Consider the following 57,671-nt stretch of genomic DNA (forward strand, 5'->3'; position numbering starts at 1 on the left):
TAGTGCAAGGGTTTTGAAGGGTATACCGGAAAAAGTGTGCATTTTTGGGGATTTCAAGAGATGGCAAAGAAATTTTCAAATCTCCTCCTGACTCCTGACTCCTGACTCCTGACTCCTATGCCCTCACGGAAAGACTTTCTCAGCAACCCCTAATTATATTTTTATTGGCGCATTTACCTAAATTAAAATTTGTAAAAACTCAATGAATTAATAACGAGTAATAAATTTTGCTAATTTATGAATAACACCAAGAAAAAATTGCCAGCAAAAAAATTCCTAATCCTGAAATATCGCCATATTTGCGCCACTGACAGGCAAAATGCCCGTATTACACCTCATGCTACAGAGCAAAACTGAAAACTCTTGGGTGATTGTTGTTTAAAACCATGAAGTTAAGCCTGAGAATGAGTTAAGATCAAATACATTAAGGGTTAAAAGTACAGCCGAGTCCCCAGACTTCCTAGAAATGCCAATGACTACAAGTAGGCAACTAAAACAACCGCAATTAACGCTGGTTTTGCAGTACAGTTTATTACAGGATGGTAATCAGGAAACACCACCAAGTATTCACCAGGTGAGGAAAAATCCAGAAATGTTTAACTTCTATGAAGTAGACATGATCTAGCATTGCCCTAAAAAAGATTAAGCTCAACTGAAGCAGTAACCATTGGTTTATAACCCAAAACTTCCTTATATTGACTACCACCACCGAGTCCTTGTGAGATTGGGTTGTTGCAATAGTTCACCAAGCTTGAAATTGAACTCTTTAGGGTATCTCTTACCGGGTTAAGACCCAAATTTTCACAAGTTTAACTACGTTGTTTAAAAAGGCAGAAGTAGTACATGCTACACCGCAAGATTTATCAACTGTGTTGCGACGGGCGGGAGGTATGTGTTTTTTTGCGGGATCAGCAACGCTGGATAGAGCGGGCCCGCATTATAGATATAGAGGGTGATCTAGTGACTCTACGCTATGAAACAGACGAAGAAGACGAAGTTTGTTCTTGGGAAGAGATGGTTCGCCTAGAAAGCATTGGCTCGGTAACGCAAAAATTAGCTTCCGTACCACGGGGTAATGTAGAACCTCTCATGACTGAAGACTGTCCTGAGTCGGAACGTATCCGTAACCGTTTTACTGACTTGAATCCCGACTAATAACTCTTTGTCTACCCAAAAATTACCATTTAGGGACTAGGGAAAGAAAATTTTAGATTTTAGATTTTAGATTTTGGATTGCAAGTAATTCAAACACAATCCAAAATCCAAAATCCAGCCATCCTGACTCCTATTCAGGATTCTAGATCAGATAAACGTTCAAAGGCAGGACAATAACCTTCCAGGGTAACTTTAAAGTTATACAATGGGGCTGCAGGATTCCAACACCGTTGCCCCCTCTGGTATTTGCACGTACCACAACACTCTAAATCTGACCAGGTATAGGGGTGCTTACTACGGGCTGCATCTAAGCTATTTTGATTCAGCAGTTCTCGTTGAGACAAACCTCTTAATACCAGTTCTTCCCCTTGCCAACGGGCTTCTATTAAACCAGTATCCGCAAATTGCTGCCAACGCGAATCCTCTGTAATTGCTTCTGGTAGGGTGATTGTAATCACTGTTTCTAATTCCGTTAACTCCCCTTCATAATTAGTTTCTGGGGCGGAAGGCTGTAAAAATGTTTCACCAATGGGCAATTCTACCACAATTCCCGCTGCTGGGGAATGAAGATGATAACGATTTTGTAACTCGTCTAAACTGGTTAGGTCAGCTAAATAAGCAGGAGAACCGTGGATAAAAACCACGTGCTGGGGTCGTAAATTATGAATTAATTGGGTTGTTCCTGGTCCATCACTGTGTTGAGCTAAAAGATAGCTTTCTATGGTGGTTGCTGCGGGATATTCTGAATTAACTTTGATATCTATTTTTTCTGGTAGGAGAATGAGCCAAGGTCCTGTGTTGAGTTGACAATATTTACTTAAATCCGCTGTGGAGTCAGTGAGGACAATACAGGGTGAACTGCCTAAAGTAGTCAAATCTTCCACTTTTAAACGCCGCACACGGGGACGTACTCTTTCATCCCAAAATAAAGGCTGATGACGGGCAAAATTTTGGACTGAGGCGGGAAGATGGGGTAAAAGTTCTAAATAAGCATCACAACCAGCAGCTACATTACCATCAACCCAAATATCTAAATCTCGTCCAGTAAAATGGTGATGAGAGCGTAACAACATCAACAATTCTTGACCTAAGCCTAAAGCCGGTGTGGGTAAAATAATAGAACAGTGATCAGCTATGGCGCGGTTAATTCTTTCCGCTAGTTGATTTTCTTGGTTGCGACGGTGGGGATGACGAGATGTTCCATAACTGCCTTCAATTAAGAGAACATCTAAATGTAAACCTCTTAACTCTTCTAAGCGCAACCCATCTACTAGGCGAGAATTGGAGAGGAAAAAATCTCCTGTGTAAAGTAATTTATAGTCACGGCGCGGGGTATGGTAGGTGAGGAGAATAACCACAGCACCGGGAAGATGACCTGCGGGAAATAATTCGACTACTAGATTTTCTTGTATTTCTATAGGCGATCGCAAAGGTAACGCCTGACAAAAGGAAGGAATTTCTTCCGGTGCTTGTTCCGGCCAATTTAACGGTAATAACTTGCTAGTCACCTCACTAGCATAAATAGGCATAAGAGGAAAAGCTTGATTAAGTGCCAGCAAACCTCTAGCATGATCTGGGTGAGCATGACTAACCAACACTAAATCTGCTGGCAATGATGAACTACCCTTCTGTGCAGATTTAGTTATGTCCCTAGTCAGATATGAAATATCCCCCAAACCGCAATCTAATAAAATGCGGTGGGGACCCATGCGTACTAATAGACAAACACCTTCATCTTCATGCTGAACACTATAGGGCAGACATTCTAATTCATTAGCTGCATCCCCAGGATCAGGACGAGACGATACTGATAGATCATCCCTCATACGCTCTAACTCTGGTTAATGTGCAAATTAATGTGCAGAACCGTTGCCATGATAGTTATCGGAATCATAAAAGCCATTTTTTGTACCGAAAAATAAGCACGCAAAGGTAAAGATAACAGTGAATCCTACTAAAATCAGCTTAACATCCATCGGTTTACCCTCGTTGATTCAACTCATTTTTATAGTAATAGTGTGATTATCTATTTGGGCAGAATCGCTAGAAAATCTTTACTTTAATTGGTAATTGGTAATTGGTAATTGGTAATTGGTAATTGGTAATTGCTGGTTAGGAAAACTCTTACCCAGTCACCAGTCACCAGTCACCAGTCCCCAGTCACCAGTCACCAGTCACCAGTCACCTTAAAATACAACTTCCTGACCTCGTTCTGTAAAGCGGACATCTTTGATGTTCCATTGGGGGTTACTGGTGAGGGTTTTACGGAGACTACCAAACAATGCAAACTGCTCACAACTAGAAAGAGAAACTATTTGCCGCTTTGAATCAGGAGCAATTCGTATATCAATTGTTGCAACTCCATTATCAACGTTAACACGATATCCGACTAGGCTAAAATCGGCTGTATCTCGCTCTTCTAAGATTTTACCTACAGCTTCGTTGACTGGTTCATCTGCTGACACTGAAGTTTGTTTGGAAATATAATCTTGACATTGAGCATCACTTGTGTATAGGGTGACTTGAGTAGTTTTACCAGAAACAGCTTGAGAAGTTGCATCGGGAGAGGGTTGATTGGAAAATGGTTGAGATGTTGGAGAATTTTGGGGAGTTGGGGAAACTGTGTTGTTTGGTGTTGGTGTTGAAGTTGTATTATCAGAAATATCGCTAGAAGTACAACTGCTAATACTGGCGCAAACTGCTAATAAAATTACGGGTAAAATAGGTTTTATCTTAGTGTTATAAATGTTCATATTCAGAGATTGTGCAAGTTCTCAGATAGATACATTAACTCTAAAACCAAATCTGGGGCTATTAGCAGAAATTTTTATTTTTATTAATTATGGAGAAATCAATATAAATGGTGCAACCGCGCAAACAATTTGCTCAACATTGGTTAAAAAGTGAAAAAGCCCTTAACGCTATTGTTAAAGCAGCTAATTGTCAAGAAGATGATAGGATTTTGGAAATTGGTCCGGGTACAGGAATTTTAACTAAGCGTTTATTACCTTTAGTTCATTCTTTGGTTGCTGTTGAGATTGACAGAGATTTGTGTAAATTACTGGTAAAACAACTAGGTGAAAGAGAAAATTTTTTACTGCTGCAAGGTGATTTTCTCACTCTTGATGTAGCTTCTCAATTAACAGCTTTTCCTAAGTTTCAACAGCAAAATAAAGTTGTTGCTAATATTCCCTATAATATTACAGGTCCAATTATTGAAAAGTTACTGGGTACTATTGCTAACCCCAATCCTCAACCCTATGATTCTATTGTGTTACTAATTCAGAAAGAAGTAGCAGAAAGATTATATGCTAAACCAGGATCAAGAACTTTTGGAGCGTTGTCGGTGCGGGTACAGTATTTGGCAGATTGTGAGTTAATTTGTACAGTTCCCGCTGGTGCATTTTACCCACCACCAAAAGTTGATTCTGCTGTGGTGCGCTTAGTCCCCCGACAGAGAGAAATTACCGCTAATGACCCCAAAAAGCTAGAAAATCTGGTTAAATTAGGGTTTGGGGCGAAGCGAAAAATGTTAAGAAATAACTTGCAATCGGTAATTGAGCGCGATCGCTTGACGCAATTACTGGAACAATTAAATATTAATCCCCAATCTCGCGCCGAAGACCTCAGTGTTACACAATGGGTATCACTGGTAAATATGGTGACTAGGGACTGGTGACTGGTGACTGGGGACTGGGGAAAAAAATTTTAGATTTTAGATTTTAGATTTTAGATTGGAGTTAACAAAAACAATCCAAAATCCAAAATCCAAAATCCAAAATAAATAACTCCTGACTCCTGACTCCTGACTCCTGACTCCTGACTCCTGACTCCTGACTCCTGACTCCTGACTCCTGATAACTTATATGCGTTCTTATAGCTTAATTGCACCTGCGAAAATAAACTTGTATTTAGAAATCATCGGCAACCGCCCTGATGAATATCATGAGTTAGCAATGATACTGCAAAGCATAGACCTTGCAGATCAAATAGATTTACACGCTGCCAGCACAGAAGCGATTCGCGTTTATTGTCATCATCCCCAAGTACCTACAGATAACAGTAATTTAGCATACAGAGCCGCTGCACTAATGGCCAAGCAATTTCCTGATGCTTTTAGTAATTTTGGTGGGATTGATATTACTGTGAAAAAAAACATTCCTGTTGCTGCGGGTTTAGCTGGAGGTTCGACAAATGCAGCAGCGGTATTAGTGGGTATAGATTTGATGTGGAATTTGGGATTAACTCAATCAGAATTAGAAGAATTAGGCGCACAACTCGGTTCAGATGTGCCATTTTGTATTGCGGGAGGAACAGTAATAGCTACAGGTAGAGGTGAAAAACTTTCTCCTTTACCTAGTTTAGATCACATATATATAGTATTAGCTAAATATCGCAGTTTGGAAGTTTCTACAGCTTGGGCTTATAAAACCTATCGGCAAGTATTTGGTAGTACCTATATGACAAATACTGAAGATTTAGCGGCTCGTGCTAGTGCAGTGCATTCGGCAGAAATTGTCAAAGCTATCGTCAATAAAGATGCAGTAGAAATCGCCAAGAAAATGCACAATGATTTAGAAAAAGTGGTATTACCTTCTTATTCTCAAGTATTACAATTGCGGGAATTATTTGCTAGTCAAGAAGGGGTTTTAGGCACAATGATGTCAGGTTCTGGACCTTCTGTATTTGCTATTGTGGAATCAAAAGCACAAGCAGAAATAGTTAAGCAGAAAATTAGAGAAGCAATTCCTGATGAGGATTTAGAATTGTTTGTAACTCAGACAATTAGCAATGGGATTCAGATATTAAAGTGATAGGAGTCAGGAGGCAGGAGGTAGGAGTCAGGAGTCGTAGGGGCGAAGCATTCGGGCGAAAAATTATCAATTTTATGAAAAGGCTATTTTCCGAATGCTTCGCCCGTACAGGAGTCAGAAGGTAGGGGAAGCTAATAACCCAATTACCAATTACCAATTACCAATTACCAAATGATGAACAAACCCAAAGTTAAAGAAAAAGAAAAAGAGACTCCCGAACAAGTTCCACCAACGCCATTAAGGTGTATAACTGGGGCGGTAATGTCAGGAGGATTTGCATTTGCAATGTATTCTTTAATGATTGCGATCGCTACCACTTTTGCTAATAAACCTATTCATTCTGATAACCAAATAGTCCTCAATATCGCCTCCGCTGTTCGTACCTTAGTGGTGGGTGTGGTGGCTTTGGGAACGGGAATATTTGGTATAGTAGCCTTGGGTTTGTTAGCGTTGGCAATACAATTATTAATCCAACAGTTTACAACCTCTAAAAATTGATAATTGATAATTGATAATTGACAATTGTTTTATTCAGGTTTGAAAACTGATCTTTTCCCAGGACAAGAAAGAAAAAAATTTCTATCTTCTAATCCTCTCACTTCCAGGTTTGGTAATTGTCCATTGTCAATTGTCAATTGTCCATTATTCTGATATTAACAAGAAACAAGGTTTGTTAATTGAGAACGAGATTTGATAAATTGCAATTTGGCAGATGCGGAAACCTGAAGTAATTGATTTTGTTTTCTCCAAAGAGTCGGCGACAATTTGTGATGGTGACTAAACTGGCGAGAAAAATGACAAGAATTTTGATAGCCTATTTTGGTAGCAATTTCTTCAATTGTCAGATTCGTACTTTTTAGTAAGGAACACGCTTCGGCCATACGACGTTTAACTATCCAAGTATTAACACTTTTTCCCGTTTGTTTGGATACTTGGTTAGTTAAATAAGCTGGAGAATAACCAACAGCTTCGGCGACATCAGATAAAGTAATACCTTGGTGATAATGAGCCTCAATATAGTCAAAAACTTTTTGCAGGTGGGAGATATTAGGGAAGATTAACTCTGAATTTCCTAATGTAGCTGGAAGTTCTGAAACTTTTGGCGAAACTTGATGAGAGTTCTGACTATACCAGGATCTGAGCAAAGATTGTTTTTCTAATCGAATAGAAATTGCTTTTAGCAACTCATCGACAGTAGCAGGTTTACTTAAATAATCATCTGCTCCCAACTCCATTCCTGTTCTCATAGAAGCCTTAGAATTACTTGCTGTGAGAAAAATAAAAGGAATAATTGCTGTGAGAGGATTTTGACGTAGCTTAGTTAAAACACTGTAACCATCCATAACTGGCATGAGCAGATCACAAATTACCAAATCAGGTAAATTTTCTTCTGCTTGCCGAATACCAACTTGACCATTTTCTGCTCCTATCGTAACAAAACCTTCAGCTTCAAGACTGTCTAAGAAGAGATGGCGGGTAATAGCATCATCTTCAATTACAAGAATTGTTTTCGACGATTCGCGTATCATTGTGAAACCAATAAAAGTTCTAACAGGGAATGATTAATAGCAATTGATAATTGATAATTGATACTTGATAATTGATACTTGATAATTCATCCTGCAAAAGACTCTTTCCCTTTTTTCTATGAACTGGGAAATATAGGAACTAATGGTAGAACTAAAGTAAATGTAGTACCGACACCCACTTTACTAACCATTGTGATTTGACCTCCATATAAATCAACTAGATTTTTGACAATTGATAAGCCTAGTCCTGTTCCCGAAGTATTATCAACATTGCTACCTCGATAAAACGGTTCAAAAAGTCTTTCTTGGTCTATTTCGGGAATACCAATACCTTTATCTTTAACCTGAAACTGTATTTTTTCCTGGTGACAGGAAACAATTAAGTCCACCACACTATTAGGGTGAGAATATTTAATTGCATTGTCTAGCAAGTTATTCAAAATTGGTTTCAGTATTTTTTGGTCAATCCATACGTCTAAACAGTTGCCTTGACTCTGAAAATCAATATATTTATTACTATTAATGATTACCATTTTTGTAATTAAATCTTGACAAAAATTCACAATATTAACCTTTTGCTGCTCAACTATAATTTGCGCTGATTCTGCTTTAGATAATAATAAAATATCATCTAATACCTGATTGATTTGTTCAGATGCTGTTTGAATGTGTTCAATAAATATTAATTTCTTGTCTGTTTCCCATTTATCTATATGTCGCTTGAGTAAGCTATTGGAAAATGAAATAACATTTAGTGGTGTCCGAAATTCATGGCAGAGTATACCCACAAGATTAGCTCGAATTTTACTGATTTCTTGTGCTTGTTCTAAAGCCTGATGCAATTCCAATTGTGCAGATTTATAATCTGTGATATCAGTAGCTGTAATGACTTCAACTTCTTGACCATCAAAATCTATCCCTCCATCAAAGCGAGTCATGGCAACATCTAACCATCGTTCTTTACCATCTTTGGTAATAATATTTATCTCCTGATATTCAAATTCCCAGTTAGTTGTTTCTGGAGGTTTAGATGTTCGACTTTTGATAAGTTGGTTAAACTCAAAGTCTGCTAATAGTTCCTTTTTTGTATAACCCGTGAGTAATTCCGCAGCAGAATTGACATAGTAAATTTTTGTACCTTGAATTAGGAAAATACCAGCCTTTGTTGCTTCTAGTAAGGTACAAAATCTAGACTCTCTGAGTTGCAGTAAGTTATCAATATGTTGATGTTGAATTTTATCACCTTCCTGTTTATTACTTTCCTGTTGTAATTTCTTTTTACTTTCTCTACCTTCATTAATCCATTTTTGGACACTTAATTCTACTAAGTTATTATTTTCCCGAATAAACCCGCAGCAAAACTCGTTACCTTGATACTTTATACAAGTAAGATTTAGTTCAGCTAAAAATATTCGTCCTTCCTTTGAGCGATAGCGACATTTAAAGGAGAGGTGATCTAAATTTTTCATATTTTGCCATTGTTCTGACCAGTTATGTAATAAAAAATCTATATTCAAATCACTCAGATTCATGGATAGTAATTCTTCCCGGGAGTATCCTGTGAGCGTGCAGGTGGCATTGTTGACATAAATAAACTGCGCGTTTTCTCCTAAACAAAAAGCAGCATCTATAGTTTGATTAATGAGAAAATCTACAATTTTAAACTTCAAGCTTGGCTGTAAACTCCATTTTGAGTTGACTTTTGCTAACCCGGAATCCCCAGAATACATATCAAGATTTACTCCTAAGTCTTAGTTCATAAGTAGGTGAGCGTTAAAAATTTTCGTTATGACAGGCAAGAGGCAAAAGGAAACAGGATTTTGGTTAATTTACTTTGATGATGCTATGAATTTGTCAGTCCGATTGAATTTAGGTTTAATCTTAACAATAAAGAAATCATTATTTCAATTTTGTTGCATATATAAGTGTTTGTTATTCCTAAATTAAGTATTTTTTGGTAAAAATAAAATACCATACTTTCAATTGTGAACTTTAAAAGAATCCCAGGTAAGATTTTTAGTGAACTCCCCCACAAAATTTGTTAAAAATTTGTAAAAATTTGAGAGTCTACTGGTAAGGCTACATTCTTGGAACTATAAAAAACTTTTATATCAAATGTAATAGATATGTAGTTTACCTAGATTATCGAAAAATCGGCTGGAAAACCGGACTTCGTGCAAAGTTTTTGCAGCCGCTTATAAATCCCCATGACAGAAACAGCCTCTTCTGTCTGCGTTAAGTTTCAGAAATTTGCTCAATTGGGAACATTATCTAAGAATGTAATAAATTTACCATGGAAAGGATCTAACTATATCTCAATACGCCCAGTCATCCTCCCTATGGAAGAGATTTCTGTAAAAAAACCTGTAAGCAACGAAACCTCTTACCAAAGATATATAAATTGTAAAGCAAGAATGTGTTGAGGTACACAAAATATAAAATACTGATTCCATCTTGATACTACCCACGGCTAAAAGCCGGGGGATTCTTGAATAGTCCACAAACGAACCGTCAAAAATTATCCTTAGAAATACAAGCTATCAGAGTGAAGGATCATCAAAAAAAATGCAAGAGCGAAAAAATAGACAAATCGATCAAAAAATAGTTCATTTATCCGGTGTGAAACTTTGAGTAGGCTTAATGAAAGAGGTAACTTCTGCAAGAGGTTGAATCTGTATTGGTGGTTTTAGCTATATATCTCTTAACCAAACAGCTGCTCTAGCTGGTTCAGTCTACCCCCAACCCCAATCAAAACAGAGAAAACCCTTGATATATGTTTATAAATTTTTCATCAGCAGGTGTTTGTCTCAGCATGATCTACTACTACTACTTCCACTGTGCTGAGATTTTTGAAATATGAGGAAAAGCTGCCAAGCTATTGATTGAATTTCATTCACAAATAGGAGTGCATACCATGAGTCAAAACGTTGCTGATTATAATAGACAAATTAATAGGAAAATTAATACTGAACAAGTAGAACAAATAGTTAAGGCAATTATAGCTGGCAAGTATTCCTGGGCTTGTGTTTTGCTATTGCGTTTTTCTGGACACAACCCTATTGACCATATACCCTACCGTACTTATATCAGATTGCTCAAAAATAATTGCCTACTTGGTGGCTCTAGACAAGAGCAAACTGCTACTAAAAAAGAGGTAGAAATGTTTAACCTCAAATCCAGTTGGATTCATTTATAATCAAGCCAGAAAATGAAGCTGGGTGTGGGTTTACTAGAAGTATTTTCAGGCATTATATATGTTTGGTAAACCCACAAATTTACACATTAATTGGCACATTAAATTGATAAGCATTTTGAATCTCATATCCAAGAAAATTAGATTAAAAAATGTTTTGTTATCCCAGCCATATTGTTCATAACTTACTGTAAGAAAAACGAAGGTGGGAATTTCTTAACTGTTAACTAATAATTATTAATTCATTCTCATCATGATTTACCCAATTTCCATGTCTAATAGTTCTCTGCAACCCATACTCAGAGAGATTGTATGGCAGAAAAAGCTAGAAGTTGCACAAATGCAACAAGAAATGTCTCTCGCGTCTTTGCAACGTCAATTAACTGCGGCTCCCACTGTCAGAGATTTTTTTACTGCTTTACAACAAAGTATTTATAAACCTAGTTTGATCGCAGAGGTTAAAAAAACATTCCCTAATCAAGATGTCACTACACAAGATTTTGATCCTTTGTCTATAGCTAAATCCTATGAACGCGGTGGAGCAACTTGTATATCTGTTGTGACTGATCAAAAGTTTTTTCATGGTGGTTTTGATCATCTGCGGATTATTCGACATCGCATAACATTACCTTTGTTATGCAAAGATTTTATTCTTGATCCTTGTCAAATTTATTTAGCACGTGCAGCAGGTGCGGATGCAATTTTATTAATTGCTGCTATTCTTACTGATCAGCAGATTAATAACTTTTTGCGGGTGATTCACTATTTGGGAATGAATGCTGTAGTTGAAGTTCACAATTTGAGTGAATTAGATCGGGTGATCAAGTTAGAAGATGTCCGTATTATCAGCATTAACAACCGCAGTTTAGAAGATTTTAGTGTTAATCTTGGCACTACTCAGCAATTAATGGCAGCTAGGAGAACACATTTACAAAACTTAGGTATTTTGGTTGTCAGTGAATCGGGAATTGAAACACCTGCTGATTTATCCCTAATGTCAGATGCAGGTGTGAATGCAGTTTTGATGGGAGATTCTTTACTCAAACAAGAAGATTTAGAAACTGCTGTCAGTAGTTTATTTAAATCCAAAATTCCAATCTATAAAGACTTAGTGAAAAAAGGAGTTTAATAGGTGACAGGTGACAGTGAAGAAAGCAGGGGAAGCAGGGGAAGCAGGGGAGAATATTAACTTTTACCTCCTGCCTTCTGCCTCCTGCCTTCGTTAAAACATCTATACTTTCACTACTTTTAAAGTTTGCAAAGTTGAATCAACACAACCGCTAATAAATCCCCCTAAAGACTGAATTTTTTGGAGATATTCTATAGCTGGTTTTGTGATTAGTTCCCCAGGCATTAATACAGGTATTCCTGGGGGATAGGGACATATATTTTCTGCACAAATTCTATTTACTGTTTTCTCTAAAGGTAGGATTTCACTATCAGCAAAAAAAGCTTCACGGGGCGAAATGCACATAATATGATCTATTATGGCACCGTTTCTATATTTACATATTTTGTACTGACTTGTCAATTGTGGTATCTGAGTTAATTTTTTTAACCCTGTTACTAATTCACCAATATCTGATTTATTGTTACCTAAGCTAATAATAAAAGTGAGATTTCGTAAGGATGAAAATTCAGATGTTACACCCATTTCATTAAGCATATCTTCAGCATCAAAACCCGTTAAACCTAAGTTGGCAATATTCACAGTCAACCGGGTTTTATCCAAATCAAAAAAGCCATTTTTATTAATTTGGGGGATCTCTAAAACTGATAAACTGGGAATTTGACTAATTTCAATTCTTGCAATTTCCGCTAACTGCAAAGTTTGAGACATCAAAATTTCCCCATTAACTGCCATTTGGTGACGTGCAGCATCAAGAGAAGCTAAAAGAATAAAACTCGGACTTGTAGATTGAACTAATTGTAATGCTTTATTTAATCTATTAATATTAATTCTATTTCCTTGACAATGTAACATTGATGCTTGAGTCATTGCACCTAATGTTTTATGAATAGATTGTATGGTTAAATCTGCACCTGCGGTTAAAGCTGAGATAGGTAAATGGGGATGAAAATGAAAATGTGCGCCATGTGCTTCATCAACAATTAAAGGAATATTATATTGATGGGTAATTTGGGCAATACTTTTTAAATCTCCACACACACCGTAATAAGTTGGGTAAACCATTAGCACAGCTTTAGCATCAGGATGTTTGGCTAAAGTTGCTGTTAAATTTTCTGGTGTAATGCTGTGTGTAATATCTAAATTTTCATCATATTCAGGATTGATAAAAATAGGAATTGCACCAGAAAGAATTGAACCAGCAATTACAGAAGAATGCACATTTCTGGGCATAATTATCTTATCATTCATCCTGCAAGTAGCGATAATTGCGGCTTCAATTCCGCTGGTAGAACCATTAACTAAAAACCAAGTTTTTTCCGCACCAAAAGCCTCTGCGGCTAATTCTTGTGCGGCTAAAATTGCGCTTTCAGGAGTGAATAAGTTATCTAATTCTGCCAGTTCCGTTAAATCAGCGCGAAAGACATCTTTACCGATTAAATCGGTTAAAATTGGGGAAATTCCTGCACCGCGTTTGTGTCCAGGGGTGTAAAATGGTGCATGGGGACGAGAGATGGAAGTTTTGAGAGCATCAATGAGGGGGGTTTGATTTTGGTTGAGCATTTTTGGGCAAAATGAAGCGTTTAGAGCTTCAGGTAAAAGGGTAACTTGTAAGGTAACTTGGATAACGATCGCATCTAACTCAATAAATATGATCACTTTAAATATGATCACTTTTTCAATTAACTAAGCTTCCCCACCCCTGCTAAATCCAAAATCGGCGCGATCGCCTTCTTCGGGGGCAACGATCGCACTTAACCTGATAAATGCGATTGCGTTAAAATTCAATTACACCCTGATATTTCTGATTTTAAATATGATAAATTCTTTCCAGCGATCATTACTGTCTGTGGTTCATAGTGATCCCGACATTTTAGGAGGAATCCCTGTTTTTGTGGGAACTCGTGTGCCAATGAGAACCCTACTTGATTATCTTGAAGCTGGTGATTCATTAGAGGTATTTCTAGATCATTTCCCTAGTGTTAGTCGGGAACAGGCGATCGCAACCCTTGAATTAGCAAAGGAAATGCTGACAGCTTATGCGAATCCTGCTTGATGAATGTGTACTAAGACCTCTAAAGCGTGAATTTTCTGATTACAAAATACAGACAGTTGATGAGTCAGGAAGGATTCACAATTTTGCTTACTACTGATCAAAATTTGCGTTATCAACAAAATTTACAGCAAGCTGGTGTGGCAGTCCTCGTTCTCATAGCACTGAGTAACAAGCTCGGTGACTTACTTCCTCTGATACCAGAGACTCGTAAGGTGTTTTGATCAGCGATCGCACCTAATTTAATAAATGCAATCGCTATTTATTCTAACTAACTTTCTCCACCCCCGCTAAATCCAAAATTGGCGCGATCGCCTCTTCTTTTTTCACTGCCATAATATGCACTCCCTGACACAAACGCCGTGCCATCTGCACTTGTTCGGCTGCAATTTTCATCCCTTCCTGTAATGGATGTTTGGCTTTTGCTAACCTCTCAATAATATGGGCAGGAATATTCACACCAGGGACCATCCTATTAATAAACTGGGCATTTTTCGCAGATTTTAAAAGAAAAATTCCTGCTAAAATTGGTTTATTGTAACGAGATGCAATTTGATCCATGAATTTTTCTAATTTTTCAAAATCAGTAATTAATTGACTTTGAAAAAATTGCGCCCCCGCTTCTATTTTCTTTTCAAACCGACTTTGTAAACCTGACCAACTTTTAGACTGTGGATCAACTGCTGCACCTGCAAACAAATCTAATGCGCCATCATTTAGGGTTTTATGATTAAAATCAACCCCCTGATTCATGTTTCTAATTAACTGCAATAATCTGATAGATTCTAAATCAAAAACAGCTTTAGCATCGGGATGATCACCTGCTTTTACAGGGTCGCCGGTTAAGGCTAAAATATTCCGAATACCCAAAGCATGAGCGCCCATTAAATCTGCTTGTAATCCGATTCTATTGCGATCGCGGCAAGCAAATTGACAAATTGGCTCAATTCCATGTTGCAATAAAATTACTGAAGCTGCTAAAGGTGACATTCCTAACACAGCGCGGCTACCATCGGTAATATTGACAGCATGAACTCTCCCCTTAAGAGTCGCCGCCATTTCAATGGTATGGGTAATATCTCCCCCTTTGGGAGGTGCGACTTCCGCAGTCACTAAAAATTCTCCTGCTTGTACTGCTTTGCGGAACTTGTTTAATGTACTGGTGCTATGACTATCCTGCATAATGCAAATTTAATTTTGAGTTTTCAGGTTTTCTTCAAGAGTAAAACAAATTACCTTTCTAGCTTAAACAGATCCCCGACTTCTTGGAGAAATCGGGGACTTTATATCCTCTCAAAATTACAACCGCGCTGTATATCCTAACGCAGCTTTCACATCTGCTAAAGTTTGATTAGCTATAGCTTCCGCTTTTTCTCTACCATCCTTTAACACTGATTCTAAATAACCTTTTTCTGCCATTACCTCTTTATATTTGTCCTGAATTGGTTTTAAAGCATTTATCGCTGTTTCTGTCAGTAAAGGTTTAAACTGTCCCCAACCCATATCCGCACATTCAGCCGCTACTGCTTCCTTAGTCTTCCCAGACAGCAGCATATACAAAGTTAACAGGTTATTACATTCCGGTCTTTCTGGATCATCAAAGGTTAAACCGCGTACTGGATCAGTTTTACAACGTTTGATTTTATTTGTAATTTGATCTGGTGGATCTAAAACATTGATTCTGCTTAACTCCGAAGGATCAGATTTTGACATTTTCTTTGTCCCATCGGTTAAACTCATTACCCTTGCGCCTTCTTTTCTAATCAAAGGATCTGGTAATTTTAATACAGGTTTATCCTTAGCAAATTGATGATTAAACCTGTTAACAATATCCCGCGCTAGTTCTAAATGTTGCTTTTGATCCTCACCCACAGGAACTTTATCCGCTTGATAAAGTAAAATATCCGCAGCCATTAAAACGGGATAAGTCAACAAACCCGCACCAACGTTTTCACCTTGTTTAAGTGCCTTTTCCTTAAATTGAATCATATCTTGCAACCAATTTAAGGGAGTGATGCAGTTTAACAACCAACAAAGCTCACTGTGGGCAGAAACGTGAGATTGGACAAAAATGTTAGAATGTTGTAAATCAATGCCACAAGCTAAATATAAAGCAGCGATGGTGTAAGTATCAGCCGCTAAGGTGGCGGGGTTATGTGGTACTGTGATGGCGTGTAAATCTACCACACAAAAGAAATTTTCATACTGGTCTTGAATTTCTACCCAGTTACGAATAGCACCCAGGTAATTACCCAAGTGTAAGTTACCAGTTGGTTGAACTCCCGACAAAACGCGCTGCTTACCCATAATTATTTCTTAGTTATCTCCTCTTCCCCGCTTTGTTAGGTGGCGGTTACATGATTTATTTTAGTAGTCATTGGGGATTAGTTAATAAAAGTTCCACATCTACATCAAAAAAATCAGCTAAAGCCTGAGCTTGATTTTTATTGATTGGTAATTGATTATCAATAATTTCATACACTATATTAGGTGATCCAACCACTGCAAATAAATCTTCTTGGGTCACATTTTGCGCTTCCATTAAGTGCAGTAACATAGAATGTGGTGTTCCTTGAGGTATGGGATAATTTTCTTCTTCAAATTTGGAAATTAATGTTACCAATAATTCCAATAGTGCTTTTTCCTCTGGAGTGAGATGGGAACGGTGTTCTAAATCCTCTACAATAGCGATCGCTTTCTCATTTTCTTCTTCAGTTGTGATCACCTTTGGTTGATATTGAGCAAGTAAAGCTGCGTAGGACTCTGGGTTAAAAGTAAGGATCATTTTTCCATTTTCCTTGATCGTATTCAGCATGAGTTAAAATATACTTTATATAAATTCTTTGACTAGCATAGACAATATCAACTATTAAACGATAGTTATTTCCTTTAATGTTAAAAACCGTGAATTTTCCTACTGATTCAGCACTTTTATAAAATGATTGGACTTCAATTAAGTTTTGCCATTGAGCTTTACTTGCTACTCTATACCAGTCATAAATTGCATCGCAGGAATCAGCATGGTTTAAACAGAAATATCGCAAAATTTTCCGACTAATAACATTCACTCCTGTTTAAATCCCCATTTTTTTTCGATAGCTGAGATAATTATAATACCTTGTCCATATTTTGTCTATATATAAATTAAAAAATCTGTACCTCCAGATGGATAAAAGCTAACTCATCCAGCTTTTATAGTTCAAGACTAAATGGGTATTTAGACATAAAGCAAATCTGGGGGATATGCTTGATGAAAGCTTTATTAATATGGCCGATCATGCCTAATTCTTTTTGGTCTTATCAGGAAACTCTTGATTTGGCTAATTTACGTGCTACAAATCCCCCCTTGGGTTTAATCACTGTAGCAGCAATGCTACCAAATGACTGGGAAATGAGATTAGTAGATCGCAATGTTCGTTTAGAAACTGATGCAGATTGGCAATGGTGTGATATTGTCATTATCTCAGCAATGATTATTCAAAAACAAGATTTTGGTGAATTAATTAAAAAAGCTAAAACATTAGGTAAAAAAGTTGCTGTCGGTGGACCATTTGCCACATCTGTACCAGAATTTGCCCTAGAAGCGGGAGCAGATTATTTAATTTTAGATGAGGGGGAAATTACTATTCCCATGTTTTTAGCAGCTTTAGCAAAGGGAGAAGAAAAGGGTATTTTCCACGCTACAGAAAAACCAGATGTTACCCAAACTCCTATACCAAGATTTGATTTATTAGATTTAGATGCTTATATAGCAATGACGGTACAGTTTTCTCGCGGTTGTCCCTTTCAATGTGAATTTTGTGATATTATCACCCTTTTTGGACGTAAACCCCGCACGAAAACACCAGAACAAATTTTGGCTGAATTAGAAGTATTATATCAGATGGGTTGGTGGCGTTATGTGTTTATTGTTGATGATAACTTTATCGGTAATAAACGTAATGCCAAAGTATTTTTAAGGGCATTAATTCCCTGGATGGAAGAACGTAATTATCCCTTTGCTTTATTAACAGAAGCTTCTTTGAATTTAGCCGAAGATGATGAGTTATTAGAATTGATGGTTAAAGCTGGTTTTGTCCAGGTATTTATGGGGATAGAAACCCCTGATGTAGAAAGTTTAGCGGGAGTAAATAAAGAGCAAAATACTCGGACTTCATTAGTTGAATCCTGTCACAAAATTACCAAGGCCGGATTACAAATTATGTCTGGTTTTATTTTAGGATTTGATGGTGAAAAAACGGGTGCTGGTAAACGGATTCAAGAGTTTGTGGAAGAAACGAGTATTCCCCAAGCCCATCTCAGTTTATTGCAAGCATTACCAAATACAGCAATGTGGACTCGTCTGCAAAAAGAAGGACGTTTAATGGATGGTTTAGGTAAATATTTTACTTCTCAGAAAGCTTTGATGAATTTTGTTCCTACCCGTCCGATGTCGGAAATTGTTACCGAGTTTATTGATACTTTTTGGAATCTTTATGAACCATTACCATATCTAAAACGGACTTTTCGCCATTTTATGATGATGGAAGGTTGGCGGGCTAAATATCAACGTACTTTAACAAAAGCAGAGTGGGATTTTTTAAAGGCTATTTGTTGGAGACAGGGAATATTACGTTCTACAAGATTTCATTTTTGGTGGCAATTAATAGTCATGGCATGGCGTAAACCAAATTTATTATATGATTATTTAATTGTTTTAGGTGTGGGTGAACATTTCTTTAAGTTCCGTTATGAAGTAAAAGCTGAACTAGCAGCAGAATTAGTATTATTACAGCAGCAAGAATTGGAGAATAAAGAAACCGCAAGTTTACAATTAGAAGCTGTGAGTTAAGAAACTGTAAATTAATTTTAACAAAGCCGAGTATTTGAGCCTGAGATATTTCACAAATAAGATAGAATTGCTATAGTAGCTTATGATAAACATAGCAATAGCCTTATTAATAAAAAATGTCCCAGGTTTTAGAACAATCAATTAAAATTAATGCTCCTGCTACGTTGGTAGAACAATGTTTAACTGATTTAACTTTAATGCACCGTTGGCTTAACCCTGTTCTCCGTTGCGAACCTGTGGGAGAAGTGTGGAGTACAGAACTAGGTAGTCGTAGTCGGTTTATGATTCAAATTCCGGTGATTAAACCTACTTTAAATACTGTGGTGATTGAAAGACAACCGGGTTTGATAGTTTGGGGGTTTAAAGGGTTTTTTCAAGGGTGCGATCGCTGGGAATGTCAACCATTTCCTAAAGGTACACTTTTAATTAACCGCTTTGAGTTTAAAATTCCTAACCCTGTTGTTAGTTGGGGTTTTAATACTTTTGCCGCATCTTGGACAAAAGCAGATATGGAAGCACAACTCAAGAGATTTAAACGAGTTGCAGAAGAATTAGCACGCTCTCCTAAGTATGCTAAATAGGAGGCAGGAGGCAGAAGGCAGAAGGCAGAAGGCAGGAGGCAGGAGGGAAATATTTTTACCCAGTCACCAGTCACCAGTCCCCAGTCCCCAGTCACCAGTCACCAGTCACCAGTCACCTGTTTAGCAAATTCTAACGCTTCCTGGGCTGTATTAATTTTACCCTCAGCTTGAGCGATCGCAATTTCACTCAAGATTTTACCCACAAGTGGCGACGCAGGAATATTTAGTGCTAAGATTACCTCTTTACCACTCACTAACGGTGAGGGGTGAGCTACCAAATCATCAGGGTTCAAGTAACGGTTGATTAAAGGTACATAAACGCACAGCGGATTATCGCCAGACATCGCCCCTACTACAAGATCATCTGCTAAGGCTAAGACAGTTGTAGCACTAAAAACAACTCCCACGTCCTGAAACAAAAAATACTGTTCTCGTAAGGACATATAACTAGCTTTTTTGAATTGCGGGAACAGTCGCAGGGACGTAGTTACACCCCGAATTTCCGCACGGCTATAGGTTAATTCCTGTAATTCGATTTCTGCTATTTCTGGGTTAGGGTGAAGTAAACACGCGAGTTTAGCAATAGCTAACCAAGTGGTTTTGATAGTATCACGGACAGGTTTTTGTAGTTCTTCCCCTAACTGTGGATATGTTTCTCTGATCAAGTTGTATACCTGATCAACTGCGGCTAATTTCTCCAAGCTTTCACGGTTAGCATTTGTAAAAAAACTAGCTAATAAATTATCTTCCCAAGCACTTTTTAACCAAGGCGTACCTTGATAACTATCTAAAAGATAACTAATTTCTACCCTTACTCTTTCGGATGCAACTTTATTAATATCTGCGGCTAAGGTGCGAATAGTGGTTTGGGTAGTTGGTTCTATTGTAAATCCCAGTTGTGCAGCTTGACGATAGGCACGCATTAAGCGCAAAGGATCATCTTGCAGATTTTGGGGTGATATCATCCGTAATAGACAGGCTTCTATGTCTGCACAACCTTGAAGGGGGTCAATAATTTCCTGGGTGTGGGGATTATAGGCGATCGCATTGATGGTAAAATCCCTTCTTTGTAAATCAGTTAATAAACTATCCCCTTCCTGTTGGGCAAAATCAGCAGTAGCATGAGGAAAAACCACACGGGCAATATTTCTTTCAGCATCCAGTAACACAAAACCAGCACGATAATGTTTGGCGATCGCCCTTGCAACTTTCACCGCATCATCTGGGATCATAAAATCTAAATCTAAATATTCTCGACTTCTACCCAAAATCGCATCCCGCACCGCACCACCCACCATGTAAGCTGGTTGTGGCAACCATTCCAAGCTAAAAGGCCAATTTTGGGCATCTAGAATATCAACAATTGAATTATTCATCTACTGATTTACCAAAAATTCTGACTCCTGACTCCTGACTCCTGACTCCTGACTCCTCAATTCTCACTATTGTAATAAAAATCAACCCACTAACTAATGCTGAATATTTTGTCCTAAGCTACATTAACTATATAGGGTTTGCTGAAAAAGTCTCTTCGTTAAGGCAGGGAATAGGGAATAGGGAATAGGCAAGAGTTTGGGTGATCTGTTAGTAACCAATTCTTTGAAATTTCACCCGGAAAATGCACGCTTTTAGGAGTATACTCCTGAAAAATCCTGCACTGATTTCCTAATTTTTCACCTGAAACCATTGATTTATCAAGGTTTTGAGTTTATTCAGCAAGCCCTATATATAAAGGTTCTAGGAGTTGGTTCTATTATGTGTATTTGCGTGAACTGCCACTATGTAGACCGTTGTGTAACCTACAACGCAGTAGAAACACAACACCAACAACCCCACTTAACAGAAAATCCCGATTTTGACCCCAATGAACCCTCGATTAATGTTAATATTCGCACAAAAGATGACATTATTGAAATGGAATGGGATGTTGTTGGTTGTCTCAGCTTTAAGAAAGAAATAGGTAAATGGTCTAAATTACGTCCTGGTGAATTAGTACCCACTTGAATTTTAGATTTTGGATTTTGGATTTTAGATTTTGTTTGATTTCAATTTGTAGAGATGTTTTCTAAAATGTCTCTACTTTATATTTGTGTAATTTATTGATGATTTATGGAGTAACAAACCACAGAGGACACAGAGAAATAATGTTTTTATTTGATATTATATTATAATTTACTTTGTTTATTTATTTTCAATCAACTACCTTGAACAATAATCTAGAAACTCTACCGGAAAAAAAATACGCTTTAGCACTGCACAGTACTACACCGGAATTAGGTTTAGTAATTAGCAATTTTGCAGAGGATACCCGCGCCCATGTTTGGAATTTAGGACGTGAGGTATCTAGTCATATTCATCAATATTTAATTGATTTAATTAAACCTCAAACATGGCAAGATTTACAATTTATTGCTGTGGCTAAGGGTCCCGGAGGTTTTACAGGTACTCGCATCGGTGTGGTTACTGCTCGTACTTTGGGACAACAGTTAGAAATTCCGGTTTTTGCAGTTTCTACTTTAGCTGCATTTGCTTGGTATGAAAAAAGTAAAAATCCAGAAATTCAACCAATTTTAGCTATAGAAATGCCCGCCCAAAGAGGTCAAGTTTTTGGTGCAATTTATCAAATTAATGCTGATAATTCTGGTATTATTGCTTTATTAGCAGATACTGTTTTTACACCAGAAAAATGGCAGGAAACTTTAAATAATTGGCAAACAGAATATCAATTAATTCAAGCTACATCTGGTTTAGCAGCAACTGTCACCAGTATTTTAGAATTAGCTTATTTAGATTGGCAACAAGGTAAACGTCCTCATTGGTCTGAAGCTTTGCCCTATTATGGTCAACATCCTGTAGATGTTTAATAATAGAATTAATTAATGGTTGAATTAGTGGGTTAAACATTATGACGCTGACTCAAGATACTATCAAACCTGTGCAATTAATTCCACCTTTGGAAAATGGTGATAGACTTACTCGTTCTGAGTTTGAACGTCGTTATCATACCATGCCAGATGTGAAAAAAGTAGATTTAATTGAAGGAATTGTTTATATGGCATCACCTGTAAGAATTAGAAGTCATGGAAAACCTCATGCTTATATCATAACTTGGTTAGGTTTCTATGAGTCAGCTACACCAGGTGTAGAACTCGGTGATAATACCACTGTGCGTCTAGATGCAGATAACGAACCTCAACCAGACGCACTATTAAGAATTGAAAATGGGGGACAGTCGCGGATAAGTGAAGATGATTATGTGGAAGGTGCGCCAGAATTGATTGTAGAAATTGCGGCTAGTAGTGCGGCTATTGATGCCCATGATAAACTTAAAGTATATCGGCGAAATCAGGTACCAGAATATTTAATTTGGCGAGTTTATGACGGTGAGTTTGATTGGTTTATTTTAAAAGATGGAGAATATCAACGGTTAGAAGCTAATGCTGATGGGGTTTTTTGTTCTCAAGTGTTTCCTGGTTTATGGTTAGATAAATCTGCTTTGTTAGCTGGGAATTTAGCGAAAGTATTAGAAATTTTACAGCAAGGTTTAGCAAGTGTAGAACATCAAATTTTTGTGGAACACTTAGGATAATTATCAATTGATAATTGACAATTGATAATTGTTTGATTTTTCACACTTAACGAAAAGTCTTGAAAATGATGTAGAAAAATTCGTAATTGATAATCCTAAATTTACGAATTACGAATTACGAATTACGAATTACTAATTATCTAGGCTGTAACTTTAGCTAATGCCTTTTCTACTGTGTGTAATGCTTGATTGATGTCTGTATCTGTGACAATTAAAGGAGGTACAAACCGCACGACTTTAGGACCTGCTGGTACTAATAATAAACCTTCATCCATCGCCGCTTTCACAACATCAGCCGCAGTTAAAGAACTATCTTCTTTTATTTCCATCCCATTGATTAAACCCCAACCCCGCACTTCGGAAATATGATGAGGATATTTACGGGCAATCATTTTTAACCCTTCCCGTAAATGTGCGCCTTGTTCTTGGACGTTCTCTAAAATATTCTCTTTTTCCAAAGCTTGGCACACACTTAAAGCTACACCACAAGCAAAAGGATTTCCACCAAATGTACTAGCGTGTTCTCCTGGTTCAAAAATATCACAGAATTTCTTACTCATCATTGCACCGATGGGGATACCACCACCTAGTCCTTTGGCACTGGTGAAAATATCTGGTTCTACTCCCAGATGTTCATAACCCCATAATTTACCACTGCGTCCCATCCCTACTTGCACTTCATCGAAAATCAATAAAATGCCGGTTTCATCACAAATTTCCCGTAATCTTTGGAAATACTTCTTATCTCCAGGACGAACTCCGCCTTCTCCCTGTAAGGGTTCAATTAAAATTGCACCGACGCGATAATTTCCTTCATCCAACTCAGTAACAGCCGCTTCCACCTCTTTAATATCGTTATATTTGACATAGTGGAAACCAGGGACTAAAGGATCAAAGTTTTTTTGATACTTTGGTTGTCCGGTAGCGGTGACAGTGGCTAATGTCCGTCCGTGAAAACTGGCATGGGCGGTTAAAATAATGGGGTGGGCAATTTCTAAAACGGTGTGAGCGTATTTTCTCGCTAGTTTAATTGCTGCTTCGTTGGCTTCAGCGCCAGAGTTGCAGAAAAACACCCGATCTGCACAGGAATGATCTACAATCCATTTGGCTAATTCCCCTTGTTCGGGAATATAGTATAAATTAGAGACATGATGCAGTTTTTGAATTTGGCGTGTGACTGCCTCTACCATGACAGGGTGGGCGTGTCCCAAAGTACAAGTAGCTATTCCGGCCACAAAATCGAGATATTCCCTGCCTTGGGTATCCCAAACGCGACAGCCAGCACCTCGTTCTAAAGCTATGGGAAAGCGTCCGTAGGTAGACATCACCACTTGATTAAAACTGTCTGCACTAAAGGCAGTCATATTTGAGGGATGTATCGGCTGTTCAACTAAACTTTGGATACTCACTACCGCACCTCCTGAAATTTTTAATTCTATAATCTATTTAGCAGGTTTTTCTAAATAATTCAAAATTTACTATAGTATGAGGAAGAAGTTTTTTTAACTTTTAATTTTTAAGTTTTAATTTTTCAGTCAGCATTTAACTTTTTGCTGATAGCTTAAGGTTGATTGGTTACGATAATTAACCAATTTATCAAACCTTCTGACTCCTGTAAGGGCGTTCGCGAAGCGTGCTGGAAGCATCAGTATTCGGGCGAACAATGAGCAATTTTATGAAAAGGCTGTTTTCCGAATGCTTCGCCCCTACTTCGCCCCTATAACTTCTGACTCCTGAATTTTTACAATTGTCATTACCTGTGTATTCTACCCTTGAGCAAAAATATAAACGTATTCAACAAGAGTTAATGGCTGGGGCTGTAGCCCTAGTCTTTGTGTTCCTTAGTGGCACTTTATGGTATTGGTTGGTGGAGGGCTGGTCATGGGAAGATGCGGTTTACATGACAGTCATTACTTTAGCTACTGTAGGATATAGCGAAACTAACCCGCTAGAGAGTCGGGGACGTTTGTTTACAATTGTCCTGATTTTAATGGGTGTAATCAATCTCGGTTACATTGTCAATAGATTTACTCAAGCAGTAATTGAAGGTTATTTTCAAGAGGGTATTCGACTCAGACAACAAAGGCGTTTAATGGAATCATTAACTGGACATTATATTATCTGTGGTTTTAGTCGGACTGGACGACAAATCGCTAAGGAATTTCAGGCTGAAGGTGTGTCTTTTGCAGTGATTGATTCTGATTTTGAATCTGTGCAACAAGCTCAGTCAGAAGGTTATATTGTCTATCAGGGTGATGCTACCCTGGATGATACTTTGTTGAAGGTTGGTATTGAACGGGCAATTTGTATTGTGGCAGCGTTGCCTTCTGATGCGGAAAATTTATATACTGTTTTATCAGCAAAAACTCTCAATCCTCATATTCGGGCGATCGCACGGGCAAGTACAGAAGAAGCTGTACAAAAATTACAAAGAGGTGGGGCAGATGCGGTGATTTCCCCTTATATTACTGGAGGTAAACGCATGGCTGCGGCTGCACTCAGACCACAGATTTTAGACTTTGTAGATGGGATGCTTTCTGGTGCAGATCGTCAATTATATATGGAAGAATTTTTATTAGATGCGGCGTTCTGTCCTTTTGTGGGGCAAACTTTACAAAAAGCGAAATTGCGATCGCAAACTGGCGCATTAGTTTTAGCTATTCGTCGCAGTGATGGTAATCTCATTGGTGGACCAACGGGAGACACTGTTTTAATGTCAGGAGATACGCTAATTTGTATGGGTACGGCTGAACAACTGCGAAGTTTAAATCAAATTCTTGGTCCTATTAATTCTCAGCAACTAAGAAGACCAAAACAAATTTAAGATTTGGGTTAAGATTTGGGTTAAGATTTGGGTTAAGATTGGGATTTTCAATAGTTGTCACTGCTTAAATAATATGGGAGCAGAATTAACTAAACATCAACTTCCATCCATCCATGTAAAGGAGCGATCGCTTTCATTACCGATACCATAATATCTGGTGGTGCTGCCGAAAGTAACACACTGGGATAAACAGCAGCACCCCATTGAGGATGCACCAGTACACAGCATTTGTTTTTGATCACAGGATAATTTAGTAAAGCTTTAGCAACTGCTGTATCATCATGGGGAATAGGACCGGGATGGGAAAGTAAAGGATAACCTGTACGGGGATCAATTAAATCTGTGACATAACCGCGATCGCGCAAATTAAAAGCCACATCACAACCGAACCGCATAAACTTTTCCCGTAACCTTTCTTTTTCTGTTTCCGTTTCCGCAGTAATTTCTAAAAGTGGGTATTTTGATTGTTGTAAAACAACCACCACCCACAAAAACTGTTGCTGTGTCCAATCTGGTAATATCTGTTCACAGTTGGCACAGATATATTGACTGGGGTTATGAATAGAAATTTGTACAGCTTGTCCCGTTTTGCCAACTAAATTAATGGGATAGCCTGGCTCAGAAGTGCAAACACTGGAATAGTTCACCACATTTAATCTGTTTTTGCAAGTTTGTTTGATTATTCCTTGCTTATGATAATAACTCTGAAAACTTCTAAAAAATCATCAATATTTGATGTCAGGAGTCAGGAGTCAGGAAGAAACAGATTTGAGGTTTTATCAAGCAACTCTAAATTAATTGAGTTTTAAAGCATTGACTGGAACTTCATCCCAAGAATTTACAGTACGTAACTGTGCAACCCAACCATCTGCTTTTTGCTTATCAGTCAACCCTTTTTGAAAGGACTCATGACAATCTTGAGCTTGACTCTGATCACAACAAGCAATACAAGCATGAATCATTCCTGATGGATCAATTTGCTCATTTACCCAAATAGTCATAGCTACCTCTTTTTAAATCTTGTGGTAAACTTTTGGTAAAACTGTTATATCATGTCCATCTGAAAACTTATCATATCTATAGTGATCCAATTTGATTCCTGAAATTATTTGTTTAGGCAGACAAGAGGCAGTCATGCAAAAGGCAAAAGGGTTTTAGAGAATTTCGGTGTACGGAGTTTTGTTCAATAATCAAATAGGAGTCCTATATTACGGCAGGTAATAGGGAATAGGATAAACAGAGGAGAAAAATTAAAAGCAAAATTAAATAACTTCTGCCTCCTGCTGTGATTCAAAGTAAGGCTTGTTGGAGTGTTTCCAGTTTGACAGGTTTAGAGATAAAATTATTCATACCCATAGCCAAACATTTATGACGGGTTTCTGAAGAAATATCGGCAGTGAAGCCAATAATAGTGAGTTGTTGGCGATCGCTGTATAAAGTCCGAATTCTTTGGGTTGTTTCCAGTCCATCCATACCAGGCATTTGTATATCCATTAATATCACATCAAAATGCTGATGTTGCAATATTTCAATTGCTTCTTCTCCACTATCTACTGCTTGAGCTTGGTATCCCAAACGTTTCAACATCAATAAGGCAAATTTGCGGTTTACGGCATTATCATCTACAACCAAGACTTTTGCAGAATTCAAGGAACTTGGTTGAGGATTTACATCTTTCAAAGCTGGTGACTCAACCTTCTTGGCTTGAATATCAAACCGGAATTTACTACCAACACCCAAGGTACTTTCTACTGTTAATTGTCCACCCATGATTTCTACAAACTTGCGACTGATCGGTAGCCCTAAACCAGTTCCAGTTTGCGATCGCCTTCCTGCTTCCGATTGTCCAAAAACTTCAAAAATAGTTTCTATTTCTTCCCCAGCAATACCCACACCTGTATCTTCTACTGCAAAAAGTAAGTGATAACCTTTATCCAATGATTCCATATTTTCCACTACTAGGGTAATACCTCCATGCTCAGTAAACTTAATAGCATTACCCAACAAATTAATCAGCACCTGACGCAACTTAGCATCATCTGTAATAATGAAATCTGGCAAATTTTCCCCCAGTTCCAACTCCAAAGATAATCCTTTAGATTCTGCTTGCTGTCTTAGCATCTTCATCAAAGTAGTTACCAACTGGCGCAGGTGACAGGATTTTTCATTTAAGAAAACTTTCCCCGCTTCAATTTTGGACATTTCTAACACATCATCAATCAGTGAAAGTAGATGTTCGCCACTTTGATTGATGGTGTTAATAAAATCCCTTTGTTCTGCTTGTAGACTGGCATCTTTTTCTAATAGCTGACTAAATCCAATAATGGCATTTAGGGGAGTCCTTAACTCATGACTCATACTAGCAAGAAACTGACTTTTGGCACGGTTGGCAGTTTCAGCTGCCTCTTTGGCCTCTACAAGTTCACGTCTAGCTTGTTGCCGTTCTAGATGTGCCGAAATCGCTGCTGCTGCTGCACTGAGCAAGTTTACCTCTGCCCTTTCCCAAATTTCAGCAGTTGTACAATTATCAAACCCAATAAAACCCCAAAACTGACCATTCACCAACAAGGGTAAGACTAAGATAGCCAAAATTCCCTGGGGTTGTAAAATTTCCCTTTCTGCATTGGGAAAATCACTAACCACACCATTGATAATCTTGCCACTAGAAAGAGTTTTTACCCATCTGGGAAAGAACTGGCCGTAGGGAAAATTTTGCAAGTTAGGGTTATCAATTTGTGAATCAATGCCTTGATTACACCATTCAGATTTTTGGCTTGTCAACAAATTACCATCAGCATCATCATGATTGGCAAACAGATAAACACGGGATGCAGATGATGTTTCTCCTAACCATTGCAGAATTTGTGTGTAGTAGTTAGTGTCAAATTCATTAACTAACAGGTAATTCTGAACATTTACCAAAGTTGAAAGATAACGTTCCCTGACGGCTAAGGCTGCTTCTGCAAGTTTACGATCTGTGATATCTCGACCTACATATTGCATTTCTACAAAGCGATTTTCTTCATCGAAAATCATCCGGTTATTCCACTGCATCCAGCGTACTTCGCCTTTAGCAAGAACTCGATTTTCAATTGTGACAATGGGATTTTGTAGGGATAAATTTCCTACATTTACAAATGCTGAATCCTGTTTATCTGGCAAAATCAATGGTTGGTATGTATGCCCTAAAATATCTTCAGAATTTACACCAAAGTAACGACAAAAAGCATCATTAACGAAAGTAATTTTACCATCAGCATGACTGCGGGCAATTAATTCTGTTTGCAATTCAACAATGGCACGAAATCTGGCTTCCTGATGACGTAATTCGACAGTTTTAGCCGCAATTTGTTTTTCTAGCGCAGCATTATAGTTAGTGATAATCTGTTCGGTTTGTTTGCGATATGTAATATCCTGAAATGTAGTAATGGCATGAGTTATCATCCCATTATGGTCAAAAATTGGCTTTGCCCATACTGCTGTTGGTTTTATCTTGCCATTGCTGTGAATTTCAATTTCTTCAATTTGTATATACTCTCCCTCTAATGCCCGCACAAATGGTAATCTATCTTTAGGATAAAGTTGGTCTGTTCCCATTACATAAAGTTGATCAACCGTAGCCAAATTATCTAAGTCTTGCTCACTAATTGTTTCTATTCCTAGTAAGGATTTAGTAACTTGGTTTAAGTAAACTACAGAACCATCAATTTGATGAATCGCTACTCCTATGGGCAAACTTTCCAAAAATTGGTTAAGTTCTGCTTTACTCTCAGTCAATTCAGTAAATGATTGCTGTAATTGTTCTGCCATTTGGGTAAATGAATCAGACAGTTCACGAACTTCAATAATGGAAGTCGAAATTGGCGATATTTTCTGAAAGTCTCCTTGAGCAATTTGTCTAGCTGCTAAATTTAATTTCAGTAATGGTTGGGCAATTAACTGTGTAGTGAAGAATCCCATTGCTGTGGACAATAAAAAAGCTACACCGCACAAGAAAATGGTTTTTTCAGTAGCAGATTTAATTTCTGCCATAAAATTTGATTCTGGCAAAACGATCACTATCAACCAATCTAAACCAAGATCATCTTGCCAAGGAGAAATGAGAACAAAATATTTTTGATGTTTAATTTTGACTTGTATTTGTTCCTCATTGACAATATTTGTGAAACTGCCCCATTTTTTATGAATTTTTGTCCCCACCTGCCGAATAATTAAGTCTTGACTGTTAGAAACTTGCAATCTTTGTGCTTTACCATTAAGCATTTGAAATGGGCTTTCTTGGGTAGAACTGGCAACTAGCATTCCTGACCGTTCTAGAATAAATGCTTTACCTAAAGATTCTGGTTTTAGCTGTTGCAAAAAATTACTGATGTAAGTTAAACTTAAATCTGTGCCAAGAGCGCCAATAAATTTTCCTTGACGATCATAAAGTGGATAGCTGGCAGCAATTGACATAACTTCTGGATTTGTGTCCCAATTGTAGATTTTGCTCCAGATTGGTTTACCTACTTTCACTACTTGAGAAAACCAAGCTTCGTTTCTGGGTTCATAAGCTTGCACGGCAACTAATTTTGTGCGATCGCCTGCCAAATTTGTATTATATTTATAAGACTTTCCCTGTTCTTTCCCTAGAGGAATTTCTGCAATTTGCGCTATTCCAGTACCGTAATCACCAGCACCAATATATTCGCCTCTCGCTGTAGCAAATTGAATATAACTAGCTCCAAATGTTCGTAACTGTTTGACAAAATACTTACCGGTAGCTGAAAAATTCAATAAGTTCAGTTGTCCAGATTCGTAAGCATCTACATTTAATTGATTGATCTTAACAGGTGTTTCCAAATAATTACTAATTTTCTGCTCAATGCGATCATTAATTTCTAACTGTAAATCAACAACTAGTTTGTTAACTGCCAAGGAGCCGTTTTGATAGGAAAAATATCCCACTAGGGCAACAACACAGACAATTTGTAAAACAAATGGAACTATTAGTATCCGTCGTAATGGTGCTGTCCCTAATTTTTTAATAATCCACTGTTGATCAGTATGGCTCTTCATGTTTTCAACAGAGTACAAATTCTTTGATTATGATTGTCAGATGCTTTAGTCTGACAGGTTGTTTCAGATGGCCGTTTGCTAATAATAACTGAATGCTTACCATCAAATTAGTTTGAGGCAACTATCCCAGAGGAAGTCTCAAAAATCTCAACCTACTGCTGGGATGTAAACACTCCAGACTCAATGAAGTAGTCTATCTCTAGTTCATTTTTCCATCTTCTATATAAATAATCCGATCTGCTATATCTAAAATGCGGTTATCGTGAGTCACAAGCAAAATGGTACAACCTTGCTCTTTCGCTAATTTTTGCATTAATTCTACCACATCCCGTCCTGATTGTTTATCTAATGAAGCAGTAGGTTCATCTGCTAATACTATTTTAGGATGACTCACTAAAGCACGGGCGATCGCTACTCTTTGTTTTTGTCCTCCTGATAAACTCTCTGGATAGTAATCTACACGATCTCCTAACCCAACTTCTTCTAACATGGAAATAGCCTTAGTATTAATATCTTGATTTAAATATTCTTTATGCAACTCTAAGGACATTCTCACATTTTCTTTAGCTGTTAAAAAGGTCATCAAATTATGCGCTTGGAAAATATAACCAATTTGACGACGCAATTTAGTTAACTTGCTTTTACTTGCTCCCCGCATTTCTTGATTTAATATTTGCAAACTTCCTGCTTGAGCAGAACGTAACCCCCCCATTAATGATAATAAGGTGGTTTTACCTGAACCAGAAGGACCGGTCATAATCACAATTTCCCCGGCTTTAATTTCTAAGTTTATATCAAATAATACTTGTTTTTTTAAATTTCCTTCACCAAAATAATGATTGAGTTGAGTAACATGAATTACTGTATCTGAAGCAATTTTTGATTGAGTATTAATTTTGAACATGGTTTGTTGTGAGTATTTTGTGATGGTTTGTAGTCAGCAATTTATTGCCTATTCTTGCTGAATACATCAGGACTAAAGTCCTGACTACGAACTTTTTAGCAACTTTAAAAAATGTCCGCAGGGTCAGCAGAACGAAGTTTTTTCAGGGCGATCGCTCCTGAAACACTACACATAATTACCGTCATAATAAACACTGTAATTGCCCGATCTACTTTCATGTAAATGGGTAACATAGTGGCTGCAAAGGTGAGTTGATATAATCCAAAAGAAAGAAAAAATGCCGGTAAATAACCTAAAATAGCTAATAATAAAGCCTCTTGTATTAAAACTCCTAACAGATAACTATCTGTATAACCCATTGCTTTAAGAGTTGCATATTCTGGAAGATGATCGGAAACGTCAGAATAAAGAATCTGATAAACAATCACAATACCAACAATAAATCCAACTCCTACACCCAAACCAAAAATAAAACCAATACCTGTACCATTAGCCCAATAATTCTTTTCTTTTTGGGCAAAATCTTCTGGTGTTCCTATTTCTACAAAGGGATTTTTAGGATCTGGATTTAATCCTATTCTCAGTTGTGTTTTGATTTTCTCCACATCTGCACCTGGTTGGAGATTAATTAAACCTACTTCAATTTGATCGGGTTTACGTTCAGGAAATAATTGCAAAAAAGTGGAATCACTCGTAATCACATTACCATCAGCAGCAAAGGAAGCACCATTACTAAATACACCTTTAACACTCACAGATTTATTATTCAGTTCTGTTTGAAAATTGCCTGTTTTTTGGAATATTTCACCTACAGCACCATATTCTGGACGGCCAGCTTGATCAAACATCACTTGATTTAGTGGTTTGAGAGCATCATTATTTTTTTGCACTTCTGGAAATTTCAATCCTGGTTGATTCGGATCGACTCCCCAAACTAAAATAGCTCGATCAATTCGTGTTTCAGGATTGCGCCATTGTCCTGTACCAATATAAACAGAATTAACTGATTTTACTCCATTAAAACTTAATGCTTGATATAGTTTATCTCTGGAAAACCTTTTTACAGACAACAAGGTATTAAACTGAGGATTAATCAATACTAAATCTGCGGATAAATTGCGATGTGGTTGAATAGCTGCATCAAACAATGCACTTTCAAACCCCATCTGAATAAAAATCAACATATCAGCAAAGGTAATTCCCGCGACTGCAACAGCTAACCGCGTTTTTTCTTTCATTAACTGACGCAAAGCAAGAGGTGTTTTCAGAAATAGTTTTTTAGTCATTAGTTGTTAGTCAGGAGTCAGGAGTCAGGAGTTAGAATTTAGAAGAGGAAAACATTTTAACCAATTACCAATTACCAATTACCAATTACCAATTACCAATTACCAATTACCAATTACCAATTACCCATTACCAATTACCCATTACCCATTACAATTCAATTGCTGTTTGTACTTGTAAGTTGGTTAAACCTGCAACTTTTTTACTATCTTCAGGAGTGAGTTTAATTTTAACTTCAATAACTCGACTGTCTAAATTTTCCCCTGGTTGGTTACTAAACACATTTTGACGATTGACTTGTAAACCAATTTGGGCAACTTCTCCGAGCAGTTCACCTGTAAATGTAGGACTGATAATTACAGCTTTTTGTCCAATCTTTATCTTACTAATATCAGTTTGATAAACTTCTGCTACTGCTAACATTTGTTCTGTTTGTGCAAAGTCAGCAATACCAGATTCACTTATTTTCTCACCGACACGGGTATGAATTTTGAGAATTTTTCCTGTCATGGGAGCGCGAATAAATGCTGCTTGGAGTTCGGTTTGGGCGCGTTTAAGATCAGCGATCGCACTTTCAACTTCTGTTTGTGCTAAGTTCACATCTACAGGACGAACTTCGGCAATACTGTTAAGTGTAGCTTTGGCTTCGCTAATTTGTTTATTGCTAGTAGTGTTAATTCTATTTAATGCTACTTTTGCTTCTGCTAATTGTTTGGTTGCTGTGGAATTTATACGTTCAATAACTGCTTTCGCTTCACTTAATTGTTGTTTAGCAGTTTCCACATTTAACCGTTTACTATCAATTAAAGAATTAGAAATTGCACCCTCTGAATATAACTGTTGATAACGTTGATATTCTGATTCTGCATTATTTAATTCTGCGGTTAATTTATTAATAGTTGCTTGTTGGGCAATTCTATCACCTTGCCATTGAGCTTCTATTCTGGCAATATTTTGTTGTTGGGCGTTTTTATCCCCTTCATACTGGGCTTTTATTCTTTCAAGATTAGCTGTTTGTGCTTGAATTTCTCCAGTTTTAGCTCCAGCTTTTATTTGCTCAAGTTTAGCTTGGGCAACTCTCACTTGTTTCTCAGCTTGTTGGACAGCATTTTCTAAGGCATAACGGGATGTTAAAATCGCTATTACCTCTCCTGCTTTCACTATATTACCTTCTTTAAAGAGGATTTTTTCTACTCTATCTCCATCTAATGCTAAAGGTGCAGATAGCTTAATTACTTCTGTTTCTGGTTCTAATCTTCCTAAAGCTGTCACCTTACTAGGAATAGCACCAGTTTCTGTTAATTCTCCAGTGGCGGCATTGCCAATTTTACTAAAATTAGAAATACCGTAAATTACAATTCCCGCAGTTATAGCTGTGGCTGCTAAAACCAAAACAATTAACCCTTGTTTTCCTGGTTTCAATAATAATTTATAACTCATTTTTTTGACTCCCCACAATAAAAAAATCTGCGTTTATCTGCGTTCAATTAATGATATTTACCTTTTCTTTGTCTGTAAATAAGCTGTTAACATTTCCCCTAAAAGTTGGCATTGTTCCATAAAATCAATTGTTTCATCACCCCATAATTTTTCCAGAATTACACCGTTGACAAAACTCAATACAAATGATGCTACAACTTGATCTTCAATACCCAAAAATTCACAAGCTGCTTGTTGATATCTTTTGTTAGCACGTTTAAAAACTGTGCTATTATTCAGCATGGTTTTTGAGTCTTGATTTTGACAAAAATCAACCCAAACATAAGTCCATTTAATTAGGTAATCTTCATTGTTGACAAGATAATTACCCAAAGCTGTCATCATTTCTGAAATGTTGTTTTTCCCTCCTAATTCTGCTAAGGCTGCAATCACATCTTGCTGACTAATTTCTTCTACCAGTTGCTCAAATAAAGCTTGTTTACTGGGGAAGTAATGATAAAGCGTACCCGTGGAAACCCCTAAACCGTTAGCAATTTGCCGCATGGTGATAGCGCCATATCCTTTATCGGCAAATAAGTCAAAACACTTGCCGAGTAATTCTTTGCGGTATTGTTCATGATCCACAATTTTCGGCATAGTTGATGTTTTCTTTTTGTTTTGTTGTTTTTTTATATCGAACGGTCGTTATTTTAAGGTAATATCAAAGATAAAATTTTGTCAAGGTATCAGCTTTTAACAAACCGCTATCCGGTTTCCCGAATTTTCAAGTTGGGTAGGTCTTGTATAGTGAAATCAGGTGAGTTGCTATAATCTTAACAGATTTTATAAATTTTTTGGAAAAATTTACATTTGTAGGTGTATCTCACTAAATAGGGTTTGCTGAAAAAGTCCCTTCGTTGAGGCAGGGAATAGGGAATAGGGAATAGTTTTAGCTATCTGTTATCCCCAGATTTTCTAATTTATCAGACCCAAAATGCACAGTTTTTAAGGTATACCCTTCAAAAATCTTGCACTTTCTTTCCTCCTGATCAGCCTCAAACCTTTGATTTACGAGTATTTTGGGTTTATTCAGCAAGCCCTAAATACTGGTGCTGATTAATAACAGCTAAAAAGTTGACCCTGCTGGAATTGGGCAACAAAATCTGCCAAAAAAATATCTACATTAGTAACAACTCTAAATATCCTTTCAGATAAAGAAATGCAAAACCAACCTCAAGACAAAGATAATCTGTTAACCAAAAGCCATGATCATGCGCCTTGGAAAAAAGCAGCGGCTTCTTTATCCTTGGTGTTGCTGGGATCAGGGATGACTTTTGCAGGAGGCTATTTAGCAAATAACCAACAGCAAGTTGCTGAAACTGCATCTAAACTAGCTGTACAAAGTGTAAACGCAGCGCCGCCATTACCAGGAAACATAGATCCGAATTTTGTGACTCAGGTTGTACAGAGAGTCGGACCTGCTGTGGTGCGAATTAATTCTTCCCGTACAGTGCAAAGCCGCCTGCCAGAAGAATTTAATGATCCCTTTTTCCGTCGCTTTTTTGGATCACGATTACCGCAGGGAGGAAACCGGGTAGAAAGAGGTGCGGGTTCAGGTTTCATCATAAGTGCGGATGGTCGTATTCTTACCAATGCTCATGTGGTTGAAGGTGCGGATAGGGTGACAGTCACTTTAAAGGATGGACGGACTTTTCAAGGTAAAGTCGTAGGAAAAGATGAATTAACTGATGTGGCAGTGGTAAAGATTGAGGCGAATAATTTACCGACGGTGACTTTGGGTAATTCTGATCAGTTACAACCGGGACAATGGGCGATCGCTATTGGTAATCCCTTGGGTTTAGATAATACTGTAACTACAGGTATTATTAGCGCCACAGGACGTTCTAGCAACCAAGTAGGTGTTCCTGATAAACGAGTAGAATTTATTCAAACCGACGCAGCAATTAACCCTGGTAACTCTGGCGGTCCATTGCTAAATGCTCGTGGAGAAGTGATTGGTATGAATACAGCAATCATTCAGGGAGCGCAAGGTTTAGGATTTTCAATTCCTATTAATACAGCAAAACGAATTTCTGATCAATTAATCACTACAGGTAAAGCGCAACATCCATATTTAGGCATTCAGATGGTAGGGATCACACCTGAGTTAAAGCAAAGGATTAATTCAGATCCCAACAGTGGTTTAACTGTGAATGAAAATCAAGGAGTATTAATAGTTAGAGTCATGCCCGACTCACCCGCAGCGAAAGCTGGAATACGTGCTGGGGATGTGATTCAAAGGCTAAACGGTGAAGCAGTAACAGAAGCATCTGCTGTACAGAAAGCGGTAGAAAAAGCACAAGTGGGAGGGAATTTACGCTTAGATTTACGTCGCAATGGACAAAGTATTAATATCGCTGTTAGACCTGGAACTTTTCCCACAAATCTCCAATAATTAGAGTGGGCAGGAGGCAGGAGTTATTTATTTTGGATTTTGGATTTTGGATTTTGGATTTTGGATTTTGGATTTTGGATTGTTTTTGCTATCTCCAATCTCAGAGGATGTTGGAAAAGTATTATAATTCATGGAGATACACCCAACCTCCCTTACAAAGCAGGGCGTTTTCATTCTCTAAATTTGCGATCGCTAGAACCGTTTGACCATCAATATTTGGGCTTGTTTTTCATATTAATTAATCAAAAATTAGAAAAAAAAGCCTCTATTGACCTATGGAAAAGGGTTTTGGGGAAATGATTTTGCAATTTACCCCCGATTTGGAAAATGCCCTGCTTTTTCAGGGGGATAATGGGGAATCTGCGGGTGTCAAATCCCACACGAAAAAGTTTTCAAACAACCTCTAAAATCTAAAATCTAAAATTATTTTGCCTCTTATCTTTTGCCTTCTGTTACCTGTTACCTGTTACCTGTTACCTGTTACCTGTTACCTGTTACCTTTCCAAACAGATATGATAACTATTCAAAGAGAGGTGATATAGTAGGAAAAGCTAAGAGCAAAAATAGCTAAAAGCACAGGAATTATAGTATTAGATTCCAGTTGGCGATTTTTGAGGATTTTGAAGCAAGATATGGGAATAATTACCGGCCAGAAAATGGTAGTGATTACAAACATAACAAAGGATAAAAATTTATCCTCTGGTGTATATGTAGGGTGAAGAAGGGAAAACTTTAACCAATTGGTAAAAAAATAGCAAGTCATTAGTAGGTAACTAATCACTAATGTTAATTGGATCTGGGTCACTATTTGCACTCCTAAATGATTTTTTGGTTCTGATTACTTCCTCTCATACATTTTGCGCCAAGTCTTGCACAATGGACAATTATCAATTGATAAGGTAGTTAGGATAGCAATTATACATATAAATGTTAATCAGCTATTCCTTTTTTGGTATAGCACAGGTCTAAAAAAGTGGCAAATAAAATGCAGCATCAGCTACATCCTCAATAGATGTACTAGAACCAGTTAATTTGGAACAGACAAAATAGCTGGGAAAATGCTGACCTCAAAATTCAGGAGTGAGGAGCTGCGGTTTTGAGATAGATAGGGATCTAAACGCTGCAATTAATTTATCGCGTCTGGCTAAGGCGTGAAAGTCTACTGAAGGATAACTGCTCCCATGCTCCCGTTGAAGTAGAAAGTAAAGTCTAGTATTGTCTAGGTTTTATATAGCAGTCAGTAGTTAAAGTAATTAAATGGGAATTTAAAGTTGGGAAGTAGACGAAGACCGATAAGTATAACCGACTTGAGAATCTTTTTGAATGTACTGTTTAATACTGTCGAAATCAATGAAATAATCAGCCACATCAATCAGGCTATCACTGGTCATGCTTTGTAGACCAATTACTTCTACTCTAGATCCCAAGCTGGTAACTGCATTGACAGCATAGGCTAAATCTCCATCTCCACTGACTAACACAGCGGTATCGTAGTAGGGAGCTAGAGTAATCATATCCACAGCAATTTCCACATTGAGATTGGGTTTTTTACCATTCTCGGAAACTGTAAGTATATCTTTGGTGACTACACGATAGCCATTGCGACGCATCCACAACAGAAACCCCTGTTGCTTTTCTTTGCTGGCATCAACACCAGTATAAAAGAAAGCCCGTAAAAGCCTAGAGGTTTGAGTTAAACGACAAAGTAATTTAACATAGTCAATTTCAATGCCTAGTTGCAAGGCAGAGTGAAATAAGCTTAAACCATCAATAAAAATGGCTACTCTACCGCGATTAAGATCATCACCAATGCTCATATCGTTAATAGCCTCTTGTGGCTTGATATCTCGACCTTTGACAGTTGTTTTTATTGCAGCTGGTCCTTGCCAATGTGGTTTTTCTTTAAGTTCTTTATATTCGTTTGTGTTTTTGTGAAGATTAGTAAAATTCATTGATGCCTCGAGATTTTAAATTGGGATGTCTTTGATAAATTGCTATTATCTAGTATAGTCGCTGCTAAGTTCATAACCTTTGTAGTAAACTTAGCAAGAAACTCTCTCCAAAGACGAGTTGCAAATAAACTTAACTTACAGCACTTACAGCAGAATTTAGGAGTCCACAGAGACGTTTGGACTAACTGTCTGTACAGTAAGTAGTGAGGAGTAAACCAGCCTTGATACTTGATTTTGAATCGAAATTTGGGAAAATTTTGTACTTCATTTACCTGCACTGGTGTATTTGGACTTATGGCTGATATTGAAGTGATAACCCAGAATTTGGGAGTATTTCAAGATCCCTGTTGGCACAGGGACAAATATTAAAAAAATATTAAAAAATTCTGATCATTTCAGGTGGAAGTTACTTTTGTATTTTCGGTGTTTTCTATGGTAAGAGGCATGAGGCCTTGTATGGTGAGAACAGAGCAATAAGCATGATGTAAAACGTAGTTGCTGACGCTGCCTAATAAAACTTCACTGATGCCAGTACGTCCCCTGCGACCGACTATAATTAAGTCAGCTGGCCAACTTAAAGCTAATTCACAGATCACTCGGCCTGCATCACCTACTGTTTGGGTAAATTCAGTTTTGACACCTGCCTTAATTGCCGTTTGAGTTAGCGATCGCATCCAATCTAGTCTATCTTGTTTTAGTTTATCCCAAGCTTGCATATATTGATTAATAGTTTCAGTATGCAAGGTAGGATAAATTGTTTCTGGTTGCAAAAATATGGGATTGATGTAAGGATCTTCTAAGGGGGATAGAACGTGAAGCAACATCATTTCTGCCTCACTTGCCTGAGCCAAAAATAGAGCTTGATCAAAAATATACTGACTTCTTTCTGAGTTGTCGAGAGCAACTAAAATTTTGTGAAACATAGTTAGTCTTCCTTGGGGAGTATTTTAAATCTATACCTATTGTGGTTTTTATCTGATATAACTTCGGCTATATTGGCCATGTTAATCAATTTTTGGGAAATATGCAGGAATAAATAATAAATCATCAACTCGCTGAGTATCAATATTGTAAACTTGTTGTAAGAATTCAGGAGTCAGGAGTCAGGAGTCAGGAGTTAGGAGTCAGGAGTCAGGAGTCAGGATCAGAATTTTTAAATCAGGAATTAGGAATGAACTGATTCGAGATTTTATAAGAAAATAGGCTGTATCTTTAACAGTGCAACAAGGATCACAAATTTAAAAGTTTTCTGTCTGTTACGAAGATTTACAAAAATCATAGGTAATAGTTAGGGGAAAAGATTGATTACCAATCACCAATTATCAGTTACCCATGCAAAATCCTTGCAGCTAAAATCCGAAATCCAAAATCAGTATCAGGAGGTGATGGTGATGGTGTTAAGATTTCGCAACCGTAAAGAAGCAGGAAAAATGTTAGCGCAAAATTTGACCGCTTATGCTAACGAAGAAAACTTGTTGGTGTTAGCTTTACCGCGTGGGGGTGTGCCAGTGGCGTTTGAAGTAGCGAAAGCTTTAAATGCACCTTTAGATGTTTGTATAGTGAGAAAATTGGGTGTACCTGGTCATAAAGAATTGGCAATGGGGGCGATCGCTTCTGGGGGAATAGGGGTACTAAATTCTGATGTGATAAATACGTTGGGAATAGATAAAGAAGCGATTCAGGCAGTTGCGGCTGAGGAGTTGCAAGAATTACAGCGGCGCGATCGCACTTATCGCGGGGATGCTCCACCTCTAAACGTCGAAAATAAAACTGTGATTTTGATAGATGACGGTATTGCTACTGGTTCAACTATGCGTGCTGCTATTGCGATTCTTCAACAACAACAACCTCAAAAAATAGTTGTTGCTATACCAGTTGCACCGGCAAGCACTTATAAAGAATTGCAGTCAGAAGTAGATGAAATAGTGTGTTTGCAAATTCCAGAAATCCTCTCTGCGATTGGATTATGGTATGAAGACTTTGCCCAAACTACTGATGAGGAAGTGAAAGAAATTTTAGATTTGAGATTTTAGATTTTAGATATTACCAATCACCAGTCACCAATCACCAATCACCAATCACTTAAAAGGTTAAACCAATGAAAGCTCAAGAATCTGGGAATGTTTTAGAGCAAATAGTTACTATTGAGGTAGGACTACTAAGACTCAAAGGAGAATTAGTTGTACCGCCAGAAGCTCAGGGAATTGTTGTATTTGCTCATTGTAGTGGCAGTAGTCGCTATAGTAGCCGCAATCATTATTTAGCTCATTTGTTGCGTCAGCAGGAAGGATTGGCAACTATATTAATAGATTTATTGACGGAAGAAGAAGATGCAATTGATCAGCGTACTCAACATTTACGTTATGATATTAGTTTTCTGGCTTCGCGGTTAATTACCGTCACAGACTGGTTGTTTGAAAATACCCTGACTCGTGATTTAAAAGTTGGTTACTTTGGCGTAAATAGAGGTAGTGGGTCAGCATTTTTAGCTGCATTAGCTCGTCCGATGAATGTGGGGGCGATTGTTTGCCGTAGTGGTTATACTGATTTGGTAATTGAAAGTCTTGGTTATGTACAAACTCCAACTTTGTTAATTGTTGGTGGTAATGATTGTGCGATAATTGCCATGAATGAGGATGCAATAGCAGAAATTCCCACCCAGCATAAACAATTAGAAATTATTCCTGAAGCCAGTCACAAGTTTAGCGAACCTGGTGCTATGGAGGAAGTAGGAAGATTAGCGAGTCAATGGTTTAAATATTATCTTTCACCTGTGGAGGAAAAGGAATTGCATTTACACGCAATGTCGTTATTAATTGATAATTGACAATTGATAATTGATAATTGTTTCATTCAATGTTAAAAACCTCCCCTAAGTTCATTCCTCAATTAAATTCAATTATTTCACTTAGTCTCTGATTGAAAACACTTATAGTTAAGATTCAGCTAAGGAAATAAGAGTAAATCAATAGTTGATATAATTAATTGTTTTAATTTTCCAAATTCCAACCCAAGGCAGATGCGACTTGACCGGCTAATTCTAGAGGATTAAATGGTTTGGCGATCGCACTTTTCATACCTAACTGAGCATAGCGACGACGATCAGCGGCTTGAATTTTGGCAGTTAACAAAATCACAGGAATTTCTTTTGTATTTGGATTTGCTTGTAAATTTGCAAAAGCAGCAATTCCATCCATATCTGGCATCATGACATCTAGTAAAATAGCATCTGGTTGATGATTTTCTGCTTGTACTATTCCCTCTTTCCCAGAACTAGCTGTCAGCACTTCCCAACCTGCAACAGTTTCTAAACAAATTTTAGCTACTTCTTGAATATACTGCTCATTATCAACTACTAAAATTCGCTTTTTGTTCATAATTTCTATCCCCTGATAAATTTTGGATTTTAGATTTTAGATTTTAGATTTTGGATTTTAGGTCAGCTAACAGCCCTCAGCTATTTACCTTGAATATTGAAATACAAAGAATGAAAAGAAATAGATGTAGATAACATTCATGAAATCAAAACTTCAAAATCCTTACTATTGCAGCTATTAGCTGATTACTGATTAATGATAGCTGAATACTTACGATTTTAGATTTTGGATTTTAGATTGGGAATGTGAGATACTGACGTTGATTGTAACATCATTTTCATGCTCTGACTCCTGCCTCCTGACTCCTGCCTCCTGACTCCTGACTCCTGACTCCTGACTCCTGACTCCTGCCTCCTGCCTCCTGCCTCCTGCCTCCTGACTAATGATTATGGGTAATTCTTTGTAGCAGATCCATCACCCGTTGTTCAAATTCTTGGGTAGTAACTCTTCCTTTAGTCAAAAATTCTGTATGTCCTAATTTTAGTCGATGGCGTTCCGAATCATCCAAATCCTTAGCAGAATAAACAACTACGGGAATACTAAAAAGTTGATTATGTTGTTTTAACCAATCTACAACTGTAAAACCATCACTCTCTGGCAAGATTAAATCAAGAATTAGTAAATCAGGATTTACCTTTTGACTGAGATGAATAGCTTCTCTACCAGTTTTAGCCAGGAAAGTTTCAATATCATGTCTAGCAAACAAAGTTGCTAATAAATCTGCCAAATCATGATCATCTTCAACAATTAAAATCTTAACTTTGCGAGAAGGTTCAGATACAAATTTTCTCAAGGAATTTAACAGGGAATTTTCCTCTACTGGCTTGCTTAACCAATCAACAAAATTAGCACTAGGTTGATTATTTTTATTGGGTTTGTAGACACTACAAATCACAATTGGTATATCCTGAGTATCTGGACGTTTCTTTAATAGTGCCATTGTTTCCCAGCCATTCATACCGGGCATGACTAAGTCTAATACAATGATATCGGGATGTTGAGCAACGGCTTGAGCGATCGCCTCTTCACCACTATCTACTGTAATTACCCGATATCCCCCTTGTTCCAATAAGTTTTTTAATTCACCACGAATTACCGCATCATCATCACAAACTAAAACCAAAGGAGAATGCTGATTATTAATGATAATTTCTTCAGTTTCTTCAGTGGCTAAATTTTCTAATTCAAGTGTTTGATCAATCTGGCAAATTGGCAGTGTAAAATAAAAACTACTACCTTTGTTTAACAAACTTTTTACCCAGATTTGTCCGCAGTGCTGCTGTACAATACTCTTACAAATCGCCAACCCTAAACCAGTACCATCGTGGTTGCGTGAATCTGAAGAATCAACTTGTTGAAATCGTTCAAAAATACTATCTAACTTATCAACTGGTATTCCCCTTCCAGTATCTGTAACTGTCACCAGTACCTCATCTTCTTTTAATTCTGTCAACAAAGAAACTGTAGCCCCAGATGTGGAAAATTTAATCGCATTACTCAACAAATTTGTTAAAGTTTGAATAATCCGATCCGGATCAGCCCAGAGTTTTACAGATACACTAGAAATAGATAATTTTACCCCAGCTTTATTGGCTAGAGGCTGCATAATATTCACAGCCGAGTTAATTAAATCTTGTAAATTACAAGTTTCCCGTTCCATTTTGACTTTACCCGACTCGATGCGCTCAATATCGAGAATGTCATTAATTAATCTTACTAAACGCTCGGTGCTATCAGTGGCTATTTGCAACAAGCGTTTACCCTGTTCTGAATCTGTTGGTAATAAACCACTAGCTAACATTCCTAAAGATCCGTGAATTGATGTTAGGGGAGTACGCAATTCATGACTAACAACAGAGACAAATTCATCTTTCATTTTTTCCACTTGTCTACGTTCAGTTATATCTCGCAATATTACTGTGTAAACACATTCTTCACCCACTTCTAATTTAGAAATAGAAGCTTCTGCGGGAAATTCAGTACCATCTTTGCGGCAACCAAATATTTCTCTTCTTTCTCCCATTCTGCGAGCAGAACCTGAAGATTTACCAAAATCAAATACATGATGGCGATGTTGTTCAGCAAAGCGCATAGGTAAGAGTAAATCTAGTTTTTCTCCTAGCACTTCTTGAGCAGAGTAGCCAAAAATCTTTTCTGCACCTTGATTAAATAAAGTAATTTTTTGATTACTATCAATAGAAATAATGGCATCATCAGCTATACTTAAAATGCCTTCAAATCGAGTTTGAGAAATTCGCAGAGCTTCCTGTGTCCGTCGTCTTTCATCGAGTTGTGATTGTAATTGGTGATTAACAGTAATTAACTCGGCTGTACGTTCTGCTACTCTTAATTCTAGTTCGTCTTTAGCTTTGTGCAGTGCTAATTCTGTTTGCTTGCGTTGAGTAATATCACGAGCAAATATTTGGGCTGCTGATTGACCTTGGTAGGTGAGAGAAGCAACCACTATTTCTACATGAATTTTCCTACCGTCTAATCTGACAAACTTAACTTCATGCAGGGAAATTGATTGTTTATTGATTTGGATATTTTGCAGTTCTTTGTTCATTTCCCTTTGAAAATCGGGATGTACAAAGTCAATAAATTTCTTACCTAATAATTCTGCTGTTGATGTAACACCAAAAAGTTTCATTGTGGCACTGTTGACAAAGACAAATTTATCTTGACTGACAATCAAAATTGCTTCTGGATAAACTTCGACTAAATTGTGATAACTTTCCTGAATAAATCTACTTTGATTTTCTAGGTTATTAACTTGCTTGTTTCGATTTTGCGCCATTCTTCTTAACAGTTTCACCCGTTCTAATCTGTTAATAATGCGGTTAACTAGCTCCGATCCTATGATGGGTTTGCTGACAAAATCATCAGCACCTGCGCTAAAAACTTGATTCACTATTTCGACATCGTTATGGACAGTAAGAAATAAAATTGGTAGTTCACTACCTTGGGGATTGTTGCGAATCATTTGACATAATTCAATCCCATTTGTACCAGGCATTTCTATATCCAAAATTAGCATATCTGGCTGGACGCTTTGCCAAGTTTGCCAAAAATGCAGGGGATAATTAAGTGGAATAATTTCCATTCCCCAAGGTGTAAGTAATGTTTGTAATAATGCTAAAATTTGTGGGTCATCATCTACGACTAATATTTTGGCTTTAGAGGTTGTTTGGTCTAATGGTTGTGGTAAATTTAAAGAATGTTTATGGTTATTATTATGGCAGGGTAGATTTTCCTGATTTTTGCTATCAATTTCTTGACGGAGTAATTTAACCCAATTTTTGAGATTGGTTGTATCACTTGTAGTTAGGGTTTTACCAGATTTGAGTAATTTTTCAATTTTTCTCGCTAATTCTGAACCATTAGGTAAACCAAAAGTGCCTAAAGATCCTGCTAAAGTGTGGGCTTCTTTAATAGCCTGTGATAGCGCAAGTGATGAATTTTCAGTTTGCACTTCTGAGTTTAAGCTTGAATTTAAGCTTGAATTTACAATTTGTTGTACTGCCCGTTCTATGATAGTAACTTGTTCCTCTACCCGTCCACGAAATCGCTGCCAAATTGCCCCAATAGCTGTAAGAGTTTGCTGAGATTTTAAATTGCTTTTCTCATCCTTTAATACCCCTGTTTCTCCTGTTTCTTTCGTCTTTTTATTTCCCCTGTTTCCTAATTGCTCTCCTTCATCTTCCTGGGGTTTAAGACGATAACCAATACCATATACTGTTTCTACTAAATCGTGAGGAGCTCCCGCTGATTTTAGCTTCATACGTAAACCTTTAATGTGGGTGCGAACAGCTTCTTCTCCCGGTGTGTCTTCATAGGACCAAAGATGCTCTAAAATCATGCCACAGCTAAAGACTCGGCGATTATTTCGCATCAAGAGTTCTAACAAAGCATACTCTTTTGGTGTGAGTGATAGAAGATTTTGCTGATATGTTACTTCACAGCTACTGGGATCTAATCGTAAATTTCCCCACTCTAATACAGGTTGCGAGGCGATGCTTCCCCGTCGTAATAATGCCCTAACACGAGCTATAAGTTCTTCTTGATTGAAAGGTTTAACTACATAATCATCAGCACCTGCATCTAAGCCAATGGCTTTATCGTGAGAGCTATCACATCCTGTTAATAATAAAATCGGTACTTGCCGACCACTAGAGCGGATTTTCTTACATAAACTAATACCGTCCATTTTGGGTAGTATAACATCTAAAAGAATTAAATCATAGTCGTAAGTTTCGACTAAATCCCAGCCTGCATCACCATCATTGGCCACTTCTACTGCATAATTTTGCTCAGTGAGAAAGGTGGTAAGTGCATAGGCATTTAACTGGTCATCCTCGATCACTAAAATCTTCATATTAAAAGCTTCCCTAATCTAGTAGCTTTAAAAGCTGGTAATAGTGGAAAACAACTTAATATTAAATTATGTTTTCCTAGATATAATTTAAACAAGTTTAACTCTATACATTAAATAGTAACATAGTAACATTGATGTAGAAATATAAATTTATATCAAGCTGAAAATATATATTCTGTAATAATTCGGTGGTAACAAGTCAGAATAATTGATAAATCAGTAGATGATGAAATATAAATTAAATATAAATTAAATATAAATTAAATATAAATTAAATATAGCGTGGCGTTAGCCATACGGTACAGAATCTAAATTGAAACCTATACACAAAGCCAGTTTTACTCCTGACTCCTGCTGTAATTAACCAATTTCTCAGATGAATACTGACTGAATTACCAATAATCTATCCTCACAAGTTCCTCAAATTGTTTGCCTATAAGCATAAGTGTAAACCAAGTCACAGGGCAGGTGTGAAAAATTAACGAATTGTGAAGATTAGTGTCAAGAAATCCAAATGAAATAAACATATTTTGACTAACCAAGAATCTAGAAAGCAGAAAGAGCTATTTTCAATAATTGGCGAGCTAAGATGGAGGTAGCAATGTTTAACAAAATTTTAGTTGCATTGGATCGCTCGGACATGGGAAAACAAGTTTTTGAACAAGCCGTGTCTTTAACAAGGTTAACATCAGCCAAATTAATGCTATTGCACGTTATATCACCTGATGAAGACGGTATTCATGATGTAATGGTTAATTCTCAGATGGATTACTATCCAGGCTGGGGTGATGACAGCATCAAAAGGTACTTGCAAAAGCTGGAAGTGCATAAAGACGAGGGTTTGGAAATGTTACAAAAATTCTGCGCCCAAGCAAATTCTGAGAACATTAATACTGAATTTTCGCAAAATGTTGGTAGTCCGGGTAAAGTAATTTGTAACTTTGCCAAAGAATGGAATGCGGATTTGATTGTGATTGGACGACGTGGACTTTCTGGAATCACCGAATTTTTAATCGGTAGTGTTAGTAATTATGTTTTACATCATGCACCTTGTTCTGTGTATATTATACATTTTGAGGGAATAGGGAATAGGGAATAGGTGACAGGTGACTGGGGACTGGGGAAAAAATTTTAGATTTTAGGTTGAAGTTAATGAAATACAATCCAAAATCCAAAATCCAAAATTGAATCACCAATTACCAAATATCAATTACCCAATATCAATTATCAATGATTATGAAAACTACAGATTCACCTCCTAAGAATCATCCGAGTGGAGATAAACGTTTGAAAATGTTGGACGCAACTATCAAACGGCATCAATATCAACAAGATGCACTGATTGAAATTCTCCATCGGGCTTCAGAATTATTCGGTTATTTAGAACTAGATTTATTGTTGTACATTGCCCACCAATTAAAATTACCACCTAGTCGGGTTTATGGGGTAGCAACTTTCTATCATTTATTTTCCCTTGCGCCCAAAGGTAAACATAATTGTGTAGTTTGTACAGGTACTGCTTGTTATGTAAAAGGCGCACAAGCAATTTTAACAAGTTTAGAAAATACCACCAAAATTAAAGCTGGAGATACAACACCTGATGGGGAAATTTCCCTGTTAACTGCAAGATGTTTAGGTGCTTGTGGTATTGCACCAGCGGTAGTTTTTGATGGTGCTGTTTTAGGAAATCAAACTTCAGAAACAGTTTGTGAAAAAGTGGGAGAATGGCAGAATGGAACTAAATGAATTATTAGAAATTGCCAGAATAGAACGTTCTCAGGCGAAACCTGTACAGATTCGTTGTTGTACTGCTGCGGGTTGTTTGTCTTCTGGTTCTCAAACGGTGAAAGATAACTTAGAAAAATCTGTAAAAGCTGCGGGTCTAGAGGATCAAATTCATGTTTCTGGTGTGGGTTGTATGCGGCTTTGTTGTCAAGGTCCTTTAGTTCAGGTGGATCAAGAAAACAACAAAGAAACGAAACTTTATGAACAAGTTACCCCAGAGGATGCAGCAAAAGTGATTGAGGCTATGCAGGGTAAAGAAACAGATTTAAAAGAGCAAGATTTGAGCCAACCATTTTTTACGAAACAATTACCCATTGTGTTAGAAAATAGTGGTAAAGTTGACCCGGATAGGATTCAATCTTACATTGTGGAAAATGGTTATCAAGCCCTTTACCAAGTGCTAAGAGAAATGAAACCTACTGAAGTAGTAGAAACTATTACTAAAAGTGGGTTAAGAGGAAGGGGAGGTGCTGGTTATCCCACAGGTTTAAAATGGGCGACAGTGGCAAAATCTCAAGGTGAGAAAAAGTTTGTTATTTGCAACGCGGATGAAGGTGATCCCGGTGCATTTATGGACAGGAGTGTATTAGAAAGTGATCCTCATCGAGTATTAGAAGGAATGGCGATCGCTGCTTATGCTGTGGGGGCAAGTCAAGGTTATATTTATGTGAGGGCAGAATATCCCACCGCTATTAAAAGATTAGAAACTGCTATTCGCCAAGCCCAAAGATTAGGACTTTTAGGGTCACAAATATTTGAATCACCCTTTGATTTTAAAATAGAAATTCGTATTGGTGCAGGTGCGTATGTTTGTGGTGAAGAAACAGCATTAATGGCTTCTATTGAAGGTAAACGTGGTGTTCCTCACCCCCGGCCACCTTATCCGGCGGAATCTGGTTTATGGGGTTATCCCACCTTAATTAATAATGTAGAAACCTTTGCGAATATTGCCCCAATTATGAGAAATGGTGCGGAATGGTTTGCGAGTATTGGCACAGAAAAAAGTAAAGGGACAAAGGTTTTTGCACTAGCTGGAAAAATCCGCAATACAGGGTTAATAGAAGTACCTATGGGGACAACTTTAGAGGAAATTGTTCAAGAAATGGGTGGTGGTGTTCCTGATGGTGGTATTGCTAAAGCAGTACAAACTGGAGGACCTTCCGGGGGATGTATACCTGCGTCAAAATTTGCTACACCTGTAGATTATGAATCATTGACTGCTTTGGGATCAATGATGGGATCTGGTGGGATGATTGTCATGGATCAAACCACAAATATGGTAGATGTGGCGAGATTTTTCATGGAATTTTGTATGGATGAATCCTGTGGAAAATGTATTCCTTGTAGGGTGGGAACTGTGCAACTCCATAATTTATTAGTGAAGATTGGTGATGGTAAAGCTGCACAAGCTGATTTGCAATTATTAGAAGAATTGTGTGACATGGTGAAATATACCAGTTTATGTGGTTTAGGACAGTCTGCACCAAATCCAGTTTTTAGCACTTTGCGATATTTTCGAGATGAGTATTTAGCTTTGATAATTGATAATTGACAATTGACAATTGATAGTTACTAATTGCAAAATCTAAAATTCGTATGACAGTAAAAACATTAACAATTAACGGGCAAATGATTAGCGCCCGTGAGGATGAAACCTTACTAGAAGCAGCACAGGAAGCGGGTATACATATTCCTACACTTTGCCATTTAGAAGGTGTGGAAGATGTGGGTGCTTGTCGTTTGTGTTTGGTAGAAATTGCTGGTATGAATAGACTTTTACCAGCTTGTGTTACCAAAGTTTCTGAAGGAATGGAGGTGAATACAAATAGCGATCGCCTCCAAAAATACCGCCGGACAATTATCGAAATGTTATTTGCCGAAGGTAATCATATTTGTTCTGTTTGTGTTGCTAATGGCAATTGTGAATTACAAGATTTAGCCATAGAAATGGGCATGGATCATGTACGTTTAGAATATCAAAATCCTCAATGTTCTGTTGATACTTCTCATGATAGATTTGGCATAGATCATAATCGTTGTGTGCTTTGTACTCGCTGTGTTCGTGTGTGTGATGAAATTGAAGGCGCACATACTTGGGACATGGCAGGTAGAGGATCAAAATCTCACGTAATTACTGATTTAAATCAGCCTTGGGGAACTTCTCAAACTTGTACTTCTTGTGGTAAGTGTGTAAATGCCTGTCCTACAGGTGCGCTGTTCTATCAAGGTTCTAGTGTGGGAGAAATGGTACATGATCGAGGCAAAATTGAATTTTTAGTCACTGCCAGAGAGAAAAAACAATGGAATGTTTAGAAGGTTGGGTATCGGGGAATATTTCCTACCAATTACCAGGAGGTAAAACCAATGTTAAACCGTATTGGCAACATCTTTTTACGGTTGCTATTCCTGGGGATCTGGACAACATTGATATTCCTGGGTTTAGGCAGTTTCACCTTCCAGACTGCAATTGCTGTTGTTACGCAAATAGAAGAAACTCCAGGAGAAGTTCTTTATCGCTCACAAACAAAATTAGATGATAACTTAGGTAAAGTTTGGCAAGTTGTTTTGTTTAAACAAGTTTACCCTGGGCAAACATCTAATATTAATTTGCGCTTAGTTGGTTTTCCTGGTTCTGCGGAATTAATTCACCCCCAACCGTTAAGAATTACCTCAAAAACTGGTCAAATTTGGAACGCTCCTGATATATTTTTAGATGAAGCACCAGCGCCCACAATTGGTCAATATAATTTCACTGAAATATTGCCCCAATTACCGACCGAACCTTTAAATTTGGCAATACCTTTACCTGGTGCGAAGTCTATTGATATTTCAGTTCCAATTAATGTTGTGAAAGAATGGAAAATATTACTTACAAGTAACAAATAAAAAATAAAAAGGTACAAAGATGGATAAAATAAAATTAGCAACAGTATGGTTAGGTGGATGTTCTGGATGTCATATGTCCTTTTTAGATTTGGATGAATGGTTAATAGATTTAGCCGCCCAAGTTGATGTAGTTTATAGTCCCATTGCTGATATTAAAGAATATCCCGAAGGTGTGGATGTGGTATTAGTAGAAGGGGCGATCGCTAACGAAGAACATTTAGAATTGGTCCACAAAATTAGGAAACGCACCAAAACAATTATTTCCTTTGGAGATTGCGCTGTTACTGGAAATGTAACCGCTATGCGTAACCCAACAGGAAATGCAGATGTGAGTCTGCAATTAGCTTATATTGAAGGTGCAGATGTTAATCAACAAATACCCCATTCACCTGGTATTGTTCCACCCTTAATTGATAAAGTTGTACCCGTTCATTACATAGTACCAGTTGATATTTATTTACCCGGTTGTCCTCCTTCAGCCTCTCGCATTCGTGCGGCACTTGAACCATTATTAAAAGGAGAAATACCAGTAATGGAAGGACGGGAAATGATTAAATTTGGGTAATCCAATGTTCAATTTTCAATTTTCAATTTTCAATTTTCAATTTAGTCCGAGGTGAATTATGTTAAAAGCAGCAGATGTAATGACAAAAGATGTAGCAATGATTCGCGGTTCTGCTACAGCTAAAGAAGCAATTGATTTAATGAAAGCTAGAGACTGGAGGGCGTTAATTGTAGATCGTCGTCATGATCAAGATGCTTATGGAATTGTAACTGAAAGCGACATTGTTTATAAAGTCATAGCCTACGGGAAAGATACAAATAAAGTCCGTGTTTATGAGATTATGACTAAACCTTGTATTGTCGTCAATCCCGAACTAGGTTTAGAATATGTAGCCAGATTATTTGCTAATTATCGTTTACATCGTGCGCCGGTAATTAGTGGCGAATTAATAGGAATAATCTCATTAACTGACATCTTAGCTGGCAGCAGTGCTTTAGAAAAACCCCATGCAATTTTGTTAGAACAAGAATTACAAGATGAAATTAGAAAAGCTCGTCTTGTTTGTTCAGAAAAAGGAATTAATTCCCCCGAATGTGCAGCCGCTTGGGATGTGGTAGAAGAAATACAAGCGGAAATAGCCCACCAACGGGCAATGAAACCTTTAAAAACAGCTTTTGAAGAATACTGTGAGGAGTTTCCAGAAACCGAAGAAGCTAGGGTTTATGATCTCTAGGTGATTGGTGACTGGTGACTGGTGACTGGTGACTGGTGACTGGTGACTGGTGACTGGTGACTGGTGACTGGGTAATCAATTTTATGTTTTTTAATCAGCAATTCCCAATTCCCAATTCTCAATTCCCAATTCCCAATTCCCAAATAATATGAAAAAAATCGTTATTGATCCGGTTACGAGAATAGAAGGCCACGCCAAAATTAGCATTTATTTAGACGATAACGGTCAAGTAAATGATGCGCGGTTTCATGTGACAGAATTTCGCGGTTTTGAAAAGTTTTGTGTGGGTCGTCCTTTCCCAGAAATGCCTGGAATTACTGCAAGAATTTGCGGTATTTGTCCAGTAAGTCATTTATTGGCATCAGCAAAAACAGGTGATCAAATACTGGCTGTCACTATTCCCAAAGCCGCGACAAAATTACGCAGGTTAATGAATTTAGGGCAAATTGTCCAATCTCATGCTTTGAGTTTCTTTCACCTGAGCGCCCCAGATTTATTATTAGGAATGGACAGCGAACCAGCAAACAGAAATGTGTTTGGTTTGATAGCAGCCGACCCAGAATTAGCTAGAGGTGGTATTCGTTTACGGCAATTTGGACAGGAAATTATTGAACTATTAGGAGGTAAAAAAGTCCATCCTTCTTGGGCAGTTCCTGGTGGTGTCAGTGATCCTTTAACCCAAGAAAATCGCACTCATATTCAAAACCGCATTCCTGAAGCAAAAACCACGGTTTTAAATGCCATAGATTTATTTAAAGGTTTACTAAAAGATTACGAAAAAGAAGCGCAAACTTTTGGTAATTTTCCTAGTTTATTTATGGGTTTAGTGACTCCTGATGGTCTATGGGAAACCTACGACGGACATATCCGCTTTGTTGATAGTGCAGGAAATATTGTTGCTGATAAATTAGATGCTGCTAATTATCCTGAATTTATCGGTGAAGCTGTGCAAGCTGATTCTTATTTAAAATCTCCTTACTATCGTCCTTTAGGTTATCCTGATACAAGGGATCATTGCCGTTTAGATAGTGGAATGTATCGCGTTGGACCATTGGCAAGGTTGAATGTTTGTAGCCAGATTGGTACACCGTTAGCAGATAAAGAATTAAAAGAATTTCGCAGTCATGGAACTGGTACTGTTAAATCTTCTTTCTTTTATCACTATGCACGGTTAATTGAAATTTTGGCTTGTATTGAACACATTGAAATTTTACTGGATGACCCAGATATTTTATCAACTCGTTTGCGGGCGGAAGCTGGTATTAATCAATTAGAAGCTGTGGGTGTCAGTGAAGCACCAAGGGGGACTTTATTCCATCATTATAAAGTTGATGAAAATGGTTTGATGGCAAAGGTAAATTTGATTATTGCTACTGGTCAAAATAATTTAGCAATGAATCGTACAGTTGCCCAAATTGCCCGTCATTTTGTCAATGGTAGTGATATTCAACAGGGAATGTTAAACCGGGTAGAGGCTGGTATTCGGGCTTTTGATCCTTGTTTGAGTTGTTCTACCCATGCAGTTGGACAAATGCCTTTATTGATAGAATTGGTGAATAAAGATGGAAATGTGGTAAATCAAATTTGTCGAGATTAATTACATTATCTTATATATCCCCAAATTCTTGGAGAATTCGGGGATCTTTTAATTGTATAAAAAATAAGCGGCTGATATAGCCGCCTCAATATTTATACTGTTATTCGCTCATCTTGATCCCCGCTTGCATTGGGTCAAAGTTGTGGGGAAAATGGGTGTTATGGTTACAGTCAGCATTCTCTAAATGGGTTCCCTGCAAGTCAGCTTGACGTAGATTCGCAGAAAACAACATTGCACCCCGCAAATCTGCATTCTGTAAATTAGCTTGACTCAAATCAGCGTAGCTAAGATCACAACCGCGCAAATTAGCACCGCTAAGGTTAGCTGTACTTAAATCAGCATAACTAAGATCAGATCCTTTTAAGTCAACATCTTGTAGATTAGCATCACTTAATTCTGCTTTTTCAAAGTCTCGTTTCCCCAGTGCGTATTCTTTTACAATAGTAGCAGCACTATTAATTGGCTGTTGAAAATTGACTTCAGGCATAAAACAGCCTCACAACTTATCTAAATTTTTTTAACTGTCTTTATTCAGTTACCGCAATTGATTATACAACCAATAATCTATAAATCACATTTATTATTAACATAAGTTTGTGTTTGTTTTCGTGGAGTTTCTTCACAAATTCCTCAAGTTTTGATGCTATTTTAAAAAAAATTAATCTGTTGCTAACGAGAACAAAATTTTCCTTGGTATGAAGAACTATTTGTATTAAGAACTTTTAATTTTCGTATAATTTATTATGTTGTCATCCTTAATTTCATAACATATATGATAAAATGACTAATAGAACTTCAAGATTAAAAAGGAGAAGTTAGTGAAACAACAATTAGAACAACAACAGTCTAATAACTCGTTAAATCTTTATGAACAAGATTTTCAACTGTGGATTGAACAAACGATTAACTCCTTAGAAACCAAACAATTTAACTCATTAGATATTGAAAATTTAATTGAGGAGCTTAAAGAGTTGGGGAAATCAGAAAAAAGAGCATTAGAAAGTAACTTAATGGTTTTATTGGCACATCTACTAAAACTGATGGTACAACATGATGCTCCTGATTCAATGACACAAAGTTGGTATCGTTCCATCATTGAACATCGTCAACGGATTTTAATTGCTCTGAAAAATACTCCTTCTTTGAAATCCTATTTAGAAACAGCATTAGAAAGAGCCTATCCTGACGGGCGTAATTTAGCCATTCAAGAAGGAAAAAAAGCCTCTTTTGGTGTGCGTATTCCTCCAGAAAATGAATATCCAAATATTTGCCCTTTTTCCCTAGAACAAATATTAGATCAAGACTTTTTCAATCTTCCTAACGAATAATGATCACAACAACAGTAATTGGTTATGGTAATGATTTACGTGGTGATGATGCCATTGGACAACGAATAGCAAATACTATTCAATCATGGCATTTATCCAATGTCAAATCCTATGGTGTTCATCAATTAACACCAGAATTAGCTGCAAATTTAGCCCAGACAAATATAGTAATTTTTGTTGATGCTGGTGTTAATTGCCAAACTGAGGATGTACAGGTAGAATCTTTATTACCAGCGATGGGTAAAGAAATAAATGGACATATATTGAATCCAGAATCATTGCTTTATTTGTCTCAATACCTGTATAATTATTGTCCAGAAGCCTGGTTAATTACAGTCCCAGGAGAGAATTTTGAATTGTGCGATCGCATTTCACTAACAGCACAAAAAGGCATTACCACTGCACTTTCAAAAATCATGCAAATTCTTGATCAAGATCACAATATATTCATGCAATAACAATGAAAATAGGTAATGGGTAATTGGTAATTGTAAAAAACAACTAATGACTAATAACTAATGACTAATAACTAATTAAGGAGTAATTATGCAAGCATCTATCACACGAAACCCAGACAAAGCTTACGACATCTTACAAACTGAGAGACTAAACCCCTTAGACGCGATTTTTGCACCTCAAACCGTTGCTGTTATTGGTGCTAGTGAAAAACCTGGAAGTGTGGGTAGAACTTTACTTTGGAATTTAATTACAAATCCGTTTAATGGAACAGTTTTTCCTATCAATCCTAAACGCAATAGTGTATTAGGAATTAAAGCCTATCCTACTATTTTTGATGTTCCTGAAAAAATAGATTTAGCGGTAATTGCTACCCCTGCACCTACAGTACCACAAATTATTACTGATTGTGTGCAAGCTGGAATTAAAGGGGCAATAATTATCTCGGCTGGTTTTAAAGAAGCAGGAGAAAAAGGAATAGCTTTAGAAAAAGAAATTCTCGACATAGCACACAAAGGAAAAATTAGAATTATTGGACCAAACTGTTTAGGAGTTATGAGTCCAATTTCCGGTTTAAATGCTACTTTTGCTAGTAAAATGGCACAACCAGGAAATGTAGGTTTCCTCAGTCAAAGCGGTGCTTTATGTACATCAATTCTAGATTGGAGTTTACAGGAAAATGTTGGTTTTAGTGCCTTCGTTTCTATCGGTTCAATGTTAGATGTAGGTTGGGGAGACTTAATTTATTATTTAGGAGATGATCCCAATACAAAAAGTATTGTAATTTATATGGAATCTATCGGTGATGCGCGTTCTTTTCTGTCCGCAGCGAGAGAAGTAGCATTAACAAAACCGATAATTGTTATTAAAGCCGGTCGTACCGCAGCAGCAGCAAAAGCGGCCGCTTCTCACACAGGTTCATTAGCAGGAAGTGATGCTGTTTTAGATGCTGCATTTAGAAGATGTGGAGTATTAAGAGTTGATAGTATTTCTGATTTATTTGATATGTCAGAAGTATTAGCAAAACAACCGCGCCCCAAAGGTCCAAGTTTAACAATTTTAACTAATGCTGGTGGTCCTGGAGTCTTAGCCACCGATACATTAATAGAAAGTAAAGGCAAACTCGCACCAATTTCCCAAGAAGTCATTAATTCTTTGAATGAAATTTTACCACCACAATGGAGTCATAATAACCCGATTGATATTTTAGGAGATGCCGATCCTCAACGTTATACAAAAGCTTTAGAAATTGCTGCTAAAGATCCTAATAGTGATGGGTTATTAGTAATTTTAACACCCCAAGCTATGACCGATCCGACAAAAATTGCTGAGGAATTAAAACCCTATTCCCAAATGGCGAATAAACCAATTTTAGCTAGTTGGATGGGTGGGGAAGATGTGGCAGAAGGAAAACAAATTCTTAACCGTCAAGGTATTCCTACTTATGCTTATCCCGATACAGCAGCGCGGATATTTAGCTATATGTGGCAGTATAGCTATAACCTCAAGGGTATTTATGAAACTCCGGTATTACCAAGTTTAGAATGTGATACAAATACCCGTGATTGTGCATTGGTGGAAACCATTATTAACGATGCCAGAAAAGCCGGAAGAACGATTTTAACAGAGTTTGAATCTAAAGAAATATTAGCTGCTTATGGTATTCCAGTTGTCGCTGGAAGTATTGCTAAGAGTGCAGAAGAAGCAGTAGAATGTGCGGAGAAAATCGGTTATCCCGTGGTTTTAAAATTGTATTCCCAAACAATTACCCATAAAACAGATGTGGGAGGAGTACAGTTAAATTTGCGGAATGCGGAAGCTGTAAAAAGAGCTTATCATTTAATAGAAACTTCGGTATT

At 37.4% G+C, this 57,671-nt stretch carries 54 protein-coding genes (1 of these 54 running past the window's edge); 30 read left to right on the top strand and 24 right to left on the bottom strand.

Annotation, left to right across the window (positions count from 1 at the left end):
* Positions 1–472: 472 nt before the first annotated feature.
* Together H5968_RS02400 and H5968_RS02405 are read left to right on the top strand one after the other, a co-directional pair.
* Positions 473–625 (top strand): hypothetical protein, encoded by a 153-nt coding sequence (locus H5968_RS02400; RefSeq protein ID WP_187038738.1) that lies wholly within the window; start codon positions 473–475, stop codon positions 623–625.
* A 218-nt stretch (positions 626–843) separates the two neighbouring features.
* On the top strand, positions 844–1,155 hold the full coding sequence (locus H5968_RS02405) for a DUF6679 family protein (protein ID WP_096571619.1): 312 nt from the start codon (positions 844–846) through the stop codon (positions 1,153–1,155).
* A gap of 134 nt (positions 1,156–1,289) precedes the next feature.
* On the opposite strand, the gene H5968_RS02410 is transcribed toward H5968_RS02405, so the two are convergent.
* The gene (locus H5968_RS02410; protein WP_187038662.1) at positions 1,290–2,981 is read right to left on the bottom strand and encodes an MBL fold metallo-hydrolase; all 1,692 of its coding nucleotides are present in this window, start codon (positions 2,979–2,981) and stop codon (positions 1,290–1,292) included.
* A 360-nt stretch (positions 2,982–3,341) separates the two neighbouring features.
* The gene (locus H5968_RS02415; RefSeq protein ID WP_187038663.1) at positions 3,342–3,908 is read right to left on the bottom strand and encodes a GerMN domain-containing protein; all 567 of its coding nucleotides are present in this window, start codon (positions 3,906–3,908) and stop codon (positions 3,342–3,344) included.
* Between the two features lie 107 nt (positions 3,909–4,015).
* Between H5968_RS02415 and rsmA the strand changes: the two genes are divergently transcribed.
* The 3 genes from rsmA to H5968_RS02430 all read left to right on the top strand — a co-directional run bounded on the left by rsmA (position 4,016) and on the right by H5968_RS02430 (position 6,467).
* Positions 4,016–4,834 carry a 16S rRNA (adenine(1518)-N(6)/adenine(1519)-N(6))-dimethyltransferase RsmA gene (gene rsmA / locus H5968_RS02420; protein ID WP_187038664.1) on the top strand — a complete coding sequence of 273 codons (819 nt, stop codon included), beginning with the start codon at positions 4,016–4,018 and terminating at the stop codon, positions 4,832–4,834.
* Positions 4,835–5,021: 187 nt separating this feature from the next.
* On the top strand, positions 5,022–5,969 hold the full coding sequence (ispE, locus tag H5968_RS02425) for a 4-(cytidine 5'-diphospho)-2-C-methyl-D-erythritol kinase (protein WP_187038665.1): 948 nt from the start codon (positions 5,022–5,024) through the stop codon (positions 5,967–5,969).
* A gap of 174 nt (positions 5,970–6,143) precedes the next feature.
* Positions 6,144–6,467 (top strand): DUF3082 domain-containing protein, encoded by a 324-nt coding sequence (locus tag H5968_RS02430; RefSeq protein ID WP_187038733.1) that lies wholly within the window; start codon positions 6,144–6,146, stop codon positions 6,465–6,467.
* Positions 6,468–6,622: 155 nt separating this feature from the next.
* On the opposite strand, the gene H5968_RS02435 is transcribed toward H5968_RS02430, so the two are convergent.
* Positions 6,623–7,498: a DNA-binding response regulator gene (locus tag H5968_RS02435; protein ID WP_187038666.1), complete on the bottom strand. Its 876-nt coding sequence runs from the start codon at positions 7,496–7,498 to the stop codon at positions 6,623–6,625.
* A 116-nt stretch (positions 7,499–7,614) separates the two neighbouring features.
* Entirely contained in the window at positions 7,615–9,228 is a 1,614-nt protein-coding gene (locus H5968_RS02440) for an ATP-binding protein (RefSeq protein WP_187038667.1), read from the bottom strand.
* 1,184 nt (positions 9,229–10,412) lie between these two features.
* Here H5968_RS02440 and H5968_RS02445 point away from each other — a divergent pair.
* Together H5968_RS02445 and trpC are read left to right on the top strand one after the other, a co-directional pair.
* Positions 10,413–10,694, top strand: a complete 282-nt coding sequence (locus H5968_RS02445; protein WP_187038668.1) for a HetP family heterocyst commitment protein — start codon at positions 10,413–10,415, stop codon at positions 10,692–10,694.
* Between the two features lie 250 nt (positions 10,695–10,944).
* Positions 10,945–11,820: an indole-3-glycerol phosphate synthase TrpC gene (gene trpC, locus H5968_RS02450; protein WP_137667839.1), complete on the top strand. Its 876-nt coding sequence runs from the start codon at positions 10,945–10,947 to the stop codon at positions 11,818–11,820.
* 102 nt (positions 11,821–11,922) lie between these two features.
* On the opposite strand, the gene H5968_RS02455 is transcribed toward trpC, so the two are convergent.
* Positions 11,923–13,383 carry an aminotransferase class I/II-fold pyridoxal phosphate-dependent enzyme gene (locus H5968_RS02455; protein ID WP_187038734.1) on the bottom strand — a complete coding sequence of 487 codons (1,461 nt, stop codon included), beginning with the start codon at positions 13,381–13,383 and terminating at the stop codon, positions 11,923–11,925.
* A gap of 253 nt (positions 13,384–13,636) precedes the next feature.
* On the opposite strand from H5968_RS02455, the gene H5968_RS02460 reads away from it, so the two are divergent.
* Together H5968_RS02460 and H5968_RS25390 are read left to right on the top strand one after the other, a co-directional pair.
* Positions 13,637–13,876, top strand: a complete 240-nt coding sequence (locus H5968_RS02460; protein WP_187038669.1) for a DUF433 domain-containing protein — start codon at positions 13,637–13,639, stop codon at positions 13,874–13,876.
* An 83-nt stretch (positions 13,877–13,959) separates the two neighbouring features.
* Positions 13,960–14,097, top strand: a complete 138-nt coding sequence (locus tag H5968_RS25390; RefSeq protein ID WP_255427025.1) for a hypothetical protein — start codon at positions 13,960–13,962, stop codon at positions 14,095–14,097.
* Positions 14,098–14,140: 43 nt separating this feature from the next.
* Here H5968_RS25390 and H5968_RS02470 read toward each other — a convergent pair whose 3' ends face one another.
* From H5968_RS02470 to H5968_RS02485, 4 genes are all read right to left on the bottom strand, one after another.
* Positions 14,141–15,055, bottom strand: coding sequence for a methylenetetrahydrofolate reductase (locus H5968_RS02470; RefSeq protein WP_187038670.1), 915 nt, complete (start codon positions 15,053–15,055; stop codon positions 14,141–14,143).
* A gap of 117 nt (positions 15,056–15,172) precedes the next feature.
* Entirely contained in the window at positions 15,173–16,180 is a 1,008-nt protein-coding gene (gene trpS / locus H5968_RS02475; RefSeq protein WP_187038671.1) for a tryptophan--tRNA ligase, read from the bottom strand.
* Between the two features lie 67 nt (positions 16,181–16,247).
* A complete protein-coding gene (locus H5968_RS02480) occupies positions 16,248–16,658 on the bottom strand; it encodes a type II toxin-antitoxin system HigA family antitoxin (protein ID WP_187038672.1) in 411 nt (136 codons plus the stop codon).
* Complete coding sequence (locus tag H5968_RS02485) at positions 16,642–16,941, bottom strand: type II toxin-antitoxin system HigB family toxin (protein WP_187038673.1); 300 nt, start codon at positions 16,939–16,941, stop codon at positions 16,642–16,644. Before H5968_RS02485 ends, H5968_RS02480 begins: the two co-directional genes overlap by 17 nt.
* A 182-nt stretch (positions 16,942–17,123) precedes the next feature.
* Between H5968_RS02485 and H5968_RS02490 the strand changes: the two genes are divergently transcribed.
* From H5968_RS02490 to H5968_RS25395, 3 genes are all read left to right on the top strand, one after another.
* On the top strand, positions 17,124–18,704 hold the full coding sequence (locus H5968_RS02490) for a B12-binding domain-containing radical SAM protein (RefSeq protein WP_187038674.1): 1,581 nt from the start codon (positions 17,124–17,126) through the stop codon (positions 18,702–18,704).
* Between the two features lie 116 nt (positions 18,705–18,820).
* Positions 18,821–19,285: an SRPBCC family protein gene (locus H5968_RS02495; RefSeq protein WP_096571634.1), complete on the top strand. Its 465-nt coding sequence runs from the start codon at positions 18,821–18,823 to the stop codon at positions 19,283–19,285.
* Positions 19,275–19,409: a hypothetical protein gene (locus H5968_RS25395; RefSeq protein WP_255427026.1), complete on the top strand. Its 135-nt coding sequence runs from the start codon at positions 19,275–19,277 to the stop codon at positions 19,407–19,409. The genes H5968_RS02495 and H5968_RS25395 overlap by 11 nt, the downstream gene beginning before the upstream one ends.
* Here the strand turns inward: H5968_RS25395 and H5968_RS02500 are convergent.
* Positions 19,384–20,661 carry a CCA tRNA nucleotidyltransferase gene (locus H5968_RS02500; protein WP_187038675.1) on the bottom strand — a complete coding sequence of 426 codons (1,278 nt, stop codon included), beginning with the start codon at positions 20,659–20,661 and terminating at the stop codon, positions 19,384–19,386. The genes H5968_RS25395 and H5968_RS02500 overlap by 26 nt on opposite strands.
* 379 nt (positions 20,662–21,040) lie before the next feature.
* Between H5968_RS02500 and H5968_RS02505 the strand changes: the two genes are divergently transcribed.
* The 3 genes from H5968_RS02505 to H5968_RS02515 all read left to right on the top strand — a co-directional run bounded on the left by H5968_RS02505 (position 21,041) and on the right by H5968_RS02515 (position 22,874).
* The gene (locus tag H5968_RS02505; RefSeq protein WP_187038676.1) at positions 21,041–21,289 is read left to right on the top strand and encodes a Ycf34 family protein; all 249 of its coding nucleotides are present in this window, start codon (positions 21,041–21,043) and stop codon (positions 21,287–21,289) included.
* A gap of 200 nt (positions 21,290–21,489) precedes the next feature.
* A complete protein-coding gene (gene tsaB, locus H5968_RS02510) occupies positions 21,490–22,149 on the top strand; it encodes a tRNA (adenosine(37)-N6)-threonylcarbamoyltransferase complex dimerization subunit type 1 TsaB (RefSeq protein WP_187038677.1) in 660 nt (219 codons plus the stop codon).
* A gap of 41 nt (positions 22,150–22,190) precedes the next feature.
* Positions 22,191–22,874 (top strand): Uma2 family endonuclease, encoded by a 684-nt coding sequence (locus tag H5968_RS02515; protein ID WP_187038678.1) that lies wholly within the window; start codon positions 22,191–22,193, stop codon positions 22,872–22,874.
* Positions 22,875–23,014: 140 nt separating this feature from the next.
* Here H5968_RS02515 and H5968_RS02520 read toward each other — a convergent pair whose 3' ends face one another.
* Complete coding sequence (locus H5968_RS02520; protein WP_096571639.1) at positions 23,015–24,283, bottom strand: aspartate aminotransferase family protein; 1,269 nt, start codon at positions 24,281–24,283, stop codon at positions 23,015–23,017.
* A gap of 350 nt (positions 24,284–24,633) precedes the next feature.
* Here H5968_RS02520 and H5968_RS02525 point away from each other — a divergent pair, with 350 nt between their 5' ends.
* Positions 24,634–25,698, top strand: coding sequence for a TrkA family potassium uptake protein (locus H5968_RS02525; protein WP_370569741.1), 1,065 nt, complete (start codon positions 24,634–24,636; stop codon positions 25,696–25,698).
* A gap of 89 nt (positions 25,699–25,787) precedes the next feature.
* Here the strand turns inward: H5968_RS02525 and H5968_RS02530 are convergent, their stop codons facing one another.
* From H5968_RS02530 to H5968_RS02560, 7 genes are all read right to left on the bottom strand, one after another.
* Positions 25,788–26,348 carry a methylmalonic aciduria and homocystinuria type D protein gene (locus H5968_RS02530; RefSeq protein WP_187038679.1) on the bottom strand — a complete coding sequence of 187 codons (561 nt, stop codon included), beginning with the start codon at positions 26,346–26,348 and terminating at the stop codon, positions 25,788–25,790.
* A 144-nt stretch (positions 26,349–26,492) separates the two neighbouring features.
* Entirely contained in the window at positions 26,493–26,699 is a 207-nt protein-coding gene (locus H5968_RS02535; protein WP_096571641.1) for a glycogen debranching protein, read from the bottom strand.
* Positions 26,700–26,988: 289 nt separating this feature from the next.
* A complete protein-coding gene (locus H5968_RS02540) occupies positions 26,989–30,756 on the bottom strand; it encodes a PAS domain S-box protein (RefSeq protein ID WP_187038680.1) in 3,768 nt (1,255 codons plus the stop codon).
* Between the two features lie 199 nt (positions 30,757–30,955).
* Positions 30,956–31,660: a DevA family ABC transporter ATP-binding protein gene (locus tag H5968_RS02545; RefSeq protein ID WP_187038681.1), complete on the bottom strand. Its 705-nt coding sequence runs from the start codon at positions 31,658–31,660 to the stop codon at positions 30,956–30,958.
* Between the two features lie 104 nt (positions 31,661–31,764).
* On the bottom strand, positions 31,765–32,946 hold the full coding sequence (devC, locus tag H5968_RS02550; protein WP_187038682.1) for an ABC transporter permease DevC: 1,182 nt from the start codon (positions 32,944–32,946) through the stop codon (positions 31,765–31,767).
* A gap of 148 nt (positions 32,947–33,094) precedes the next feature.
* Positions 33,095–34,384, bottom strand: coding sequence for an ABC exporter membrane fusion protein (locus H5968_RS02555; RefSeq protein WP_187038683.1), 1,290 nt, complete (start codon positions 34,382–34,384; stop codon positions 33,095–33,097).
* A 57-nt stretch (positions 34,385–34,441) separates the two neighbouring features.
* On the bottom strand, positions 34,442–35,020 hold the full coding sequence (locus H5968_RS02560; RefSeq protein ID WP_187038684.1) for a TetR/AcrR family transcriptional regulator: 579 nt from the start codon (positions 35,018–35,020) through the stop codon (positions 34,442–34,444).
* A 562-nt stretch (positions 35,021–35,582) separates the two neighbouring features.
* On the opposite strand from H5968_RS02560, the gene H5968_RS02565 reads away from it, so the two are divergent.
* Positions 35,583–36,818, top strand: coding sequence for an HhoA/HhoB/HtrA family serine endopeptidase (locus H5968_RS02565; protein WP_187038685.1), 1,236 nt, complete (start codon positions 35,583–35,585; stop codon positions 36,816–36,818).
* Between the two features lie 1,265 nt (positions 36,819–38,083).
* Here the strand turns inward: H5968_RS02565 and H5968_RS02570 are convergent.
* Both H5968_RS02570 and H5968_RS02575 read right to left on the bottom strand, forming a co-directional pair.
* A complete protein-coding gene (locus tag H5968_RS02570; protein WP_187038686.1) occupies positions 38,084–38,770 on the bottom strand; it encodes an NYN domain-containing protein in 687 nt (228 codons plus the stop codon).
* A gap of 395 nt (positions 38,771–39,165) precedes the next feature.
* Positions 39,166–39,693 carry a universal stress protein gene (locus H5968_RS02575; protein ID WP_187038687.1) on the bottom strand — a complete coding sequence of 176 codons (528 nt, stop codon included), beginning with the start codon at positions 39,691–39,693 and terminating at the stop codon, positions 39,166–39,168.
* 468 nt (positions 39,694–40,161) lie between these two features.
* Here H5968_RS02575 and H5968_RS02580 point away from each other — a divergent pair, with 468 nt between their 5' ends.
* Positions 40,162–40,803: a phosphoribosyltransferase gene (locus H5968_RS02580; protein ID WP_096572826.1), complete on the top strand. Its 642-nt coding sequence runs from the start codon at positions 40,162–40,164 to the stop codon at positions 40,801–40,803.
* Between the two features lie 65 nt (positions 40,804–40,868).
* Positions 40,869–41,597, top strand: a complete 729-nt coding sequence (locus H5968_RS02585; RefSeq protein ID WP_187038688.1) for a dienelactone hydrolase family protein — start codon at positions 40,869–40,871, stop codon at positions 41,595–41,597.
* Between the two features lie 163 nt (positions 41,598–41,760).
* Here the strand turns inward: H5968_RS02585 and H5968_RS02590 are convergent, their stop codons facing one another.
* Positions 41,761–42,147, bottom strand: coding sequence for a response regulator (locus H5968_RS02590; protein ID WP_096571652.1), 387 nt, complete (start codon positions 42,145–42,147; stop codon positions 41,761–41,763).
* A 379-nt stretch (positions 42,148–42,526) separates the two neighbouring features.
* Positions 42,527–46,522: a response regulator gene (locus tag H5968_RS02595; protein WP_187038689.1), complete on the bottom strand. Its 3,996-nt coding sequence runs from the start codon at positions 46,520–46,522 to the stop codon at positions 42,527–42,529.
* A 601-nt stretch (positions 46,523–47,123) separates the two neighbouring features.
* Between H5968_RS02595 and H5968_RS02600 the strand changes: the two genes are divergently transcribed.
* The 7 genes from H5968_RS02600 to H5968_RS02630 all read left to right on the top strand — a co-directional run bounded on the left by H5968_RS02600 (position 47,124) and on the right by H5968_RS02630 (position 52,431).
* On the top strand, positions 47,124–47,621 hold the full coding sequence (locus H5968_RS02600; protein ID WP_096572827.1) for a universal stress protein: 498 nt from the start codon (positions 47,124–47,126) through the stop codon (positions 47,619–47,621).
* Between the two features lie 137 nt (positions 47,622–47,758).
* A complete protein-coding gene (gene hoxE, locus H5968_RS02605) occupies positions 47,759–48,268 on the top strand; it encodes a bidirectional hydrogenase complex protein HoxE (RefSeq protein ID WP_096572828.1) in 510 nt (169 codons plus the stop codon).
* Positions 48,255–49,859, top strand: a complete 1,605-nt coding sequence (locus H5968_RS02610; RefSeq protein ID WP_187038690.1) for a NuoF family protein — start codon at positions 48,255–48,257, stop codon at positions 49,857–49,859. The genes hoxE and H5968_RS02610 overlap by 14 nt, the downstream gene beginning before the upstream one ends.
* 44 nt (positions 49,860–49,903) lie before the next feature.
* Positions 49,904–50,620: a bidirectional hydrogenase complex protein HoxU gene (hoxU, locus tag H5968_RS02615; protein ID WP_187038691.1), complete on the top strand. Its 717-nt coding sequence runs from the start codon at positions 49,904–49,906 to the stop codon at positions 50,618–50,620.
* A gap of 51 nt (positions 50,621–50,671) precedes the next feature.
* Complete coding sequence (locus H5968_RS02620) at positions 50,672–51,193, top strand: DUF3122 domain-containing protein (protein ID WP_187038692.1); 522 nt, start codon at positions 50,672–50,674, stop codon at positions 51,191–51,193.
* Positions 51,194–51,212: 19 nt separating this feature from the next.
* Positions 51,213–51,758 (top strand): oxidoreductase, encoded by a 546-nt coding sequence (locus H5968_RS02625; protein WP_187038693.1) that lies wholly within the window; start codon positions 51,213–51,215, stop codon positions 51,756–51,758.
* Positions 51,759–51,816: 58 nt separating this feature from the next.
* Positions 51,817–52,431, top strand: a complete 615-nt coding sequence (locus tag H5968_RS02630; protein WP_096571658.1) for a CP12 domain-containing protein — start codon at positions 51,817–51,819, stop codon at positions 52,429–52,431.
* On the opposite strand, the gene H5968_RS25405 is transcribed toward H5968_RS02630, so the two are convergent.
* Positions 52,428–52,553, bottom strand: coding sequence for a hypothetical protein (locus tag H5968_RS25405; protein WP_255427027.1), 126 nt, complete (start codon positions 52,551–52,553; stop codon positions 52,428–52,430). The two genes, H5968_RS02630 and H5968_RS25405, sit on opposite strands and share 4 nt — an antisense overlap.
* Before the next feature lie 26 nt (positions 52,554–52,579).
* Here H5968_RS25405 and H5968_RS02635 point away from each other — a divergent pair, with 26 nt between their 5' ends.
* The gene (locus H5968_RS02635) at positions 52,580–54,028 is read left to right on the top strand and encodes a Ni/Fe hydrogenase subunit alpha (RefSeq protein ID WP_187038694.1); all 1,449 of its coding nucleotides are present in this window, start codon (positions 52,580–52,582) and stop codon (positions 54,026–54,028) included.
* Between the two features lie 100 nt (positions 54,029–54,128).
* Here H5968_RS02635 and H5968_RS02640 read toward each other — a convergent pair whose 3' ends face one another.
* Complete coding sequence (locus H5968_RS02640) at positions 54,129–54,515, bottom strand: pentapeptide repeat-containing protein (RefSeq protein ID WP_187038695.1); 387 nt, start codon at positions 54,513–54,515, stop codon at positions 54,129–54,131.
* 331 nt (positions 54,516–54,846) lie between these two features.
* Between H5968_RS02640 and H5968_RS02645 the strand changes: the two genes are divergently transcribed.
* The 3 genes from H5968_RS02645 to acs all read left to right on the top strand — a co-directional run.
* Positions 54,847–55,356: a DUF29 domain-containing protein gene (locus H5968_RS02645; RefSeq protein ID WP_187038696.1), complete on the top strand. Its 510-nt coding sequence runs from the start codon at positions 54,847–54,849 to the stop codon at positions 55,354–55,356.
* On the top strand, positions 55,356–55,814 hold the full coding sequence (locus tag H5968_RS02650) for a hydrogenase maturation protease (RefSeq protein ID WP_187038697.1): 459 nt from the start codon (positions 55,356–55,358) through the stop codon (positions 55,812–55,814). The genes H5968_RS02645 and H5968_RS02650 overlap by 1 nt, the downstream gene beginning before the upstream one ends.
* Before the next feature lie 88 nt (positions 55,815–55,902).
* A protein-coding gene (gene acs, locus H5968_RS02655) for an acetate--CoA ligase alpha subunit (RefSeq protein ID WP_187038698.1) crosses the window boundary here: on the top strand, positions 55,903–57,671 show its 5' portion. Its footprint extends 1,000 nt past the window's final position; the window shows 1,769 of its 2,769 coding nt (coding positions 1–1,769); the start codon lies at positions 55,903–55,905; its stop codon lies beyond the right edge, outside the window.

This window comes from Sphaerospermopsis sp. LEGE 00249 (assembly GCF_014299995.1).
Taxonomy (GTDB): Bacteria; Cyanobacteriota; Cyanobacteriia; order Cyanobacteriales; family Nostocaceae; genus Sphaerospermopsis; species Sphaerospermopsis kisseleviana.

What these genes read in the sequence shown, in the direction of transcription:
- H5968_RS02650 (WP_187038697.1), top strand. Translation starts at nt 55,356, where the DNA reads ATGATCACAACAACAGTAATTGGTTATGGTAATGATTTACGTGGTGAT.
- H5968_RS02585 (WP_187038688.1), top strand. Translation starts at nt 40,869, where the DNA reads ATGAAAGCTCAAGAATCTGGGAATGTTTTAGAGCAAATAGTTACTATT.
- trpS (WP_187038671.1), bottom strand. Translation starts at nt 16,180, where the DNA reads ATGGGTAAGCAGCGCGTTTTGTCGGGAGTTCAACCAACTGGTAACTTA.
- H5968_RS25395 (WP_255427026.1), top strand. Translation starts at nt 19,275, where the DNA reads ATGCTAAATAGGAGGCAGGAGGCAGAAGGCAGAAGGCAGAAGGCAGGA.
- H5968_RS02500 (WP_187038675.1), bottom strand. Translation starts at nt 20,661, where the DNA reads ATGAATAATTCAATTGTTGATATTCTAGATGCCCAAAATTGGCCTTTT.
- H5968_RS02405 (WP_096571619.1), top strand. Translation starts at nt 844, where the DNA reads ATGCTACACCGCAAGATTTATCAACTGTGTTGCGACGGGCGGGAGGTA.
- H5968_RS02535 (WP_096571641.1), bottom strand. Translation starts at nt 26,699, where the DNA reads ATGACTATTTGGGTAAATGAGCAAATTGATCCATCAGGAATGATTCAT.
- H5968_RS02560 (WP_187038684.1), bottom strand. Translation starts at nt 35,020, where the DNA reads ATGCCGAAAATTGTGGATCATGAACAATACCGCAAAGAATTACTCGGC.
- ispE (WP_187038665.1), top strand. Translation starts at nt 5,022, where the DNA reads ATGCGTTCTTATAGCTTAATTGCACCTGCGAAAATAAACTTGTATTTA.
- trpC (WP_137667839.1), top strand. Translation starts at nt 10,945, where the DNA reads ATGATTTACCCAATTTCCATGTCTAATAGTTCTCTGCAACCCATACTC.
- H5968_RS02400 (WP_187038738.1), top strand. Translation starts at nt 473, where the DNA reads ATGACTACAAGTAGGCAACTAAAACAACCGCAATTAACGCTGGTTTTG.
- H5968_RS02440 (WP_187038667.1), bottom strand. Translation starts at nt 9,228, where the DNA reads ATGTATTCTGGGGATTCCGGGTTAGCAAAAGTCAACTCAAAATGGAGT.
- H5968_RS02555 (WP_187038683.1), bottom strand. Translation starts at nt 34,384, where the DNA reads ATGAGTTATAAATTATTATTGAAACCAGGAAAACAAGGGTTAATTGTT.
- H5968_RS02540 (WP_187038680.1), bottom strand. Translation starts at nt 30,756, where the DNA reads ATGAAGAGCCATACTGATCAACAGTGGATTATTAAAAAATTAGGGACA.
- H5968_RS02575 (WP_187038687.1), bottom strand. Translation starts at nt 39,693, where the DNA reads ATGTTTCACAAAATTTTAGTTGCTCTCGACAACTCAGAAAGAAGTCAG.
- H5968_RS02570 (WP_187038686.1), bottom strand. Translation starts at nt 38,770, where the DNA reads ATGAATTTTACTAATCTTCACAAAAACACAAACGAATATAAAGAACTT.
- H5968_RS02505 (WP_187038676.1), top strand. Translation starts at nt 21,041, where the DNA reads ATGTGTATTTGCGTGAACTGCCACTATGTAGACCGTTGTGTAACCTAC.
- H5968_RS02495 (WP_096571634.1), top strand. Translation starts at nt 18,821, where the DNA reads ATGTCCCAGGTTTTAGAACAATCAATTAAAATTAATGCTCCTGCTACG.
- H5968_RS02635 (WP_187038694.1), top strand. Translation starts at nt 52,580, where the DNA reads ATGAAAAAAATCGTTATTGATCCGGTTACGAGAATAGAAGGCCACGCC.
- H5968_RS02470 (WP_187038670.1), bottom strand. Translation starts at nt 15,055, where the DNA reads ATGCAGGATAGTCATAGCACCAGTACATTAAACAAGTTCCGCAAAGCA.
- rsmA (WP_187038664.1), top strand. Translation starts at nt 4,016, where the DNA reads ATGGTGCAACCGCGCAAACAATTTGCTCAACATTGGTTAAAAAGTGAA.
- H5968_RS02415 (WP_187038663.1), bottom strand. Translation starts at nt 3,908, where the DNA reads ATGAACATTTATAACACTAAGATAAAACCTATTTTACCCGTAATTTTA.
- H5968_RS02410 (WP_187038662.1), bottom strand. Translation starts at nt 2,981, where the DNA reads ATGAGGGATGATCTATCAGTATCGTCTCGTCCTGATCCTGGGGATGCA.
- H5968_RS02515 (WP_187038678.1), top strand. Translation starts at nt 22,191, where the DNA reads ATGACGCTGACTCAAGATACTATCAAACCTGTGCAATTAATTCCACCT.
- H5968_RS02435 (WP_187038666.1), bottom strand. Translation starts at nt 7,498, where the DNA reads ATGATACGCGAATCGTCGAAAACAATTCTTGTAATTGAAGATGATGCT.
- H5968_RS02640 (WP_187038695.1), bottom strand. Translation starts at nt 54,515, where the DNA reads ATGCCTGAAGTCAATTTTCAACAGCCAATTAATAGTGCTGCTACTATT.
- H5968_RS02490 (WP_187038674.1), top strand. Translation starts at nt 17,124, where the DNA reads ATGAAAGCTTTATTAATATGGCCGATCATGCCTAATTCTTTTTGGTCT.
- hoxU (WP_187038691.1), top strand. Translation starts at nt 49,904, where the DNA reads ATGACAGTAAAAACATTAACAATTAACGGGCAAATGATTAGCGCCCGT.
- H5968_RS02580 (WP_096572826.1), top strand. Translation starts at nt 40,162, where the DNA reads ATGGTGTTAAGATTTCGCAACCGTAAAGAAGCAGGAAAAATGTTAGCG.
- H5968_RS02445 (WP_187038668.1), top strand. Translation starts at nt 10,413, where the DNA reads ATGAGTCAAAACGTTGCTGATTATAATAGACAAATTAATAGGAAAATT.
- H5968_RS02595 (WP_187038689.1), bottom strand. Translation starts at nt 46,522, where the DNA reads ATGAAGATTTTAGTGATCGAGGATGACCAGTTAAATGCCTATGCACTT.
- H5968_RS02565 (WP_187038685.1), top strand. Translation starts at nt 35,583, where the DNA reads ATGCAAAACCAACCTCAAGACAAAGATAATCTGTTAACCAAAAGCCAT.
- H5968_RS02460 (WP_187038669.1), top strand. Translation starts at nt 13,637, where the DNA reads ATGATAAATTCTTTCCAGCGATCATTACTGTCTGTGGTTCATAGTGAT.
- H5968_RS02610 (WP_187038690.1), top strand. Translation starts at nt 48,255, where the DNA reads ATGGAACTAAATGAATTATTAGAAATTGCCAGAATAGAACGTTCTCAG.
- H5968_RS02455 (WP_187038734.1), bottom strand. Translation starts at nt 13,383, where the DNA reads ATGCTCAACCAAAATCAAACCCCCCTCATTGATGCTCTCAAAACTTCC.
- H5968_RS02600 (WP_096572827.1), top strand. Translation starts at nt 47,124, where the DNA reads ATGTTTAACAAAATTTTAGTTGCATTGGATCGCTCGGACATGGGAAAA.
- H5968_RS02630 (WP_096571658.1), top strand. Translation starts at nt 51,817, where the DNA reads ATGTTAAAAGCAGCAGATGTAATGACAAAAGATGTAGCAATGATTCGC.
- H5968_RS02620 (WP_187038692.1), top strand. Translation starts at nt 50,672, where the DNA reads ATGTTAAACCGTATTGGCAACATCTTTTTACGGTTGCTATTCCTGGGG.
- devC (WP_187038682.1), bottom strand. Translation starts at nt 32,946, where the DNA reads ATGACTAAAAAACTATTTCTGAAAACACCTCTTGCTTTGCGTCAGTTA.
- H5968_RS02480 (WP_187038672.1), bottom strand. Translation starts at nt 16,658, where the DNA reads ATGATCCTTACTTTTAACCCAGAGTCCTACGCAGCTTTACTTGCTCAA.
- H5968_RS02590 (WP_096571652.1), bottom strand. Translation starts at nt 42,147, where the DNA reads ATGAACAAAAAGCGAATTTTAGTAGTTGATAATGAGCAGTATATTCAA.
- H5968_RS02430 (WP_187038733.1), top strand. Translation starts at nt 6,144, where the DNA reads ATGAACAAACCCAAAGTTAAAGAAAAAGAAAAAGAGACTCCCGAACAA.
- hoxE (WP_096572828.1), top strand. Translation starts at nt 47,759, where the DNA reads ATGAAAACTACAGATTCACCTCCTAAGAATCATCCGAGTGGAGATAAA.
- H5968_RS02545 (WP_187038681.1), bottom strand. Translation starts at nt 31,660, where the DNA reads ATGTTCAAAATTAATACTCAATCAAAAATTGCTTCAGATACAGTAATT.
- H5968_RS02625 (WP_187038693.1), top strand. Translation starts at nt 51,213, where the DNA reads ATGGATAAAATAAAATTAGCAACAGTATGGTTAGGTGGATGTTCTGGA.